The following is a 57,671-nucleotide window of genomic DNA, read 5'->3' as shown; positions in this document are numbered from 1 at the left end:
GTGTCGGATGCATCCAGGAGGAGTACGGCATTGCTATGTGTCTTTGCTAGCTACCAAGCATTCACCGCTTAACCGATTCTCGCGGCGTACATACTGCGGTGAATAGCCGTGCAATCGGACGAACGCCCGGCGCATCCGTTCTGGGTTAATAAAGCCGACCGCCTGAGCAATCTGCTCGATCGGCTCGCTGCCTTCTTGCAGCCGTAGACATGCCGTTTCGACGCGCAAGCGTTCCACTGCTCTAGCTGGGGTTTCACCGGTCTCTCGGCGGAATGCTCGTCCGAATTGTCGCAGGCTCAGTCTCGCTGCATCGGCTAGCCTCTCAATGGGTAACTCTTCGGCCAGATGCTCTCTTGCAAATTTCAGCGCAATACGGATGCGATCTGACTCTGGCTCCATTTGTGACATCGCGGAAAACTGTGACTGGCCGCCAGGCCGTCGGTATGGCACCACCAGTAATCTGGAGACATCGCGAGCTATTTTCACGCCCATGTCTTTCTCGATCAGGGCGAGTGCCAGATCAATACCGGAGGCAATGCCGGCCGACGTCCAGATGTGTCCGTCTTCAATGAAAATATTGTCTCCCGCAACCTTGATGCGAGGGAAACGCGATTGCAGCGATGCTGTGTATTTCCAGTGCGTCGTGGCCCGCCGATCGTTCAACAGCCCGATTTCCGCAAGCAAGAAAGCCCCGGTGCACACGCTTGCGACTCGCGAAGCGTTGACGACCAATTGCCTTGCAGCGGCGAGATTCTCTGCTACAAGCATTGGCTCGACTTCGCCGCCCACAAAAATTACGGTGTCAAAAGTGTGCTGGCCAACTGGAGCCGTTTCAATCGGAAGGCCTGAATTACCCACTACCAATCCTCCGGAGCGCGATACGACGCGAAGCTCATAGGGCTGATAACCAACAGCTGTCGTTACCTGATTGAATGCAGATAGTGGGCCAGCGAGATCGAGAGCATCGTGGCCAGGGCAGACGAAAAATCCAATTCGGTACATCGCAGCTCAACTCCAGCATTTAAGTATCGGACTTAACGGAAACCCAAGTGTAATACCACGGAGCCTCGCAATCTTCATGGCTTTCAATAGCGAGCATTTTTTGGCTTAAAGTGAGGGATAAACGTCGTTTTTGTTTCCCGGCCTCAGACGTAAAGTTGGTGGCGCGAACAGCATGAGCGACGGATGTAACGGTCACTTTGACCGGTTCGCGGGCGGGCTAGTGAAGTACCACGAATCACCAATATTTCAGTCTAACCCCCCCAACGGCACGGGCTTGGGTCAACTAACTCGGAAGTGGCCTCGCTAGCTGAGACTACATCGCCGGTGTGCCTTGGGATGAGCGCTCGGTGTAGCGACCATTTGGTGATTGCGGTACGTGACTTTACGAGCCCCATCAACACTAAAATCTAGATAGTCAGCTACTGAGGGTTCAACATGACTTCGCATACAAAACCTGTCGCCACCACTGAATACGACGACGTGATTCAAGCAGCACAAGCTTACATTGATGGATATCGTTCGGGAGATATTGCTGGAATTGAAAAAGCCTTCCATGAAGACGCGATAATGTGGGGGCACGCCGGTGATGAGCTGCTCCAGGGTCCAGCTATTCCGGTCTTCGCGAGCTTCTTCAAAACAATGGGCGCCTCTCCGAACACCCGCAGTCGCCTGGATATCTTGGCTATTGCACCCACTGCTGCAGTTGTCCGAGTGGACATGGAGAATGATGTTGTGGGAGCGAGCTACCACGACTTTCTTTCACTCCTAAAGATCGAGGGTCAATGGAAAATCATCTCGAAGATATTTCAACGTTACGCCTAATTAAGCGAGTGAGCCGCATTGGATAGCCTCAGGTCGTCAGTACCTCTTTTTTAAACTGATGTAAAAGGCCCTAACGCGCCTACCTGAGGTCATCGCAAACAGACACAGGCGGCGAGAGATCACCTGAGATAAGCCGGAAATTTTGTGTTACACGCAAAAGGTGGCTAAGGCGAAAGAATTCTTTGCCTAAGCTTATGTCGAACCTATTCGGTAAGCGCGGCCAGCGAATCCAAAAACGTGGCTGGCCGCGTCACCTGGTCTAAAAGCACGTCACGCCCAGCACTGACCTCTAGCGCGCCCTCGTCGCTAAAACTACCCATTCATTTTGCGTCATCAGCTGTATTCAAAGCTCGCGCGGTAGCCTCAACCTTGATCAATTCTTTCTCGCCCTGGGCGTTCTCTACCGTAAGATTGAGAAGCACCTGATCGCCTTCTTTTACCTGTTTAATCAGGTCTATAAGCATGATGTGATAACTGTTGGGATCCAGGATAACTGCTTTGCCAGCAGGTAAAGCGACGAAATCTACAGGCTGCATGCGCATTACGTCGTTCTTGATTGTCGACTGATGAACTTGCACGATTTTCGCCACCGGCGACTGGGCACTGAGCAGCTTGCCGTCGCTGCTTGCAGTTATCGTCATGAATGCACCAGTCGCTTGTTGGCCGGGCACCGTCGCGCGAACCCATGCGCCCTCTATCTGCGTTTGGGCCGAAACCTGGAAGGTTAGCCCCAGTAAAGAAAACGCAAGTACGATCTTTTTCATGTGCTTTTTTACCTGGGTCCAATTGATATCTGAATACATCAGCAAATCTCCATGAGGGTAGTGAGATCTTCTGCACACTGTTCCGCCGAAAGTGCTTGAGAAAATCCAAGGCGTAACGTTCCTTGGTAGTCATATACATAACTCGTCGATGAATGAGTAAGTGTATATGTCGACCCGATCGGCACTTTCTCGTAGAACACGCCGAACTCCTTGGCTGTAGCCGCCGTTTCTTCCTGCGTTCCGTAAAGCGCGATAAATGACGGATCAAAGGTTTTTACATAGGCGTCGAGAACTGCTGGCGTGTCCCGTTCGGGATCAAGTGTAATAAAAATTACCTGAAGGAGGTAGCCACCCTTATCCATTATCTTTTTGATTTTGACTGCACGAGCCAAGGCGGTGGGGCAGACTGCCGGGCACTGAGTGAACCCGAAGAAAATCATGGGCATCACACCTCGATAGCTTGACAGCGTTTTAACATCGCCGTCGGTGTCTTTTAGTCTGAATGTGCGCCCAAGAATTTTATTGCTGAGGTCTTTGCCGTATTTGTAAGATAGCTCACCGCGGTTGTCGCAGCCGGCCAGCATGCCAATACCTAAAAGTCCAATACCTGAAATCACCTTGCGGCGAGTCACCAAAACGCTCATTAATTGAAGCCTCTTTATACAAAAACCATCAGTTGGCTTAGCGCATATTTTAAGGGATTACTTCGTACGCTCACCCTATGCTCGCAGACAGATAGATGCATCTTTCCAGGCAGATGTGATCATGAGTCCATTGGCTTAGTAATGCTTCTCTAGTGTCATTACCGGCACCTCGATAGCGGTAAAATGAGCGCCTAGCTACGAATTCGTGGAAAGATTCTGTGAGTTCTCAATTGCTTAATCTGAAACATTGCGGAGGTTCAGCTTGAACCAGCAAGTTTTTTTAGCTAGTGAACACGTTGAGTCTTACTGTCGAGGTGCTTGGGTAACTCGAAGAGAAAGTGTAGATATTTACAGCGGGACTAGGCGTTCACGCCACCATCCACGCTCAATCCGGTGCCGGTGATATGTCTGGCGCTTGGGCTTGCGATGAACGCGACCGCTGCTGCGACATCCTTCCCGGTACCGTATCGGCCTAATGCTGCATGAGCCCTCATGGCATCAGCTCCATCACCATCGGCCGGGTTCATATCCGTATCCGTAGGTCCAGGATGCACGGTATTAACCGTGATACCCCGTGGTCCAAGCTCACGAGCCAGTCCCCTTGTGAAGGATAGTAGGGAGGACTTGGACATGGAGTAGACAGTGACCGACTCGAAGGCCACCCGCTCCGCCAGACAGGAACCGATGTTGATGATCCTTCCGCCTTCTCCAAGATAGGTAATGGCCGCTTGAGACGCCAAGATAACTGCCCTGATATTTACGGCGATGATCTGGTCTATCTGATCCAGAGGCATTGTTTCAAGCGGGCAGATAAAAGCGACACCCGCATTGTTCACTAATATATCCAACCCGCCTAAAAGGCTAGCTGCCTCATGTACAGAGCGCGTAGCTACTTGGGGATCCGCACTATCGGCCTGGATAGGAAAGGCTTTAACACCTAATCCCTCAATTTTTCTGGCCAGTTCCGCCGCCGCATCCCCAGAGCGAACATAGCTGAAAGCAATATCAGCTCCTTTTTCTGCCAACTCGATAGCGATAGCAGCGCCAATACCACGTGCAGCGCCAGTGATGAATGCACGTTTGCCTGAAAGTTCTTTCATGACTGTCCCATTAGTAGATTAGAGGTTTACCGCGACCATTCGGGATCACTGAAACCCAGAAGCTGCAGCTTAAGCGTCACTAGCGCTTTGCAACACGACTTAGTCCCCTCGATTTACGCCATACGGGTTAGTCGAACCTGTTTCCCCTTCCGAAATTAGAATCTGCTGATGAGGCGCCTTGAAGAGGAATGGACTTTCGGTACAGCGCTGAAATGTGCCAAGCAACAGGATTGCGCCGACCGCAATGAACCCTGAAGGGGCAGTTAAGACACTTCAGCCTCAACCTTAACTTCATAAGCGCTAACACCCTGATGTGCGGCCAGCCGTCTGATGCTTTGAGGAGGGTGCCCGATAACTCTGATAAAGGCTCTGCGCATCCGCTCCGGATCCTTGAAGCCGACCGAGTGTGCTATCAGTTCGATCGCTTCCGCACCACGTTCGACTCGCAGCCTCGCGGCCTCGACACGCAAACGCTCCACAGCTTTAGCGGGTGTTTCTCCCGTTTCCAGCAGAAAGGCTCGGCCGAATTGACGCAAGCTGAGGCAAGCAATTGATGCCAAATGCTCTGTTGATAGCTGTTCGTTTAGATGCTCCCGCATGTAGGAGAGCACCTCCCTCATGCGATCCGTAGTCGGCTCCATATCGGCCATGGCCGAAAATTGTGACTGGCCTCCTGGCCGACGGTGGTACACGACCATGGCGCGGGCGACCTCATGAGAAACAGCATTTCCCAGATCCTCCTCAATCATGGCCAGCGCCAGATCGATTCCCGCAGAGATGCCAGCAGACGTCCAGATGCCACCATCCTTCGTGAATATATGATTGGGCTGTACCCGCACCTTCGGAAAATTGCGTTGCAGACGCGCGGTCTGCCTCCAGTGTGTCGTAGCCCTGCGACCGTCTAACAGGCCCGCCGACGCCAATAGAAAGGCCCCGGTGCAAACACTGGCAATGCGCCTGGTGCCTTTTGCGGCTGCATGGGTGAGGTGATCTGACACCATAGGAAGGTCATAGGGCTTGGAAAACGCCTCACCGCCGACCACTACCAACGTATCGTAAGGGCTCGATCTGATCTTCTGACTCCTTACTTCCATACCAGACGAACTCATAACGGGACCGCCCGACAACGAGACTACCGAACAGCTGTAGGGATCTGATACCCCGATCTCTTTAGCGATTTCAAAGGCGGCTAGCGGACCACTAAGGTCCAGAATCTGAAACTCGGGAAAGACCAGGAAAGCGATGTCACGCATGAAATTACCTTCTCCAAAAATTATTAATCCCGTTCTCAATTGCGATTCCCTGCCAGCCTCCTGTTGGCGATTTCATTCTGCTTGCCTCGGATGATCCTCTAAAAATCGTATGGCGAAAAGAGCAAAAAACCCTCGAAAAACGTCATTCTCAGTTTTTTGCCTCGTAGTTCCGCATGGCTATTTGCGTTCCAGTCTGTGACGTCCGCTGGTCAATGCAGCACGACGGCCAAAAAGGAGGGAAGTAAGTCCTTTCTCCAGACATAAGTGACATAGAGAATGCTCCCGTTTCTCAACGGGAGAGTCGCCATGACTATTAGGGCAGTCTCCTCAAATCTTCTTTACAGGGGGCGGGTGCAATGAGTACATCCAAGTCGTCGGAAGACATTCCAGCGCCGGAAAAATCGTCAAGCCGCTCGAATGTGGCTGTGTTGGCCATAGCCCAAGGATTATTCACGGCCGCCATCGCGATCGATCTCACATTAACCGGTTTGACGGGATATCAGCTTGCCCCTGATAAATCGCTCGCGACTCTGCCTTTTGCACTGATCACCGTAGCAGGCGCCATTGCGACATATTTCGCCTCTACTCTGATGCAGAAGATCGGAAGACGGCGTGGATTCGTGCTGGGTGCCATCACCTGCGCATTAGGTGGATCGATTTCCGTATGGGCTGTTTTCCAGAACTCTTTCTGGCTATTCTGCATCGGGACAGCGGCCGTCGGTATCTTTCAAGCGTTCGCCCAGTATTATCGTTTGGCGGCGACGGATTCGGAACCTGACCACCGCAAAGCACGCGCAATCTCGTTGGTGCTTGCGGGCGGAGTGATTGCCGCTATTCTTGGGCCTTTATTAGCGAGTTGGAGCACCAATTTATTCGCGACCCTATTCGCCGGTTCTTATTTGATGGTATGCCTGCTCGGCGTTGCCTCGGCAGCGTTACTTTGGTTAGTCTATGAAGACGCACTTCCGGAATCATTGAAGTTGCATGGCGACGAACAGCCGCCACGCAAGTTACTTACAATATTTCGCCAGCCAGTTTCCCTAGCGGCACTTGCGAATAACGTCATAGGCGGCGTGGTGATGATGTTCATCATGACTGCCACACCGCTGGCGGCTGTCGCCAGCAATCACTCAATAAATGATGGCGCGAGCATTATTCAATGGCATTTGGTCGGTATGTACGCGCCGTCGCTATTTGCTGGACGCCTGATTTCCCGATTCGGATTGCCTTCGATCTTGTTCTTGGGAATTGCACTTAGTGCAGCTTGCGGATTGATTGCACATTGTTCGGACAGCTTGGCGGCATTCTATATTGCACTTCTTTTTTTAGGCGTAGGATGGAATTTTATGTTTGTGGGCGGCACAGTTTTACTGACTGCTTCGCATCATCCCTCCGAGAAGGCCAGGGTGCAGGGAGTGGCAGAGTTTATTCGATACACGTTCTCTGCATTTGCAACTCTGGCCGCCGGCCCTTTATTGCAATCACTTGGCTGGAAGGGTATGAATGATATTATTTTCCCACTATTAGCGGTATGCGCTGTTATTACCTTATGGTGGGTATGTGTCGAACGCAGAATAAAAAACGCAATTAATGAGCACGTCTCGGGCAGCGAAAACCGGTCGGCGACATAATTATCCGTGCGTGCCGTGCATCTTTCAAAAGCGGCATAGCTGGAGGTCCAAACAAGTCGGCGCTTTAATTAGCGCCACCTCATATCGTTGTGAATTAGCCATCGCCACTGGCATTCACACACCATCTAAGCTAGGACAGAATTAATCTTGGAGTCATGATGAGCACTAATTACAAACCCCGCAGTGGGCTGGCACTTTACTCCGCAGGTATACTTATTATTTTCGGCGTCGTTGCCTTTGGTGTGGTCGATAACTCAGAGGAAGCTATAGCACAGGACGGCCCGCCCCCAGTCCAAGAGGTAGATGTCATGGTCGTTAAGAAAGAAACGGTTACCGACTGGCAAACCTACTCTGGCCGATTAGCCGCGGTGGAAAAAGTTGAGGTTAGGCCGCTGGTGGCAGGAACCATAACGGACGTCAACATACATGATGGCCAACTAGTAAAAAAAGGGGACATTTTGTTCGTCATCGACCCACGACCTTACCAAGCACAAGTCGAACGAGCTAAGGGGCAGGTTGCGGCAGCTCAGGCCCGCGCCGCGTACACTAAAAGCGACTGGGAGAGAGCACAGCGGCTAATTGCCGAAAATGCAATAGCGAAACGTGACTACGATGAAAAAAACAACGCGGCATTGGAGGCCAGTGCCAATCTTAAGACTGCTGAAGCAGCGCTGGATGCAGCTAAAATTGATCTCGGCCATACGCAGATCACAGCTCCAATTTCTGGTCGAGTATCGCGGGCAGAAATTACACTTGGAAACATCGTAAACGCCGGGGCAGGCGCGGCACCTTTAACGATGCTTGTCTCTGTTACCCCCATTTACGCAGAGTTCAACGCTGATGAGCAGACTTATCTTAAGTACATCAACAGACTCGGCAATAAGGCTACTGTTCCGGTTGACCTAGGACTTGCAGATGAGACAGGGTATTCGCGCCGGGGAGTCATCCAATCCGTAGACAATGAACTCGACACTACCTCGGGCACTATCCGCATGCGTGCACGGTTTGACAACGCTGATGGCACCATGGTCCCGGGGCTATATGCGCGTGTAAAAGTGGGCGGCAGTGAACCATACGCGGCCCTTCTTATTGATGATGCGGCAATTGGCACCGACCAAGACAAGCGATTTGTCTTGGTCGTGGGAAAAGATGACCATATTGTTTATCGCCCGGTAGCGCTGGGAAATCTACAAGGCAATTATCGCATTATCACATCCGGACTCGAAGAGGGCGAACGGGTGGTGGTAGGCGGCATTCAGCGAGTCCGTCCAGGGGAGCAGGTTCTAGGAAAGATAATTCCCCAAAATGACGCTCAGGCTAGAAACGCTCAATGACCCACGACAGGACTAACGAAAATTCACCAGTAAATAATGAGTGTTCCTCAGGCACTCAGGATTTATTGATCCGTGTATTGATTATAAAACAGAGTGCATCCTGAAGCGTCCTGTTGTCTTTTTTAACTTTCAAGCAGCGCTGAGAGCAAGTAGCCGCCTCACTTAAAGAGTCATTAATGAACATATCAAAGTTCTTCATTGATCGTCCGATTTTTGCGGGCGTACTATCCGTGGTGATCCTGCTTGCAGGGTTGATAGCAATATTTAAATTGCCGATTTCTGAGTATCCAGAGGTCGTTCCGCCCTCGGTCACAATCAGCGCACAATATCCTGGAGCGAACCCAAAAGTCATTGCCGAGACAGTTGCTGCGCCGCTTGAGGAAAAAATTAACGGCGTTGAGAATATGCTGTACATGCAGTCACAAGCGAACAGTGACGGTAACCTGACCATCACTGTAACTTTCGCGTTAGGAACTGATCCGGATTTGGCTACCCAGTTGGTTCAGAACCGAGTCAACCAAGCACTGCCTCGGCTGCCCGAAGATGTTCAACGGTTGGGCGTTACGACGCTCAAAAGCTCTTCCTCGTTGGTTCTTTTTCTGCACCTCGTGTCGCCGAATGGTCGGTACGACACGACCTATCTGAGGAACTACGGCGTACGGAACGTCAAAACGCGCTTTGAGCGAATACCTGGCGTTGGCCGCGTCGATATGTGGGGCGCAGGTGACTATGCAATGCGTGTTTGGCTCGATCCGCAGAAGGTGGCACAGCGTAATCTCACCGCCTCGGAGATTGTGACTTCCATTCAAGAACAGAATATCCAGGTAGCTGCGGGCGCCGTGGGTGCTGCGCCTTCTTCACCGGGTACTGCAGTACAGCTGACAATCAACGCACAGGGTCGCTTGAAAACCGTCGACGAGTTCCGCGACATCGTTCTCAAAACCAGCCCGAATGGCGCAGTTACTCACCTGCGAGATGTTGCCCGAGTCGGACTTTCAGCGGCTGAATACGGACTGCGTGCGCTCCTGGACAACAAACCCGCCGTCTCCCTTGCCATCTACCAATTGCCCGGCGCTAACGCGCTGGAAATCTCTGATGAAGTCCGCGCTGCACTCAAAGATCTCAGCGCTGATTTCCCTCCGGGCCTGGATTACAGGCTTATCTACGATCCAACTCGTTTCGTGAAGTCGAGCATTAAGGCAGTTATAGAAACCCTGCTCGAAGCCATTGCACTAGTGGTCGTGGTCGTTATTGTGTTCCTCCAATCGTGGCGCACAGCAATTATCCCTTTGATCGCTGTACCGGTGTCCATCATCGGTACCTTTGCGCTATTGCTGGCCTTCGGCTTCTCAATCAATGCCCTGTCGCTTTTCGGAATGGTGTTAGCCATTGGTATCGTCGTTGACGATGCCATCGTTGTGGTTGAAAACGTGGAGAGGAATATAGCCAGCGGCCTGACCCCGAGGGACGCTACGTATAAAGCCATGCGAGAGGTCAGCGGCCCCATCATTGCCATCGCACTTACGTTGGTGGCTGTGTTTGTACCGTTGGCATTTATGAGCGGTCTCACGGGCCAGTTCTATAAGCAGTTTGCAATGACCATTGCGATCTCTACAGTGATATCTGCTTTCAACTCACTCACGCTCTCTCCAGCCCTCAGCGCACTACTTTTGCGTAGCCACGACGCTAAGCAAGACGCCTTAACGCGGGTGATGAATAAGCTACTGGGCGGTTTTTTTCGGGCCTTCAACAAGGTTTTTAATCGTGGCTCGGAGCAATACTCGAAAGGCGTAACAGGCATTCTTAAGCGCAAGGGCAGCATGCTGGTGGTTTATGTGGTTCTTCTGGTGCTCACGGCGGTTATGGGGAACGTTGTGCCTGCCGGGTTTATTCCAATGCAGGACAAGGAGTACTTGGTCACCATCGCCCAGCTGCCCAATGGCGCTTCTCTCGACCGAACGGAAGAAGTGATTCGCCAGATGAGCGAAATAGTCATGAAGCAGCCGGGCGCCGCTCACGCAGTCGGCTTCCCCGGCATGTCCGTTAACGGATTCATGAACAGTTCTAGCGCAGGGATTGTCTTTGTCCCCCTCAAGCCTCTCAGCGAGCGTACATCGAAAGATGAGTCCGCCGCGGCCATCGTCGCATCCCTTAACCAAAAGTTCGCCAGTATCAAAGGAGCCTATGTCGCAGCGTTTCCACCGCCTCCAATACTCGGGCTTGGCACACTAGGTGGCTTCAAAATGCAGCTGGAAGACCAAGGTAGCCTCGGGTATGAGGAGCTTAATAAGGCCGCTCAAGCATTCATGGCCAAGGCTGCAGTGACCCCGGAGCTTGGTGGGTCACTGACAAACTATCAGATCAACTTCCCGCAGCTAAACGTCGATCTAGACCGTGTGAAAGCCAAACAGCTGGGCGTGTCTGTTACCGATGTATTCAAGACCATGCAGGTATACCTCGGCTCCTTGTATGTGAATGACTTCAACAGCTTTGGCCGGGTATATCAGGTACGAGTGCAGGCCGACGCACCGTTTCGTCAGCGAGCAGATGACATCCTTCAGCTAAAAACCATAAACGACCGTGGAGAAATGGTGCCCCTATCGTCTCTGGTTCGTATCACCCCAACCTACGGTCCGGACATGGTGGTTCGGTATAACGGCTACACCGCAGCGGATATTAACGGCGGCCCAGCGCCGGGCTATTCGTCTGGCCAGGCCCAAGCAGCAGCAGAGCGCATTGCAGCCGAGGTGTTGCCTCAAGGCGTAAAATTCGAGTGGACTGAGCTGACTTACCAAAAGGTTTTGGCAGGTAATGCCGGTATGTGGGTCTTCCCTGTCAGCGTCCTGCTCGTATTCCTCGTACTGGCCGCACTGTACGAAAGCTTGACCCTCCCTTTGGCGGTAATCCTGATCGTCCCCATGAGCATCTTGTGCGCACTCACGGGGGTGTGGCTCACGCAAGGAGACAACAATATCTTCACCCAGATCGGCCTGATGGTATTGGTAGCATTGGCTTCCAAAAACGCCATCTTGATCGTCGAGTTCGCCAGAGAACTAGAGCACGACGGGTACACGCCGCTGAAGGCTGCCATTGAAGCGAGCCGCTTGCGTCTCCGGCCGATTCTCATGACTTCGATCGCCTTCATCATGGGCGTTGTTCCACTCGTGTTTTCCACTGGGGCGGGCTCAGAAATGCGCCAAGCCATGGGGATATCGGTGTTTTTCGGCATGTTGGGCGTGACCCTGTTCGGTCTCGCACTAACACCTGTCTTCTACGTGGTCCTGCGTACGCTGGCAGGTGGCAAAGTACACGTGGCTCAAAAAGACGCGCCTAACCTGACAACGGAAGCATTGGACTCATGATCGGAGCCAAACGAATGATCCAATTACCCAAAAAGTCTATTTTTGGACTGCTAACTTCCTCAGCGCTGCTATCGCTTCTATCAGCATGCTCTGTGGAGCCGACATACAGCCGCCCCGACGTCCCGACTCCACAGGCGTTCAAGGAAGCTTCGGCTGAACAGAAGCAAGTATCATTGCCCAAAGACAGCGCCTGGAAAAACGCTGAGCCGGCCGATGCCGAACATCGTGGGGAATGGTGGCTAGTCTTTGGCGATCCAGTGCTAAGCGACCTGGAGCGGCAAGCCGCTGAGGCTAATCAGAATCTGAAGGCGGCTGCCGCACGAGTGCAGCAATCGAGAGCCTTGACCCAATCAGCCCGAGCGGGATGGTTCCCATCCCTAGATGCGGGATTTGGTCCTACGCGTGAACGCCTCTCTCCTGCCTCACAATTGTTGTCTGACGATGCGAATGGGTCCACGCAGACTCTTTGGCGGGCGCAGGCGACTGCCTCTTACGAGGTAGACTTGTTCGGGAAGGTAGATTCACAAGTGAACACTGCGCTCGCTAATCAAGCACAGAACGAGGCGCTGTATCGTTCTGTGCTGTTAGCCCTCCAAGCTGATGTGGCTAAAAATTATTTCAAGCTGCGTGAGTACGACAACCAACTTCGACTATTTCGTCGCACGGTCACCCTGCGTGAAAACGCCCTGAAATTAGTAGAGGGGCGATTCAAAGAAGGTGACATAAGCGAACTTGACCTCTCGCGAGCTCGCAACGAACTATCGACCGCGAGGGCGGACTCGGTAGGGATCGCACGGCTTCGCGCGACGTCAGAACATAGTCTTGCCTTGTTGTTGGGTAAATCTCCTGCCGATTTCGGCTTCCCTGACTTACCTATAGAGCCCATCGCGACCCAGGTGCCTATCGGGTTACCATCAGCCCTACTGGAGCGCCGTCCAGATATTGCTGCCGCCGAGAGAGCTATGGCCGCGGCTAATGCACAAATCGGATCGGCGAAATCAGCATTTTTCCCGCAGCTTAATATAAATGCCTCCGCCGGCTTCGAGTCGTCATCGCTGGGGAATCTGTTCGACTGGTCGACCCGGTCTTTTCTACTAGGCCCCCTTGCGGGAACGGCGCTGACGTTACCGATATTTGATGGTGGTCGGAGGAAAGCAAATCTCGCCTCTGCAAGGGCTCGATACGACGAGCAGGTTGCGAAGTATCGGGAGCAAGTATTGGCGGCGTTTAGAGAGGTAGAGGACAACCTGGCAGATCTGAGGTTGCTCGATGATCAGAAAGGTAGTCAAAGCGAAGCTGTTGCAGCATCAATACGGACGGAGCGACTTTCTAAAACTCAGTATGAAGAGGGACAGATAAGCTACTTGGACGTTATCGATGCTCAGCGCCAAGTCTTACAGAACGAGCTGCAACTGAGCCGTCTGACGGGCACTCAGGCCATTGCAACGGTGAACCTGATTAGAGCCCTAGGTGGTGGGTGGAACTGAGCCGATACTAGCGTTACCTCCAATGGCCGTAAGCGGTGATTACGTAGTCTGGACGGCTTTGAATTGCTCATAAAGAACGGGTCAACTTGACCCGCTCTTTATGCTTCAAACCCAACGGAAATTTCCTGGCCAGAGCCAAACCGCAATAAGCGTCCGCTCAACACACCTAGCCTGATTAGACGCGCGCCTACCTGCCGTGAGCTTGCGCTGCTGTTGACTACGTGTTTGCACTCATTTGACCTTAATCGCGAGTGTCCGGCGTCCTGATCTAGGTACTCGGCACCGATCGCCTGAATGCAGCAGTCTCGCAATCTGTTTTCCCGGAACGCTTACGCAAAAAAACGCGACCCTAAAGTTCACGTACCATCACCAAGTCTCGGTGGACATCATCGCCGCATTGAAAACTGGTTTCTCCAACTGTCAAAAATCCATTACGTTGGTAGAAGCCTATTGCGCGGGCATTCTGATCATTCACCATGAGCCGGATACGATCTGAGATACCAGTAAGAGTCGCAGTTAAGAGGAGCTGTGCGGCACCGGTTCCATGGTGTTTTGAATCGACATAGCATCGCCTCAACTCAGGGATGCCATCCGCCAGTGGGATGTTTAATTGATCTGGTTCGTAGTCGACCAGACTGAAACCCACGATATCTCCGGCTTTCTCCAGCACTCGCACCACTTGGCTTGACGTATCCAGCGCGATCTGAAAACAACGCGCGGTCAGATTTTCGCTGATGTAGCGCTCCAGCTCTTCTACTGGAGTGTCTGCTGGGCACGCCAGTGAAAAGGTAGCCTTAGCGATTCTACTCATGCCCTCGGTGTCACCTATGATCGCTGGACGAACACGCATACATCGCTCCTTAGATTAGTGAATATCAATGCCAACCGAGGAGGCAGAAGCGCGTCCCCAGTTTTACGAAATGAGCCTATGAAACCCAAAACCTTTCGAGATTCCATGAACACGAATAATGATCAAACAACAAGCCTCGACCGGATTTCAACAGAGCTCCCGTCTTATGACCGGGAATGAGGGAAGAATGTCGTTTCCGCCTCCTTTAGTCAGACGTAAAGTCGAATATAGAAACGGTAGGATCGATTCCTCCTCATCCAGGATGAACGACGCTAAATACCGTTCAGTCGCTCCAACGCAAGGAAACGAAAATGGCAAAAAGGCTGGGGGTCAAGTGGATCACAGGATGTCTGCAGCGAACACAAGCGGCCCCGGCAGTCAGGGTCACTCATGACGCCTGCCAATAGATAGCATATTGAAAATCGGTTTTTTGACCTAGACCGCTTAAAAAAGCGAAATTTTCCAACAGGTAAATGCATTTATGAGCGAGAAGACACTGTTATTGACCGGTGCCAGTCGTGGCATAGGCCATGCCACCGTCAAACACTTTCAAGCCGCTGGGTGGAGGATTTTCACCGCCTCTCGCCAAGACTGGGTTGCCGAATGCCCATGGGCCGAGGGGTTACTCAACCACATTCATCTCGATCTTGAAGATATTGATAGCGTCAGTGACAGCTTGGTGGCCATCAGAGCAAAACTGGGCGGGCGCTTGGATGCATTGGTAAACAATGCCGGAGTTTCGCCTAAGGGGCCAGAGGGGACACGTCTTGGTGTTCTGGAGTCCGACTACGCAACCTGGATCAAGGTTTTCAATGTCAATCTGTTTTCCACGGCCCTCCTTGCGCGAGGACTGTTTGATGAGTTGAGAGCTGCTAAAGGGAGCATCATTAACGTTACCTCTATTGCAGGATCCAAGGTGCACCCGTTCGCAGGTGTCGCTTATTCCACATCCAAAGCTGCGCTCTCCGCCCTCACTCGGGAAATGGCCTTTGATTTTGGCCGGCATGGCGTGAGGGTCAATGCTATCGCACCCGGAGAAATCGAAACATCAATATTGTCCGCAGGTACTGCGGAAATCGTTGAAAGGCTTGTGCCGATGAACCGGCTAGGCAAACCGGAAGAAGTTGCCTCGCTCGTCTACTTCCTTTGTACCGGTGGCGCCTCTTATGTGAACGGCGCAGAGATTCACGTTAACGGTGGCCAGCATGTCTAACGATAACGACCGGAGCTGAGAACATTTAAGCCGTATTGAGAAGAGCTCTGTAGAAGGGGTTTTCGCTGTCGTGATTCGTCTTGGGGCATGGGCAGATGGTAGGGTTCAAAGCTATTGGTGGCGGTTAGTTTGTTCTGCATCTGTAAGCCGTATTCCGGCATAGAACATACAGTTCAATAACTGTTCAATCGGTGGTCTTTGCTGCCTGAACTATCCTAGAGCGATGTAGACCATTGCTTTTTGCCTGGCCGCGCTACTGCGAGTTGGGCAAAAAAGCCGTGCGCTAGTCTTGGGATGTAGTGCTAAACACCCCTCTCGACTTTCCTGGCCCTTAGCTCATCCTCAGGCTTCCCCGATATTCACGCTAATAAGTGGCCGGCTTGATTTGTCATCCACCGCTCGTCTTTGTCGCGCGTTTTCATATGGTTGCTGCTCAGCGACTTCGGTGAACGCCGTCCCATCGTCTATTAGAGAAGGCAGTATGTCTCGCGTTATTGACCACTCCGATACTAGATCCAATTTTCCCGGAACTCTGACTTTCAGTTTTTCCGCATCCAATAAATCGCGATCAGCGGTGGCATGGAGGCCCCTATGCGCTCTGTAGTTATTCCTTCAGGTGTTTCGCGGCTGGTTAGCACAGCATCGCGCATAAACAGTCGTGGCGACTTACTATCCCCGTTTCCAGACTACCCCTGCAACGCACGTAGCTTTGTTCGACTGGACGCTAGATTGCTGCCTTACTGGCACACGTTGTTCGATGTGTGTCCCGGCTTACTCAAGCTGGACCCACCAGACGGCTTGAACATATTTCGAAGTTTTATGACCTGGGCGTACCGCAATCATCCGTCGCTAAATTGGACGTACCACCTAAGTGTATGCCGTTGGTTACTCACATCGACCTATAAGGCGCACATCCATGAGGACCACATTGATGCCTTCATGACTGCGGCAGCGGCCCGATGGATAAATACCGACGACAGCCAAGCACAAGGACTAGTGCTGGCTTGGCAAGGCTCGCCGATGATGGTGTTTGACTGGAAAGCAGCGCCTCGTTCTATCGCTGGCGTTGATCCTGAAAAAGAGGATTTCCCACCAGCACCTTGGGATTTTTCCTGGTGTCCTCTGACGGGGAAAGGGGGGACCGGGTTCCGACGGTGGTTACCCATCCCTGGATACGATCGGCAGACACGGGTGTCGAAGGCAACGCTTGAACAACAGAAATCCTGCTAATGCGTAAGCGTCAGATTATCGGAGCGTGGCTAAGCCTGTTTGCCACACTCATGATATTTGCAGGCCCCCTCATTAGTCGGGGGGGCGGCCTTTCCCATGGCAAAAGTCAACCAATGAGCATGGTTGGCATAGAGTGTCACGATATGCTTGGCACGAGCCAGATTTCTCACCCTGCCTCTGCCGGCAAGAGCCATGATCTGGTCGTGTGGGAAAAATGCGGATATTGTTTTTTTCTGTTTCAGCATCCCGCTCTCGCCGAGTCAAACCTGTCCAGGTTTCAACTTAATGTTCCTCCGTTACAGCTTTTTTCTACTCACCTAATTCCCCAGCAAGCAGCGCCACAGATATTCCTCGGTGCAAGAAGCCGAGCGCCACCGATTCGATCGTTGAACGTCATACCCACTTTTGGCTGAACGCGCATTGCCGACTCTGCATCGACCGGCTTTTGAGTCCGCCGACGCAGAATCCCTCTGCGCGTTCTGCTTCAAATGACTTTTATCGGAAAATCCCATGAACTCGGACAAGAACGGGCCGCTGTTTTACATTGATCCATCGCGTCTGCGTTGGCGCCATGCCTTTTGCGTGTTTCTGGGGCTAGCATTACCGGTCATCGCGCATTCACAAGACGGTGCCGTTGATGTACCCCCAGCATCCGATCAATCACAGATTTGGACGTTGGAAACCATAAACGTTTCTGGAGCGCGTGAAGGCTACAGCGCACCATCTTCTACGTCAGCCAATCGCACCGACACGCCCCTTGTCGAGGTCCCGCAATCCGTTCAAGTTGTAACGCAAACGATGCTCAAGGAGCAGGACAGTCATTCGCTTGCTGACGCGCTGGTTAACGTCTCAGGGGTGAGAGCAACCAAGCCGCAAGAGGCACTGTTCGCTCAGCCAATTGTGCGCGGTTTTCCGGCGGAAATTTACATGAACGGGCTGCCTGCATTTGGCGGCACGGCAGCGAGCATCGACCCGACCAGCCTCATAGGCACCGAGCGCATTGAGGTACTCAAAGGCCCAACATCAGCGTTGTACGGCGGGGGTATCGGCGCACCGCTGGGTGGTTTGATCAACGTAGTGTCTAAACGGCCCGAGACCGAGCCAAGTGCACTGCTGTCGATGCGCACCGGTAGCTTCGGCACAGTGAATCCTTCGCTGGATCTCAACACACCCATCGGCGACAAGGTCGCCGCACGGATTGCCGCTGACTATCAAGAAAATGACAGCTGGATTGACCACGTTGACGGCCATCAGTGGTCGATACAACCAAGCATCGCGTTCCAGCTATCGCCAGAGACTGAACTGTTACTGCGCGGTCAATACGAGAATCGCAGCCAGCTAGAATATTCCGGCCTGCCAGCCGCCCAAGCATTGAGCGGGCAGATTGATCGCAACGCCTTCCCAGGAGCGACCAACGGACAGCCTCACACCACTATCGAGAATCGAACAACCACCGCCGAGCTCACGCATGAGCTTAATGACGACACACGACTGACCGTCAGCGCTCAGTATTACGAGGGCAAAGTTCGTGATTATGGCAGCCTTGTATATCCGGACCTTCTGGGACCGAATCCCACAACACCCACGGTTTACCCGATATTCAAGCTTTACCTGCCCACGAACATCCGGGAAAGCACACTGGATACCAACCTAGGCTCCAAAGTCGAAGCACTGGGCGGAGATCATGAGTTACTGGTTGGTATCAATTACGACAACACTCACTTCAACTCGGGGATGTCCGGCGTTGAACCCATCGGTGAGCTTGACCTTGCCAATCTGGGGTATGGGATTTCCTACGGTGCGACGCCCGAAACAATAGTGTCCCAGACCAACCGATACGAGACGAAGGCCTTATACGTTCAGGATCAAGCGACCTATGGCCGTTTGCACTTGTTGGGGTCGTTGCGATTGACCCAGCTCGACATCAATCAACAAGAGCAAGGTGTAGATACTTCATATCATCGTTTGACACCACGATTTGGCATCACCTATGACCTGACCGAAAGTCTTGCGCTCTACACGTCGTATTCCACCGGTTTCAGGGGGGCGTTCAACTTCACTGGTAACGAAACACCCAAGCCTGAGCTGTCTCGCAATTATGAGGCGGGCGTCAAACTGGCGTTCACCGATCTGGGCATTTCTGGCACTCTCGCCATGTTCGAGCAGACGCGTCGTAATGTGTCCACCCCTGATCCTGACCCTACCTACGCGATTCTGGGTTACTCGGTACAGAGCGGCGAACAACGCGCTCGCGGGGTAGAAGCGGATTTGGTTTGGGAACCGACCCCCGCTTTTTCACTGCTGGGTAATTACGCCTACACCCAGGCAGAAATTACTGAGGACAACTCGATTCCGGTCGGTGATGGACTGCCTCGCGTACCACGGCACAGTGGTCGCCTCGCAGCTCGTTATCGGATACTTGATGGCGCCGCTAAAGGACTGGGCTTCGGTGCCGGTATTACAGCAGTCAGTGCGCGTGAGCTGACCCTGCCTAATACGGTATCTGTACCAGGCTACGCACTGCTGGATGCTCAGACTTCCTACGATTTCGACCGTTACACGATCTTGGTTTCGGCGGTAAACCTGACAGGTCGCAAAGTCTTCGAGACCTTTCAATATCTGGGCTCTCCAGTGGCACTGCCCACTCAACCATGTTCAGCTTACCTGACGCTGACGGCCCGCTTCTAAAGAAACCATCACGGTCGATATGCTGTAGTACTGCGGCCGTAGATAAGAGCGGGTGGGTGGCAGCAAGCTGCCATCCCTACCGCAACCTTACTTAGACATCCAGGCAATCACGGCTTTGTAATCTTCGTCGCTACAGTCCATGCACAATCCCCGTGGCGGCATGGCCTTGAAGCCCTCGGTCACGTGCTTGACCAATACGTCGGTGCCTTGCTCCAAGCGTGGTTTCCAAGCCACTTGATCACCTTTTTTTGGAGCCATGGGTGACTGCCCGTTATGGCACATAGTGCAGGAGCGGCTGAACACAGCTTCAGGCTCTTGGGCGGCATAAGCATTTGAGAGTACGAGTGAACAAACAGCTGCCAATACTTTTTTCACGGTGGACCTCCTTAGGCATTTTTATAATTACGCGATGCCTTTGCGAGGGCATAGTCGCTCCGTTGGGAATGAGAATTGCCAGTGCATTCAACGCTGGGCAAAAGCACCTCACGAAGGCGTTTTGAGTTTAATAAGAGTGTGTTGACACCCCAAGTGCGACGGGCCGCCGCACCAGACGGCCTAATCTTTGAGGTGAGGTGCGCCTGAGAGCCAGGCGCGCTATCTGTGGCGAGTTGTCGCAGGTGATTCTTTATGGTCACGCGTGCCGCATTCATTTGTAGGCGAGGTAATTTTTCTTTGCCGTATTACTCTTGCGTGACGGTATTGCCCAACACACTCCCTCCAAAAGCGAGATCACTATGAGCTCACACTAGGGTGGGGTGCATGGCGAGCGTATTGGCTTGGCTAAAAGCTGAAAGAGGCACACCTAAATCGAGTGCGTCATAACCTTGAGAGATGAAAACTCCAATACGGTGTATGTCGACTGACTCCGGGGTGTAGGAGGCCCTCAATGAGTAGTGGTAAATGATTCCAAAGAGTGACAACGGTGCATGCCGTCAAATGGCTTGAAATGAGGGAAGAACGTCGTTTGAGCCCTAGCGTTCCGTACGTAGAGTCAAACGGCAATGAATAAGTGGGCTTACGCAGTTAAATTATTGGATGGGGCGGAGGCGATTGATGATGAAAACGGTAGTCATAGCTGGTGCATTAGGCGTGATCGGTAGAGGGGTCTTGGCGTATTACGAAGACAAGGATGTCGAGTTAGTCGCTATCTCGCGCAGAACGCCGGACTTTCCAACCCGTGCTCGGCATCTATCTGGAGATCTCTTGGATCTCGATTTCTGCCGATACCTTTCTACGCAACTGACTCAGGCCACGCATCTGGTATTCGCCGCCTATCAAGAGGTCCCGAGCCAGGAAGGGCTTGTGAAGGTCAATCTTCGGATGCTGATGAACATCGTGGATGCTTTGGAGGCTGCAGCGCCAAACCTGCGGCATATTACATTGATGCAGGGTGGTAAAGCCTATGGTGTCCATCTGGGCGGCATGCCCTTTTCCCCGGCCAAAGAGACCGATCCACGGCACATGCCTCCTAACTTCTACTATGATCAGGAGGACTTCTTACGCGATCGTGCTGAAGGTAAGCCGTGGGGGTGGACAGCGCTTCGCCCGGAGGGGGTGGTAGGTCTAGCGATCGGAAACCCTATGAACCTGCTCATGGTCATTGCGGTGTACGGGTCAATTGCCAAAGAGCTAGGCGTACCTATGTCATTTCCTGGCTCTGTCCAAGCGTACTCTGCGCTTTACCAGGTCACAGATACTCGAATACTCGCCCAAGCGGTAGATTGGGCCGGTGAGACTGCGCACTGCCGCAGCGAAGTTTACAACATCACCAATGGTGACTATTTCCGATGGTCGCGCATCTGGCCTAGGGTTGCCCACTTCTTCGACGTCTCCGTTGGCGAGCCTTTACCTCTTTCCTTGAGCGAAGTGATGGTTGATAAATCTGACCTGTGGAAAAAAATGGTCGGAGATCACGGGCTCCGGAGTCATACCTACGAAGAGATAGTGTCATGGCGCTTTGGAGATTTAATCTTCAAATCCACGTTCGACAATATTACCAGCACCATAAAAGCTCGGCAGCATGGATTTGTTCACTGCATCGATAGTGAAAAGATGTTCATTGAAATGCTTACGGAGCTCCGGCAACAGCGGTTCATACCTTGACTGATTAGCCCGCACTGAATTTTGTATAGCGCCACCAACTTCACCTAATCCGTCCTAAAGAGAAAATGGAATGAAGGTTCAGAACCATACTCACCTTAAAATTGGCGGCTTGATCTATCCAGATATGGATCAGTGTGATTTCACAGGTCCTTTCGAGGCATTATCCCGAGTGCCTAACTCGACCTTCTATACATTATGGAAGGACAGGCATGTGGTGAAGGATATGCGAGGCCTGAAAATCATGCCTGACACCACTTTTGCGGAAGCTCCGCAGCTTGATGTTTTGTTGATCCCAGGAGGATACGGACAGGTCGATGCCGCGACAGATGAGGAGCTCTTGTCATTCATCCGAAGCCAAGCATCTGGCGCCAGCTATGTTTATTCGGTATGTACCGGCGCTCTGCTCTGTGGTGCTGCCGGGCTGTTGAAAGGGCGCCGGGTCACCACTCACTGGACAGCGATGCATGTGCTTCCGTACTACGGAGCGTTGCCCAGCCACGAGCGGGTAGTTATTGACGATAATTTCATCAGCGCGGGCGGAGTAACCTCTGGAATCGATGGCTCACTCAAGCTCGTCTCGCTTCTTCGTGGTGACGAGGTAGCTCAGGAACTGCAGCTTTACATGGCTTACGATCCTCAGCCCCCGTTCGACATGGGATCGCCGGAAAAAGCATCCGCGCAAGTGCTGAACACAGTAGCCGCACGGGCGTTCGAGATTACCGAGCGCAGGCTCGCTAGTGCTAGGAAGTACGCCGAGATGCCATTAATCAGCCACGAGAATGATTGACGTCAAGCGGCCGCATAGCATGATCGCTTTGACCCAATCCTGTTGAAAATCCAGTGTGGCCGAAAAAGAGGGAACATCGTCGTCGTGTCGGTCGTGTCGGTCTCCGACGCTACTCTGTGCAAAGCCAGAAACCGCTGCTGCCGTGAATGCGCAGGTGCTTGATGTCACGCCGATCCTGCAGATCCGGCACCATTAATAGCGCCGCTTCTTTGCGGCGCAGGCCGCGTTAAAGCAGCACCGCCCGAATCGCCCGATCGCGCAGGCCCTTCCAGCGTCTTGGATGAGATGCCTCCAGCAGCGCTTTCGCCTGGTGATCGCCGAGGGCCGGCGTCTTGCCCTCGTTGGTTTCGATCTTGGGCCGCTTGACCCCATGCGCCGGGTTGCCAACGGCGGCGGCGTTGTTCGCCTGCAGATAACCGAACAGGCTGGCCAGCCCGCGCCGCTCAAGCTCGGCGCGCCAGGCCAGCACGTGCGCCCGGTTCAACGAGCGGAATTCCTCCGCCATGGTTAGTCCGACAAACCCACAGAAGTTCTGCAGGTCACCTTGGTAGGCGCGCCGAGTGCGCGGGTTGTCAATAATAGCGAACCATTCCACCGCTGCTGGCACTGCTGCCAGGTGCCGGAACTCAGCAGCGGTCAAACGCCGCTCACCGGCAACCCGCAGATTTCCAGTGGCCTGATCATCCCGCTCAGTCATCGTCATCCTCGGTACCACACCGGTACAAGTCATCTTCTATAACACCATCCATCTAAGGCGATGCTCGCCGATTCCGGACACATCCGCAATCCGCTCGATAGGTTCGTAAATCAGCCCGCGTTCCAGGCAATAGTTGAGGTCGCACATGGTGAAGCTCCAGAGGAAATTGAGCCTCGATCGTGTCGTCAAGACTGCTGTTAGGTGAAGTTCTCATCGTACCGATTCCCAACAACGCGGCTGATGTACTGCTCGGGTCGCATGTTGTCATCACTGCCAAATGCTTCAACAGCCAGGCGCCAATTTGGTTTGCGCTGAGAAGGACTGGAGGCACCACTTGCCTGGTGAAGAGGACGATGCTCGTCCGAAAAACGATCTCATCGTCTACCCGAATCTCTCGCACCGGACGCCGTTCGACGGTCGAAGAGGCGTTGAATAAAAGCGGTCCGCTTGGACGGTTGGCAGAAACGAACGAGATTGCCTGCGCAGTTCTCTTCTTGGCATCAAGCGAGAGCAGATTTTTCGCTGGACATGAGTTATTCGTAGATGGCGCCGTCGCTGCAATTTAAGAGCTGGGCAGGTTGTCAGATGATCTCGGCTAATTAGCGGTGTTTTACATGACAGTTGGGCCTGCGCGGCTGCAGAGCGAGTAAGCGCGTGAGCAATCGTTGAGTGCTGCCCCGAGTGAAGCAGAGCTGGGCGTCGGGGTTCTGCTATTTGGCGGGGGCCGCTTTCGACCCATTGTTGCCGGTCGCTAGCGCGTTCATTTCTTAGTTCTGTCGCCGTACCCCGAACTCCAGCTCAAAATAGCCAATTTTGTATCACGCCGGGAAGGCACGGCACTAGCGAGGAGCAGCTGTCCAGTTGTGGCTCATAACGGTGTTTCCTAACAGCAGCTCGCTCAGTCTTTCGCCGATATTGCTCCCAACCAATCCCAACCAATCTTGTTCCTCCGCAAAATCAGCTGAAGGTACTCGCCCCTGATAGGGCAACCGTTAAACACGACGTTTTGGCGGCGGTGGTCGCTCAGGAGGATGTTTTATCCTTGCACCTTAGATCCTGCCGATCGCATACACTGGGTGCGCGCTCCAGTAACCTGGTTCCCGTCGGCGAGAACCAAGTCTTTATGTCTAGCAATGCCCCCCTGTTTTACATGAGTTAAGCCATGTGGATCAGGAGCGCAGGATTTCGTCGATGGCACTCTTTTTCGGGCGCATGGCGCTGTAGACCTGCCAGACGATGAACGCCAGTGCCAGACCGAGGAACGAGGCGGCGATGGGGTTGGCGAGGAAGGCCAGGAAGTTGCCATCTGACAACATCAGGCCTCGACGTAGGTTGGTTTCGGCCATAGGCCCGAGGATGAAACCAATGATGAAGGGCGCTGCGGGCATGCCGGCCTTGACGAAGGCATATCCAAGCACGCCAAACAGCAGAATCGACCAGACATCGAACAGCCGACTGGACAAGCCGAAAGCACCCACCACACAGAGCACCAGGATGATCGGCAACAGAATATGCTTGGGCACATCCAGCAGCTTGATGAACAGGCGCAGGCCGTAGAACTCCATGAACAGCATCATGAATGTCGCGACGATCAAGGCAGCGAAGATCGTGTACACCAGTGGGCCCTGGCTGATGAACAGCAATGGGCCCGGCTGGATGCCGTGGATCAGGAAGCCACCCAGCATGATCGCGGTGACAGTGTCGCCGGGAATGCCGAGGGTCATCAGTGGCATCATTGCCCCGCCGATACCCGCATTGTTCGCCGTTTCACTGGCCACCACACCACCAATGTTGCCCTTGCCATATGAATCAGGGTCCTTGGCGCGCTTCTTGGCGATGATGTAAGCCACAAGGTTCGAGGTGCCAGCCCCGATCCCAGGGAGAATGCCAATCCCCAGTCCGATCAAGCCGGAACGAAAAGCGTTGGGCAGCTGTTCGCGAAATTCCTTCATCGAAAAGCCGAAGCCTTTGACGTTTTTCACGCTCACGGCGCGGGCTTTACCTTGCTTGGCATGGCGGCCATTTTCGGCGAGCTTGATGATTTCGGCGACCGCGAACATGCCGATCATCACGGTCAGCATGGAAAAGCCACCGTTCAGTTCGGGAAAGCCGAACGTAAAACGGCGGATCGCTTCCACAGGCGCGATACCCACCGTGGACGCTGCAAAGCCCAGCGCACCGGCGAACAGCCCTTTGGCCATGGAGCCTGCAGACAGCGTAGCGATCAATGTCAGGGAGAAAACCGCAATGGCGAAATACTCATGCGGGCCGAAGCGCAACGCCACTTTGGCCAACTGCGGGGCGATAGACATCAACGCTGCGATACTGAACAAGGTGCCCAGAAAGGAAAACACAATGCCGATCCCGAGTGCCTTGACGCCATGGCCCTGTTCCATCAATGGGCCGCCGTCGAACACTGTGGCGATCGATGAGGGTGTCCCGGGTATTTTCAGCAGAATCGCCGAAATCAGACCGCCGGACGTTGCGCCGATAAATAACGCGACCAACAACGAAAGACCGGCTTGAGGCCCCATGGTAAACGTCAGCGGCAGGCACAGCGCCACCGCCATGGTGGCTGACAGGCCGGGCACTGCGCCGAAGACGATACCTACGGCTACACCGATGGCCATCAGCAACATGATGTTGAGAGAGAAGACGGCACCGAAGCCTTGCATCAACAAGTCGAGCATGTTCGATACTCCTAAAAGTTGGTCAGGCCGGCGGGCAACATCAAGTCGAAGGCCTCGCGGAATAACAGATAAATGGCGGCAGAGGTACAGACCGCGACCACTGCATAAGTGATATGCCGCACCTTTTGATCAATCGGCGTCAATACGATGAACTGCAAATACAAATAGACCACCGTCATAATCGGAAACCCGACTGGCTTCATGAGCGCGATGTAGCCCACGATCAAAGCCAGTGTCTTGACCACTGTTTTCACGTCTATCGAGCTGCTCGTATCTTCGGTGTCAATGTGCGGTACGTCAGTGGCAGGCGCCTGTGGGGTCGCGAACGCGCTGAATAACTGTATGACGGCGAGCAGGCAGAGCATCGCAGCCAGCAGGGTAGGGACGAATGCTGCGTCGATACCGGAATGCCCCGGCAGTTTGAAACTCATCACCAGATAACCGAGTGCGGTGGCTAGCATGACGCCACCGATAATCAGCTCTTTTTTCTTGCAGGTAGCCATCGGGAACCCTCGGGATATAGGCCGGGTAAAGCTGGCTGGCGCAGCGGCCAGCCAGTTTCAGGTCTTACTTCGTGCGTAAAACATCCTTGAATTGCATGAAGTCATCGCGAGTCTTGGCGAGGATTTTTTTCGAATCATCGGTGCCGTAGTAAGCCACTGGCTGTTTGAATTTTTTCAGCTCTTCAGTGTACTCGGGCATCTCGGTGATCTGTTTCATGATGTCTGCCATCTTGCCCACGATCGCGGTGTCGGTGCCTTTTGGAAAGGCCACGACGTACGGCTTGTCGATCGTGAAATCAACGCCCTGTTCCTTGAAGGTCGGGATATCACCGAGCATTGCGTTGCGCTCATCATTGGGCTGGCCGAGCGCGACCATCTGGCCCCCATTGACGTAGTCCTGCACGGAACCGTAGCTGATGGCACCCAGGTCGATACGTGCACCAAGCAACGCAACTACTTTTTCCGATACGGTGCCGGCATCCACCATCTTCAGTTTTACGCCAGTGATTTTTTCGAACATCAAGCCCTGGATATGGGAGAAGTTACCCATTTCAGTGCCGTAAGTGATGCTTTCCGGCTTGGCCTTGGCCTTGGCGATCAGGTCCTTGACGCTGCTGATCCCGGACTGGGTAGAGGCGACGAATACCGCGCCTTTATCGACGCCAGCAATACAGGCCACATCAAAGGCTTCAAAGCTGTCGTCGGACAGGCCTGCTACTTCGTTGACAATCAATTGGCCCGGGTGGGTGAAGAGGATGGTGTTACCGTCCGCAGCCGCGCTTTTGACCTGCTCTGCCGCCAGCGTGCCACCGCCACCTGCGACGTTGGTCACTACCATGTTCTTCCCTGTTATCTTGTTGAAATACTTGGCCATCATGCGGGCATTGAAGTCGGTGTCACCCCCCGGATTGGCGATCACCACCACCTGTACGGGACGGGTCGGCCATTTGACGTCAGCAGCGACGGCGACATTGTGCGAGGTGATAGTCCCCATGCTGACAAGGGCAGAAAGAAGAGAGACGCGGATTGTTTTTATCATTGGAATACTCCGGGGTTATGAAAGCTGATCGAACTAACAGAGCTTATTAAAGTTGTAACCGGTTATGTCGAAGTGCTGCTTTGCCGACAAATCACTACCGCCTAAGGGGTGATGGCACGCAATCGGGATATTTCTGAAGAGGGCATGTTGATGAGTGGAACGCCGAACGTAGAGGTTCTACAGCTATTGGCAGGAACCGCATTTTTTTCCTTGTTCTGCCGCTAACATTGGCGTTCACGACGACAGTAAAACCGCTGGGGGGCTTTTGCCATAAGGGACTGCAGATGGATGACCTCACCGAATACGCGCGGACGCCATACGGAAAGGGCGATTGCAGAAGGAAGGTCGTCAGCATGATCTGAGCCTCAATTATTATTATGGTTTGTCATATGTTGTCGTATGACTTGGGCGTTTTTTACCAAGCAGGCTCGTTGCTGTCAATGTGCAATCGTGGGCGAAAAATACGCTCTATATTCCGCCAGAGCCTTACAGGGTAAGCATAGGTTGGTTTCAGCGAGTGGAAAGAAAAGCTCTTGTCGAACAGCTAATCCAGAAAATTAAAGATTTGCTTTTATGTGGTCGTACGATAACTTGCCGTTAGGGCGGCTTTTAAAGTGTCTCGCACCCTGAGCAGGCACGGGCCTGGGATCAGAACAATAAAAACAGGGCAATGTCATGCACGCAGATCTCGCGCCGCAGGAGGTATCGGTACGCCTGACTCTCCGATATGGCTGGGTGGCTAATGATCGGACCGCGTCAGGCTTGTTCGATCATCGGAAGATCACGTCAGATGCCTGGACCTAAACCAGGGCGGGTACGCTACTCGATCCTGCTCATGCTGTTTCTTGTCACATCCGTGACATTCGCCGACCGTTCCAGTTTGTCCATCGCCGGTTCCGCGTTGCAGGCGGATCTGGGGATTGATGCCTTGACCCTCGGCTATATTTTCTCCGCTTTCGGCTGGGCCTACGTGATCGGACAGATTCCCGGAGGCTGGTTGTGTGATCGCTTTGGTGCCCGGCGGGTGTATGGCATCGCGCTGTTCAGCTGGTCTGCATTTACGATGTTGCAAGGCTTCGTCGGGGTGTTGCCGCTGAGCTGGACGATAGTCAGCCTGTTTCTCCTGCGCATGGCGGTGGGTTTTGCCGGTGCACCTTGCTTTCCGGGTAACGCGCGGATTATTGCAGCCTGGTTCCCAAGCGCCGAGCGCGCCACGGCAACAGCCATTTCCAGCTCGGCACAGTATTCGGCTACCGCTATCTTCGCCCCGTTGATGGGCTGGGTCGTCCAGGTGATGGGCTGGCAACAGGCCTTCATCGTCCTGGGCTGCTTCGGCTTGCTGCTCAGCCTTCTGTGGTTCAAGGTCATTATCGGTCCACGTGAGCATCCGGCAACCACAGAGGCCGAGTACACCTACATTGAATCCGGCGGCGGGTTGATGGATCTTGAGCCTCGCGCTGGCGACCCCAATGGCTCGCAGTGGCTTTACTTCAAGTTGCTGCTGAGCCACCGCACACTGATAGGCCTCTATCTGGGGCAATACTGCAACAACGCGATCACCTATTTCTTCCTCACATGGTTTCCCGTTTATCTGGTTCAGGCCCGGGGTATGACCATCTTGGCGGCCGGTTTCTTCACCGCATTGCCAGCGATCAGCGGCTTTGTGGGGGGCGTGCTGGGTGGTTTGATATCGGATGGTCTGCTGCGTCACGGTTACTCCCTGACCTTGGCGCGCAAGCTTCCGATTGTCAGCGGTCTGCTGCTGTCGAGCAGCATGGTGCTGTGTATTTACGTCCAGAGCGACGCCGCGGTTGTGGGCATTATGGCGTTGGCGTTCTTTGGCAAAGGCTTCGGCTCCCATGGCTGGACGCTGGTAGCGGATACCTCGCCGCGACAGATCATTGGCCTGTCGGGCGGTCTGTTCAACACATTTGGCAACCTGGCGGCGATCAATACACCGATCATCGTCGGCTATTTGGTGAGTCGTACAGGGTCCTTCGATGCCGCGCTGGTATACGTCGCAGCCAACGCTTTGCTGGCGGTTTTTTTCTACCTGGTTGTCGTGGGGCGAATCCACCGGATCGAGCTGAGTCAGCCGCAATCTGTTGCCGTTAACGAATGAAACAGCCGGATGTTAGTGGACCGGCTGATAACAATAAGGAGCGTGTCATGAGTCATTTGAACGAAACACTGATGCAAGCGCTGGAAGGCCTGGTTGGCAAGGCCGGTCTTATCCGTGATACCGGGCTCATGCAGAGCTACCTGAGCGATTGGCGTAATGCCTATCGCGGCAAGGCCGCAGTAGTGGTGCGTCCGGCCAGCACTCAAGAAGTTTCGCAAGTGGTGCGTCTGTGTCAGGAAGCAGGTGTCGCGTTGGTGCCTCAGGGTGGCAATACCGGGTTGTGCGGTGGCTCCATCCCGGACGACTCAGGCACTCAGGTCGTGCTGTCTCTGACTCGGATGAACGCCATTCGGGCTATTGACCAGGCCAACGAAACCATCACGGTCGAGGCTGGCGTGATTCTCCAGCGTTTGCAGGAAGCCGCCGCGGATGTGGGGCGCCTTTTTCCGTTGTCCCTGGGCGCCGAAGGCAGTTGTACGGTGGGTGGCAACCTGGCAACCAATGCGGGGGGAACTGCGGTATTGCGTTACGGCAATATGCGCGACCTTACGCTGGGGCTGGAAGTGGTGTTGGCCGATGGCCGTATATGGGACGGCTTACGCGGTTTGCGCAAGGACAACACCGGCTATGACCTCAAGCACCTGTTCATCGGTTCGGAAGGCACACTTGGCATCATCACCGCTGCTGTGCTCAAGCTTTATCCTGCGGTACGCAGCCTGACCACTGCCTGGGTGGCCCTCCCGGATCCACAGGCGGCAGTGGACCTTATCAGCCGCATGCGCAGCCAATGTGGCGACCGGCTCACTGGCTTCGAGCTGATGTCACGACAAAGCGTGGAGTTCGTGCTGCAGCATGTCGCCGGATGCAACGATCCGTTTAAAGAACATCATCCCTGGTATGTGTTGATCGAACTGAGCGACACCCTCGTGGATGCGGCGCTGGCGCAAATGCTGGAGAGTTGCCTGAGCGAGGCTTTCGAACAGGGTGAAGCGCTTGATGCCGTAGTCGCCAGCAACGAGATGCAAGTCGCCGCGCTGTGGGCGTTGCGCGAGGGTATATCGGAAGCGCAAAACCATGAAGGCCCGAGTCTGAAGCACGATATCAGCATACCGGTGAGCAGCATTCCCGCCTTTATCGAAGAGACTGACCTCAGGCTGCTGGACGCTTTTCCGGATGTTCGGATTGTCGCGTATGGCCATGTCGGCGATGGCAACCTGCATTACAACATCAGCAAACCTGTCGGCACCGAAGATGCGCCCTTCAAAGCCCAGGCGGAGGCGATTATGCATGTGATTTACGAGGCGACGGTGGCGTTTGCAGGAAGCATCAGCGCGGAGCATGGCCTCGGTCAGGCCAAGCGTGATGCCGCGCTGCGCTACAAGTCTGCTCTGGAACTGGAGATGATGCGTACCCTAAAGCAAGCGCTGGATCCGAGCGGGTTGATGAACCCCGGCAAAGTCCTCTAGTCGCGGCGAGCAGTGGGGCAGATGACGTTTTCAAGCGCTTTTGTGGAATGTCATTTTTCCCCAGATCAGTCCGATCACGGCCGCGATGGATGAGGCGCAGAGCACGCTGAGTTTGGCTGATGCCAGCAGGGACGGGTCGGAGAACGCCAGGGACGCAATGAAAATCGACATGGTGAAGCCAATGCCCGCCAGCAGTCCCACCAGCCCGACTCCACGCCAGGTCACGCCTGCGGGGAGCTGGCAAATATTCAGTTTAACCAAGGTCACGCTCGCCAGAATCACACCCAACGGCTTGCCCAGTACCAGTGCCAGCATCACACCGGCAAACACACGCTGCGGCAGCGCTTCTTCGAGATTGGCGCCCGCGAAGCTTACTCCGGCATTGGCCAATGCGAACAACGGCATAACCCCAAACGCCACCCATGCATGCAGCCCGATCTGGACCCGCTGGACGGGCGGCAGCACTTCTCGCTGAGCGTGGCGCAACTGGTTGAGAGGCTCCACTACGATCTGCGGGTTATCTTTGGCTTGGGAAAAGCGATCCATTAGCTCCTCAAAGGTCCGGCCGATGGTTTCCAGTGGCCGCTCCGTCGCAGGTTTGGAGTGCACCGGCGTCATGAGTCCGAGGATCACACCCGCGAGCGTAGGATGGACCCCGGTTTTGAGCAGACCGAACCAGACGATGGCCCCCGGCACAACATAGGCATAGGCCTTGCCGATACCCATACGCTGCATAAGCAGTACCAGCGCCAGGCCACCCAGGGCCACGACCAGCCCCAGATAGTCCAGGCTGGTGGTGTAGAAAATCGCGATGATCAGAATGGCGACGATGTCGTCGATGATTGCCAACGCCAGCAGCAGAATGCGTACGCCGCTGGGGATCGATTTCCCTAGCAAGGCCAGCACTCCGACGGCAAAGGCAATGTCGGTCGCGGTGGGTACTGCCCAGCCGGTGCTGGCTTCACTCCCGTGATTAAGCAGCATGTAAAGGATCGCAGGCATCATGACGCCGCCCAGTGCGGCACCTAGCGGCAGGGTTGCCAGCTTCATGTTGGCCAGCGCGCCGTCTTTGATCTCTTGGCGAATCTCTGCGCCGACCACTAGAAAGAAAATCGTCATCAAGCCATCGTTGACCAGAAAATGCAGTGAACGAGAAACGCGGAAGTCGCCAAGCCCCAAGGTGATCTGAGTGTGCCAGAAATGCTCATAAGAATCGGCGACCGGGCTGTTGGCCCAGATCAGAGCTGCCAGGGCGGCGAGCAGCAGAGCGATACCGCTAAGCGCTTCAATACGAGAGAACCGGTCCAGCGCTGACAGCGCACGTTCGGTCAGAACCTGAGGGCGGGGGATCGCAGGGGAAGCAGGTTTGTCTTCGGACACAATGACACTCCGATGGCGGCCCGACCAACGTTTGAATTTAACCTGCGCAGTGCCGTATGCAACAACGCACCCAGCGCGATAATAGGAAGCGGGTGGGCAAGATGCAAATTGCCATCTTGCGAGGTTGCATGAAACTGCTGCCTGCCGGATTGCTCAATCAGTCGTCTCCCGGAGGTACCTCTCGCTGAATGGATCGCGTTGCATAAACTTTCAAGGCATTGAATATGATTGCTCGTTGGTGCGGCCTGTTAAGTTGACTGACCAAGCGACTGAGGTCCAGGGCCAGACTGTTTTCGCTGCTTGGCGTAGCCAGTGCGCTGATTGCCGTTGTGTTCAAGGATTTCATTCCCAAGTCATTGCCAATGCGGATCGGCGCCGACACCTTCGACAAGATTCTGGGCATCATCGCTTCGAGCATACTGGCCGTCACAACCTTTCCATTGAACACCATAGCCGCCTATGGTGCGGCGTGACACCGCGTGCCACTACGCCTGTATGGAAGACACCACAACCTAGATTCCCCTTGCCGCTTGTACAGGTTCGTTTTTGTTCGGCCTGGTGGGCATCATTGCGCTGAGCAACTGGGCCTATGGCAGGCTGGGAAGGTTCGTGGTGGTGATCCTGATCGTCTAGACGCTTTTTCGCTGTATCGATCATTGTTCAAGCTGGGGCGAGTCGGCGAAACCGTAGACCGTGTGGAAAAGACTGCTATCGACCCAAAGCGGACGCAGGGAACTGCTGTTTCGCTTCAGGCCGTCAGGTGTCTATCAGTAAGCTTTCAATCGAGTGAACGACAGCGTTCCGGACGCCATCAGCAAGGCCGCTAAAAGGAACGCAAATGTGGGTAAGACTGCTGTCCAGAGAATGCCCACTGTCACGCAGGCGATCAGCTTAGCTGTACCGTTCACCGTACCTAGAGCGCCGTAGCTGATGGTGAGAGTTCGCACTTGGAAAATACAGCTACAACGTGGTCAGGCGATTCGGTTTTGACTCACTCATTTCTGCTTATCCTCCGGCGCTGCTTTTGGCGTGCTCTCGGCATTTCGTTGCGAGTGGAATTTCTTGATTTCCGAAAGGCGGATATCGGCGGGCAGGGCATGGCGGTGCTTGCTGTGGCCCACGCGCTGGGCGTGATAGATCCCGTTATGGCCCGACACCAGATAGCTGGCGATGCAGGCAATCGCGGCGAGTGGGGCAATCTCGGGGCCGAACAGCTCCATGGCCATGACGATCGTTGCCAGCGGGGTGTTGGCGGCGCCGGCAAAGACCGCGACGAAGCCGATGCCGGCCAGCATCGAAAACGGCAAGTGCAGCAGCGGTGCAAGTGCATTGCCCAGCGTCGCGCCGATGTAGAACAGCGGCGTGACCTCGCCACCCTTGAACCCTGAACCGAGTGAGGCGACGGTAAACGCAAGCTTGCCGAACCAGTCCCAGGGCGCGACCGGCGTTGCGAAGGACTGAACGATGCTCGGAATGCCCAGGCCGATGTACCGATACGAATCGAGTGCCCACACCGCTGTCGCCACCACAATGCCGCCCAGCACAGGGCGCAACGGCGAGTAGGGAATCAGCTTTTTTACCCATGCGCCAAGGGTATGGGTGGCGGTGGCGAACAGCAGTCCCGCGAGCCCGAACACAATGCCCGCGACGACCACGGCCATCACTGTCCAGGCCTGCACGGGCGCGATCTCGCCGATGACGTAGTGGGTGTGCACGACGCCCCAGAGCAGCCCAACTTGATCAGCGACGATGGCGGCGACAATGCACGGGAACAACGCGTCATACCGCATGCGACCGATAGCGAGCACCTCAAGGCCGAACAGTGCTCCGGTCAGCGGCGTGCCGAAGACCGAAGCGAAGCCTGCGCTGATGCCCGCCATGAGCATGATTCGGCGATCTTCGCGGCGCAGGCGGAACAGGTGAGTTATCTGATCGGCCAGCGCGCCACCCATTTGCACGGCAGTGCCTTCGCGTCCAACCGATGCACCAAACAAATGCGAGATCAGCGTACCCGCAAGCACCAGGGGCACCATGCGCAACGGCACGGTTTTTTTTGGGTCGTGAATCTCGTCGATCAGCAGGTTGTTGCCCGCATCCACCGGCTTGCCGATCAGGTGGTAAACCAGCCCCACCGCAAAGCCTGTCACGGGCAACAGCCATATGGCCCAGCGATGGGTTTCACGCCATTGGGTCGCGTGATCGAGGGAGAACAGAAACAGCGCGGATGCCGATCCCGCCAGAAGCGCTACCGCACTGGCAAGCACCAACCATTTGCCGATGTAAGGAAGCAGGTCAAGTTGTTCAAGTTTTCTGAGTTTTGACATGGGGTCAGCCACACATAGGAAAGTGAGCCTGACCAAGAAGAGGATTTTGCGCGCGAACGCCTACAGCCCTGTCTTGATCAGGTGTCTGTAGGCATCATCAGCTGCTACGGGCGCAGCGGTTGGTAAGTGGAGGAATGCCATCTCCAGGCCCGATCATAGATATCTCTCACAGAGATGTAAAATATTGTTACTACGATGATTGATAGCGCTCCTAGAGATCGTTCTGGGCGGCAGTAATGTGCGAGCCGCACCCCATACATGAATCTGAGTGGCCGCTTCTGTCCGACTGCAGCCTCTGCGGCAATAGCCCTTCTTTACGCGACGCATGAGACCTCCTCGAAAACAAGGAAAGGCGGTCCAGAAGTCTTTCAAATGAGCTGACCAAAATGGGGCTGCTATGGCTGATCTGATCGATGCATCCTGCAAGGCTCGAATCTTACCAGCGGTCGTCCTGATCTATCCTGAGCGCGTGCATCAGCGGTAGAGGCTAATGTTCTCGATCAACCAGTCGGATAAGGAGCGCGGTGGTTTGCCCGTCATTTGCTCGACAGTGAAGGTGCTCTCAGACAGTGCCGACTCGTGATACATCAAGTCCATACCGGTCAGGAGGTCAGCCAGCAGCTCAGTCGCGCCAATCCCTGACCAACGCTGCGCGTGCTCGGTTGCAGGACGCTGATGGTAAGTAACCCTGCGCTGTAGCAATCCTGATAGCTCCTCTGCAACGCCCAGCATCGTCCAGGAGCGAGGCCCGGTCAGGTGATAGGCCCGCTGGGAGTGCGTGCTCACCACTTCGAGCAAGCATCGCCGAAAGCTTCACAATATGACTCACGCCCGCCACGACGGCCGCGTCAATCAGTGCAGTTTCATTGTCAATCTGACGATCTGAAGTGCCGTGTGCCACGAATAGCGTGTCGACGTCCTCAAGTGCGCGGCGGAATGTGGGCGGCCGGTCGAAGTCAACTTCGCCCGCTGAGCATTCAGCCGGATGCCGCATTGATGCGAAGCCCGAGCGTGGGCGACATTCCTGCTCATACCCCATACCAAAGTGTGTGTTGGCTATGCGAACCGATAATGGCGCAGCGCTCCCGCGCGCAAGATCATAGGGATCAGCTCGAGCACTTCCTTGCGCTGCCGTCCCGACGCCCTGACGACTCGGCACTGGCCATCCACCGGGAAATCCAATGAACACTTATGCGTTGGAAAAAGTCGTTCTGATTCATACCCGCGAGTGCTTCTCCTGGACCTGTGCGCGCCTGATGCAGGAATCGGTCGCGCAGCTGGAGAACGCCATCGGCTGTATGCGCTGCCAGCTGGAAACCGTAGAGCCTCGCGTGGGGCATTGGGCCATTCACTGTGCCTGGAATTCCATCGATGCGATGCGCGCAAGCCTGGAGCACGTGTTCCAACCCGCCTTCGACGCGCTGATCGCTCAAGACGCTTTGCTCTCCATACAGGTCTGCGAAGCCAACAGCGCTGGCGCAGCCCACGGCGTGCGCTGAGCATGTAGATATTCCCGACATTGTGGCGGGCACCGTTGGCGCCCACCCCTGATTTGCTTTGGTTTACTACCCAAGAGAGGTAACGACTGTGTCTGACACTCCCAACACCCCATCGAGTTCACGCAGGCAGGTGCTCAAGGTCGGCGCGACGGCGCTGGCCGCAGGCTCACTTTCAGCAATGGTCATGGGCGCAACTGCCGCTCAGGCCGCCACGGCCGCGACGCCCAAAAAAGGACGCAATGACATGACGAGCTTCACCACCTCAGACGGCACGGAAATTTTCTACAAGGATTGGGGCACGGGCCAGCCGATCGTGTTTCACCATGGCTGGCCGCTCAGCGCCGATGACTGGGATGCGCAGATGCTGTTTTTCGTGTCCAAAGGCTACCGGGTGATTGCCCACGACCGTCGCGGTCATGGACGCTCCACGCAAACCTCTGTCGGCAACGACATGGACACCTATGCCGCTGATGTCGCCGCCCTGGTGGCGCATCTGAAGTTGAAGGACGCGGTGCACATCGGTCATTCCACCGGCGGAGGCGAGGTCGCCCGGTATGTCGCTCAGCACGGGGCCGGTCGTGTCGCCAAGGCTGTGTTGATCGGCGCTGTGCCGCCGATCATGGTCAAGTCCGCGAAGAATCCGGGCGGCTTGCCAATTGACGTCTTCGACGGGTTCCGCTCGGCGCTGGCCGCCAACCGTGCGCAGTTTTACAAAGAAGTGCCGGTGCCGTTCTACGGCTACAACCGCGAGGGCGCGACGGTGTCCGAGGGTATCAAGGAGAACTGGTGGCGTCAGGGCATGATGGGCGGGGCCAAGGCTCACTACGACTGCATCAAGGCTTTCTCGGAAACCGACTTCACCGAAGACCTGAAAAAAATCAGCGTGCCGGTTCTGGTCCTGCATGGTGATGACGACCAGATCGTGCCGATTGCGGATTCAGCCGAGCTGTCGATCAAGCTTTTGAAAAACGGCACGCTGAAAGTCTACAAAGGCTACCCCCACGGGATGTGCACGATTCATCCGGAGGTCATCAACGAGGACCTTCTGGCTTTCATCAAGGCCTGACGCACAGGGCCCTTCATTGCCAGCCAAGGAAGGGCCCTGTTCCATAGACGTGTTTGCTGCTCTTACAACGCTGGCAGAGTGAGCATAACTCTGGCCCCTGAAGCGCCATCGTCGCGGTTCGCCAGCTCAATCGCCCCGCCCGCAGCCTCCACGATCGAACGGCATATCGGCAGTCCCATTCCCATCCCCGTGGCTTTGGTGGTGAAGAAACTTTCGAACAGCTTCCCCTCCAGGCCTGGTGCGATGCCCGGGCCACTGTCCAGCACTTGCAGCCTGATCTCGCCGGTGGACAGTATTTCGCTGCGTATGATCAGTTCTCGCACTGCCGAATCGGCCGATGCCATCGCTTGTGCGGCGTTCATCAACAGGTTGACGATCACCTGTTGCAGCAGCACCCGGTCAGCCCGCACGGCGGGGAGTGCGACCGCCAGGTCAGTGGTCAGACGAACAGCGTGCTTGCGCAGTTCGTGGTCGGTGAACTGCAGTGAATCCTGCACCACGTCATTGATCGCCACGTCGGACTCTTCAGCCGGCCGACGCAGTGCCATGCCGCGAATGCGGGTGATGACGTCGTCGGTGCGCTGCGCCTCATCGACGATCTGCGTCAGGGCGATTTCCACCTCTTTCAAATCTGGCTCTGGTCGCCGCAACCAGCGCAGCGCCGCCTGGGCATACGTGGAAATCGAGGTCAGGGGTTGATTGATTTCGTGGGTAATCGACGCGCTCAGCTCGCCGAGGATAGAGATGCGTGCCACATGGGCCAGCTCCGTCTGCATGATCTCCAGCGCGTGGCGCGCCGCGGCAAGTTCCGACAGGTCGATGATGCCGATCAGAATCACCCCTCGTGCAATGTTCTCTCTGGAAAAACAGGCGGTGAACAGACACTCGAATTCTTTCTCTTCGAGGGTTCTCAGGCGTGTCACTTCAATGTTGTTCGGCAGGCCGGAAAGGGATTTGACGACGCAGCGGGCGTACACCTGAACGCTCTCGTCCGGCCAGTAGCGGTCGATGTTTCCCAGCATCTCAGTACGATCCCCACGGCCAAACAGCCGGATGCTGTGATCGTTCAGGTCCACCACCTGAGTGCAGCGCATGAAGTCGCGCACCACGTCCGGGTGAGCCAGAAAGTGCGCTTCCAGATCGCGCACTCCGGCGTCGAGCAGGGCTCGAATCTTGGGTCCGACGGCGGTGAAATCCAGCTCCCAGAACGAAGCCGCCATGGCTTGAAACAGGTTGCGGTAGCGGTACTCGCTGGCTTTCAGATGCTGCTCGGTTTCTTTGGCGAGCGAGATATCGTAGCCGGTTTCCAGGATCCCGATGGGTTGACCGGCAGCATCTCGGCGCAGAGACCAACGGGCATTCACCAGGCGGCGCGATCCCGCACCCGTGAGACGTGAGAGTTCGCCTTCCCAATAACCGTCCGCCAGCAGCCGGTCATCGGCCTTATCGTGGCCATCATGCTCATGTCTGCATTTGAGCAGCGTACGGGCGTGCGCCCCCAGTGCCGTATGTGAGGGCCATCCGTAAAGAGCGGCCGAGGCGGAGTTCCAGAAACAGATCTTTCCTTCCATGTCACGCACAAACACCGCGTCGTGAAAACGCTCGAAAACTTCGGCCTCGGCGAGAGTGATGGGTTGAGTCATCTGGCCGCCCGGTCGAGGTGGTCGCTTGTCCTACCCGTTCCCATGAACGCGAAGGTATCGACGCCGGTCGCCCGATAGACGGGAGTTGGTGTGAAACGCGCCATTGAAAGATCTCCAGACGGGTTCATGCACAGGTTGAAAAAAACAGAGGAGGCTTGTCCTGGTCAAACGGCCCGCAGGACAAGCACCCCGCGCATCAGGCAGAAGAGGGTGTCAGGCTTGCTGCGCGCCCATGACCAGAACGGCACGCAGTCGAACGTCCGCACGCATCATTCGGGCGTACGCCTCGGGTGCCTGTTCGAGGGGGAACGTCTCGATCAGTGGGCGAATGTCCTGAAGGTTGGCAAAAGCCAGGGTTTGCTCGTTGTATACCACCGTACCGGTGAGGGCGCCGATGACCGAGCGGGCGCCGAAGATCAGGTCCGTTGCGCTCACCGTCAGGGGTTCGCCGGGGACCGCGACCACCACCAGTTGACCCCGAGCCGACAAGCCGGGAATCGTCTCTGCCATGCCCTGTGCAGTCGGCGCGGTGCCGAGCACGACTTTGGCTCCGCCCATGGCGCGCAAGACCTCTGCAACGTTTTCTTCGGTGGCGTCGATGTAGCGGTGAGCACCCAATGACAGCGCCAGCTCGGCCTTGCTGGCCCCTCGAGCGATGACCACGGTATGAAACCCCATCTTGCGCGCGAACTGCACGCCCAGATGGCCAAGCCCGCCCAGGCCGTGGATCGCCACCACGTCTCCCGCTTGCGCGCCGGAATTGCGCAAGGCGTTGAAAGTGGTGAGACCTGCGCAGAGCAGAGGCGCGGCCAGGGTGGCATCCAGCTCTTCAGGTACCCGCACCAGCCCACGCGCCTCGGCGATCATGATCTCGGCGTAGCCGCCGTCGATGGTCATGCCGCTGATCACTGGGTTCTGGCAGGTCACCGGGTCGCCTTGACGGCACGATGGGCAGGTCCCGTCTTCGCCTGCCAAAAAGCCCACGCCCACTCGCTGGCCAACGCTCCAGCCCTGAACCCCGGCGCCGATGGCGTCAATGCGTCCCACCACTTCATGGCCCGGCACGCGTGGAAAAGGAACGCCTGCAAAGCCTTCCACGGTCGCGCTGTCGGAGTGACAGACACCGCAGGCTTCAACCTGTATTCGCACCTGGCTGTGGCCCGGTTCAGTGATCGGGCGCTCTACCAGTTCCAGTTTGCCGGGGGCTGTCGCCACGACGGCTCGATAGGTTGTTCGGGTTGTCATAAGTCACCTTGGTAATGAGTGTTATCGGACTGACACGCGTCCGCGGCCCGCCGGCTTGACGCACAGCGTTTCGGGCCAAAGCAGATTGATGCCGCGATGAGAAAGTGAGCGTCCAGTGTCAACGATTGATGTGGCAGGTCACGGTTGTTCACGGTGATGCTCCCTCGCGCCATGGGCGAAGAAGAGCAGTCCATTGCTGTCGAAGAGTCGGTGGGGCCAGGGTCGCACCGAGCAGAACGCTGGCCCGGTTGATCGGGTGTCAGTCGTGGGCAGCCTCGACGAACGCGGCAATGTGCCTGGCGGCAGTACGCGGGTATTGCAGCTGCGGGCCGTGGCCGGAACTCGGGAAGGTGACGACGTGCAGTGTCGGCAGTTGATCGCTCAGGGCGTACCAGTTCTCGACCGGGAAGGCGATGTCGTGATCGGCGCCCAGGTGCAGAACCGGAACCTCGGTGTTTTTCAGGACATGCAGCACCGCATCGGCCGGAAAGACCGGGTTCTTCGGCCCCTCACCCAGTTGCGCGCCTGCCCAGTCGAAAGGCACTTCAGGGCTCGCGTCATCTCTCCTGGAGACCAGCCGACCCCACGAACGCTCAGCGGCGGCTCGGCTGGTCGGCGAGTCAGGTTCGAAAAACAGGCTGACAAAGTCTTCGAAGTTGTTGTCACGCTTGGCCAATTCGTAGAACAGCTGTTCGCCTGGCTTCGCCAACAGGCCCGGAGGCGTGGTTGCGATCAACACCAGATGGCTGACCAACTGCGGTGCCTGTGCGAGGACGATCTGCGCCGCCACGCCACCGATCGACCAGCCTGCGAGGACCACCTTGCCCAGCTTCAGCGCCGTGATCAGCTCGATGGTGTCCTTGGCCAGCGAGGCCGGGTTGTAGGTTCGCTCGCCGGTGGAGCGCCCCAGGCCGCTGTAGTCGAAAATGGTGACTTGAAAACCTTGTTGTGCCAGACCGTCGAGAAATGCCGGATCCCAAGACTCCATGGTGCCGCGAAACCGCACGCACATGACCAGAGGCGTGCCGTGCCCGAATGTGCGGTAAGCCAGGGTCCTGCCCCCGACTTCAAGGTAATGAGTCGCTGCATTGAAACTTACGGAGTGTTCAGTCATAGCGGTGTGCTCTTTGTTGTTGAACAGTTAGACGACCGATGAGATCAGCACCGAATAAAAGGAAGTATCGGTGTGATCTCCAGACTGTCATTACAGCGATCAAGTGTGCACTTCGAATAGGAATCTCGTGCGTTTTGCTCTTTGAGTCAGGAGTTTGTAAGTGTGTTTTAATTGTCCCGCAGTTTATCGTGCTCTGATAATTAGCTGCGGTAGGCTCTTAATAATTTTCGGACTGGCCTGTTCAATTAGTTGCGCGTAGGATGCAACGAAAATCATCTCCAGATGACCTGTTTTATCCTGTTTTCGTGCCACCTGTGTCCGGTTTTATGTCGTAGGCTCATCGTGCATCGCGTTGACTGGAATTGAAACGACAATTACGGTCATGTTTTCGGACATGACGCCGGAGGGAGTGGAAATGCACAGAATCGGTTACTTCCTCACGGAAGGGTTTCAGGTCATGGCGCTGGGCACCCAGTCAGTGTTCGAGTTCGCCAATGTGGTAGCGAAGGAACAGGTCTATCAAGTCACCAATTATTCGTTGAGCGGCGGGGTGATCACCTCCTCGATCGGCGCCTCGGTCAACACCGTGAAAGCGACCTGCGAGGCCCAGGCCGACACCTGGATGGTGTCCGGAATCGTCGATCCGCTGGCCCGCGACAGCACCCTCGAAGAGTTGAACTTTGTCAAAGTCGCCGCTAGCCGCGCTCAGCGGGTGGGCGGCATGTGTACCGGAGCTTTCGTACTCGCCGAGGCGGGGTTGCTCGAAGGCAAACGCGTTACGACTCACTGGGCCTACGCCGGCGTGCTCAAGCAGCGCTTTCCGAACACCGTCGTGGAGCCCGACAGCATCTTCATCAATGACGGCACCATCTGGACTTCCGCGGGACTCTCGGCGGCGATGGATCTGGTGCTCGGCATGGTCGAAAAGGACCTGGGGCACGAGGTTGCCAACCGCGTTGCGCGGGTTCTGGTCATGTATCACCGTCGCTCCGGGGGGCAGTCTCAGCATTCCGAAATGCTCAATATCGCGCCCAGGTCAGATCGGGTTCAGGCAGCGCTCGAGCATGCTCGGGCCAACCTTTCCGGCGACCTTAGCGCCGACGCTCTGGCGAAGATCGTACACCTCAGCGAGCGGCAGTTCAGGCGAATTTTTCTATCCGAAACAGGCTTGTCACCGGCCAAGGCGGTGGAGCAGCTGCGCCTCGAAACCGCCCGCAACATGATTCAGCGCGGTCACCATTCGCTGGAGATCATCGCCAGAGAGACGGGCTTTCGCGACCGGCGCCATCTGCGCGAGGTCTTCATCCGCAAGTTAGGCGTATCCCCACAGTCACTCAGGCGTGATGCCAGAGAGGGGCAATCAGGTGAGTAATTCCGGTCAGAACTGAGCGTTGAATCAGGGTTGCTGAGCACTTTCAGCAGGGCGAAACAGTGATGTCGTTGTGTTCTGTATTGTTCTGCAGCGGACGGTGCCACTGCATCGTTCCCATTCACTACCTAACCTTAAGTATGAATTGACGCATTAGCTGCCCAAGCACAAAGTTAATACCGGCGCGTGACCGGCTCTTGCGAAATAATCGATCTGCACAGGTGTTTTTCACCAAAAATATTGTTTTGGTCATGAAATGAGCGCCGGCCGTTACATGAAGACGTGTTACCCGATAATGGGCCGGTCGCCAACTCGGCAGACAACGAAAGGTGTTGTAAGACAATGCGCCCGGTCAACTTGAATCACGTCGAAAAGGAGGTCGAAATGCATCAATCAAACGTTTCAAGGGCAGCGCAAACGCACGCCCCGATTGTCTTTATTGTCGACGATGATTCAGTACTGAGCGGCGCCGTTGCCAGTTTGCTGAAGTCCGTCGGTTACAACACACGGGCATTTTCCGGCCCCGAAGACATGTTCGCCGACCCGCTGGCGGGAAAGGCGCAATGTCTGGTTCTGGACGTCAGGCTACAGGGCTACAGTGGGTTCGATCTGCAGCAGCGGTTGACGGAGTCCGATAACCACATGCCGATCATTTTCATGACCGGCCATGGCGATATTCCAATGTCCGTGCGCGCGATGAAGGCCGGTGCGGCGGACTTTCTCACCAAGCCATTCCGCTCCCAGGATCTGATCGATGCCGTGGCAACGGCGGTGGCCAGCCATTGCGAGTTTGTCGAGAAACAGCGTGAGATCGATTCATTGCGCAGTCGGTTCGATTGCCTGACTCCCCGGGAAAAACAGGTCATGGGGGGAGTAGTGAAGGGCCTCCTCAATAAGCAGATCGCCGGCCATCTGAAGGTAAGCGAGATCACGGTAAAACTGCATCGGGCCAACATGATGCGCAAACTACACGCCCGCAGCATCGCCGACGTGGTTCGGGCTGGCCATCAACTGGAGCTGCCATAACCGCTCATGGGCTGACTTCGTTGCATCAGGCTTTTTTCATACGCCCCATGGGGGCGATTCCATTCTGTTGCCTTGCTGAGTGACGTTGCAGGTACGTCCCACGGCTCGGTATCGCAATCTTCCAGGTGACTTCATGGCCCAGGACCAATGCTTATCCACGATCCAGAGTGCGCCAAGTGTCAGTTCCACTGTCAGCCCGATTTCATTCAGCGTGCCTTTCTGCGAGAACCGGCAGGGCCTATCGTCGGTCCAGGGTTTTGGACACAAACGCACGCTGGAAAATCTTGCCCCCTGGCGGGTCAAGAAGGCCAAGGAGCTGATGATCAGCCTCATGGCACACGGGTGTTCGATTGAACAGGTCGCCAGTGCCTGTGCAATCTCACGCAGTCATTTTTCGCGCGCGTTCAAGAACGCGACGGGGCTCGCGCCACACGATTGGTTCAGACGAGAGCAGATCCGCAAGGCGCATGCACTGTTGAGAACGCGAGAACTCTCGATCTGTTGCGTCGCTCAAGAGTGTGGATTTTCGGATCAGTCTTATTTCACCCGTGTTTTCAGGCACTTCAACGGCGTCAGCCCCAGACGATGGCAATTGCTGCACTGCGCGCAGGCCTCCAACATTTTCAGTGATGCATCCAACGAGTGAGCGTCCACCTCTCAGTGGAGGTCAACATACGGGCCTACGCGGCATCTGAATGCTCGTCTTCGTGGGCCCAGGGTAATAAAAGTGAATAAAGTCACCCGCATTTCGATCGTCGATGATGACACGTCGTGTCGAATGGCCCTGAGCAGCCTGGTGCGCTCACTGGGTTATGAACCTTGTCTGTTTTCATGTGCCGAAGCGTTTCTTGCCTCAACGGAACTCGATAGCACCGATTGCCTGATTTCCGATGTACACATGCCCGGTATAGACGGTCTTGAGCTGCAGCGCAGGCTGATCAACAGGGGGCGATCCATCCCTGTCATCTTCATCACGGCTTACCCTAAAGAGTTAGTGCGCAAGCGGGCTCTGGCAGCCGGCGCCGTGTGTTTTCTAGCCAAGCCCTATAACGCTCAGACCCTCATTGATTGCATTCAGCGCATCGTGCCGATGGACTGAATGGCGAAGTGGCCTGACTGCCAGTCGGTGACTGAATAACCATACGTTGGTTTAAGGTACCTGTTACTTGGGATAATTGCTGACCGACGCCTGGCGCGACTAATCTTTTGGCCAGAGCTTAAACGTTCGAGCAGTCTTTTATGCTGATGAAGTTAAAGCATTCCGCTCGGCGCGATTACCAGGGTTTGGGGGTGTTGGGCAAAAAGCTGAGCCGATCCGACATAACGAAGTTTTTCGTCAGCTTCGCTATTTATTTTATTCAATCAACGGATGCCGAAAATCATGAAACATCAACCATCAGTTGTGCAGGGGCTTCTTGTGCGCACCAGTCGCCTGGACACAATCGGCATTCATTTGATTCGTCTCGGTGTCGCCATCATATTTCTATGGATTGGCGCGTTGAAATTCGTGCCGTATGAGGCTGACAGTATCACTCCGTTTGTGGCGAACAATCCGGTGATGTCCTTGTTCTATGCACACCCGGACCAATATCGAGACCACCTCACCCATGAGGGGCAGCTTGATCCGGTCAAGCGCGAATGGCAAACCGCCAATCACACCTATGCATTTTCCAACGGTCTGGGAACCGTTGAAATTCTCATTGGGTTGCTGGTGCTGTCCTACCTCTTTTCTCGCAGACTCGGAATGGTCGGGTCTGTACTTGCATTTCTGACTCCGTTGGTAACGCTGTCTTTTCTCATTACAACGCCCGAGGCGTGGGTGCAGAGTACGGGTGATGCCGCGTTCGGATTTCCTTATTTGTCAGGCGGCGGAAGACTGGTACTTAAAGATGTTCTGATGCTGGCAGGCGCTGTCGTCATGATGGCTGACTCCGCGCGACAGTTACTTGAACAAAGAGCGACGACCGCTCTGCTGAATACGCAGGGCACCTGATACTTACGCTATTTAAACAGTGAACGGTGGTCTAGCGGATGTGCACACCTGCGCAAGGCCATTGCGTGCGGCTTGAAAAATCCATGTCTGCCAACTGCAACTTCAATGACGTTTATAACCATCCACTTTCACAACGAGGAAATCCAACCATGGCACGTTTTACTGCAATTGCGGCCGATCAGGCCAATGGCGCTACTGCTCAGGTGTACGCCGGTATCAAACAGGCTCTGGGCAAAGTCCCCAATGCCTACGCCGCCTTGGGGACCTTGGCGCCGCAAGCGCTCACGGCCATTTTGTCGGCAGACAAGATTCTGGCGAGTGGCCCGCTGAGCAAAGCGGACCAGGAAACCGTAAAGCTGGCAATCAGTGAATTGGCAGGGTGCGACTACTGTGTCGCCGCCCACAGCATGGTCGGCAAGATGGCAGGCCTGTCGCCGGACACCCTGCGACAGATTCGACAGGGCAACGCTACCGGCGATGCCAAACGCGATGTCCTGGTTCGTTTCGTACGGGGCCTTGCGCTCAACCCCGGCACGGTGCCGGAAGAGGACGTCCAGGCCCTGCAGGCAGTCGGGTACAGCGGCGAAGAGATCGTTCACATCGGATTGGCGATTTCGGTGATCACCTTTACCAATGTGTTCAACCGCATCAACGACACGGTGGTCGATTTTCCTGTCCCTCAATGACGTGTGGGCCGGCACTGTCCTTGCCCAAAGGAGTTGCACCTTGAACCTTCTCGCCGATTTGAACGTCCCCGATCCTGAGCTTGAGGCCGCGTGCCGAGCCTTTGCCGTGCCGGAGAGGGTTTCTGCCTCGTGGAGTGAAGTCAGCTTTCTGGGCAAGGGATGGATGGCGTCGCTGGATGTCGACGGAGAACGCCTGGCGTTCTGGATATACGGCAGCGGGCCCGTCATTTTGCTGATGCACGGCTGGTCCAGCCGGGGCTCGCATCTGATGGGGTTCGTAAAACCACTGCTTGCCGCCGGGTTCTCTGTTGCCGTCTTCGATGCGCCGGGCCATGGCCACTCCGGCGGTGAGGTGTCGAGCGTGATTCATGCGGGCAGGGCGGCGTTGAAACTGGCAGGGCATCTGGGCGATGTGCATGGGATCATCGCCCATTCCGCCGGTTCTACTGCAGCCCTCTGGGCCTTGGGCAATGGGTTGTCAGTCCAGCAAAGTGTTCATGTTTGCGGGCCCAGTTCGATGACCTCTGTCGTTCTGGGGATCGCACGTGCCCACTGTCTGGATGATCGGCAAACGGTAGCGTTCTGCGCTTGGGTGGAGGCTTTCATGGGCGCCACGCTGGCATCTGTCGATCTTCCTGCCCTGGCCTTGGGGCTCAGGCATTCGGGGCTGATCATTCATGACCGCGATGACCGCGTCGTACCGGTCGCCCAATCACGGGCGCTGCGGGAGGCTTGGGCGCGTTCGACCCTGATTGAAAAACGCGGACCAGGTCATCGGCGCATCCTTGGCGACGCGCAAGTCATTACAAGTGCGGTCGAGTTCATGACCCCGACCGGTCATGTGCTCGAAAGCCTGGGCTGAGCGCATGCCACACACACACTGCTTCGGGTACGGTTCCCGAGCACGCAGTAAACGTTCGCTCTTTTCCGGTTCCCGCGGCTGTTGATCACCTCCGTCTATTTGGGCGGATCCGCGGGAACTGTTTTTTTTCTGACGTTGATGAGCATGGAGCCTGGTTGACGCGGTGCGCTTCCCCAGGTCTGGACCACGTTAGACAAGTGCACACCTTATCCGCCCCAACGCCAGGCCAGGACAGCACGCACTACGTCAAGGTCTGCGTTTCCATGTGATGTCCCTCCCAACTAGCGCCGTTCGGTAATGGCTTCAGCAGCGACAGTGCTGTTGGTGGTGCCAAAGCGCTGCAGGATGTACGTGCTCACAGCGGCAAGCTCTTGGTCGTTATAGGCCTTGGCAAACGCAGGCATTCGTTGCTCCACGCGTGTAGCGGGATGCCCGTGCAGAATCACGCCTATGAGGTTATGGGCTGCTGGATCATTCACCGTTTTCAGTCCCAGAAGCGTGGCAACAGGCGTCTGATTGCCGTGCCCGTCTGGTCGATGACACGCCGCACAGGCATCTGCGAACACCTTCTGGCCCAGTGCTGACTGGGATTTGACGTTTACCAGCACCGTCGGTTCGGGCCGGGCCACGCCCTCATTACGAGCAGGTGATGATTTCAGGTAGACCGCGATGGCTTTGAGGTCCTCTGTGTTTAGGTATTGCAGGCTATTTTCAACCACCTCAGCCATGGGGCCGCTTGCTACCCCAAAGCCTGGGGCGGAGCCGGTGCGCATAAAGCTGACCAGGGCCAGTTCGTCCCATGCACCGATGCCGTGTTTGGCGTCGGAGCTGATGTTGTAAGCATTCCAGCCTTCAATGACGTTGCCCGCCAGACTGTTGCCACTGTCGAGCGCTTGCATCAGGTTACGCGGGGAATGGCATTCGCCGCAGTGACCGGGTCCCTCCACCAGGTAGGCGCCGCGATTCCACTCCGGCGACTGTTTGGGGTCTGCGGTATAGCGTTCGTTGTCATGGAACAGGACGTTCCAGAACACCATTCCCCAGCGCTGATTGAACGGGAATGACAGCGTGTCGGGCTGGCTGGGCTGGTTAACCGCAGGCTGGCTGAACAGATAGGCCTTGATCGCCAGTATTTCGTCCCGTGACATCTTCGTGTAGGCCGGGTACGGAAACGCCGGGTAGTAGTGCTTGCCGTCTTTACCGACCCCTTTCTGCAGTGCGTCTACAAAGTTGTCGTCGGTCCAGGTTCCGATACCTGTCTGTTGATCGGGGGTGATATTGGGTGCATACAGCGAGCCAAACGGCAGCTTGAATTCGAGACCACCGGCAAAAGGCTTACCGCCTTGTACCGTGTGGCAGGCCACGCAATCGGCTGCGCGGGCGAGGTATTCACCGCGCTGTAGTTGGGTGTCGTCAGCCAGTGCGGGCAGGCTCGCGCTGGCAAGAAGTGCGAGGCCCAGTTGTCTTGTCACAATGTTCATAAGCCGCTCCTCAAACCGTGTAATAGCCAAAGCGTGCAAGCGGTAGCCGACGGATACGGGTCCCGCTGGCAGCGTGCAGGGCGTTGACAAGCGCTGGCGCGATCAACGCAGTCCCTGCCTCTCCGACACCGCCTGGCGCCTCGACACTGGGGATGAGATGGACTTCGACCGGTGGCGCGTCGCTCATGCGCAGCACCCGGTATTGGTGGTAGTTGGTCTGTTGAACCTGGCCTTTGTCGATGAGAATTTCGTTGAACAAGGCCGCAGACAAACCAAACAGTGTGCCGCCTTCAATCTGAGCGATTACCGAGGTCGGGTTATGAACGAACCCGCAATCCACCACGCTTACGAGACGTTTGATCTTGATACCTTTTTCACCCTGCATTTGCAGTTCTACCAGCGTGCCCACGTAGCCGCCGAAGACATGGCTGACGGCGATTCCCCGACCGGTACCGGCGGGTAGGGGTGTCTTCCAGTCTGACTTTTCAGCCAGCACGCGCAGCAGATTCTGCGCCCTGGGGTGCTTGCTCATTAACGCGAGCCGGTACTGCACCGGATCTGCCTTGGCGTTGCGCGCCAGTTCGTCGATAAAGCATTCATGCACATAGGTTCCGCGAAGTTGCCCCACGCCACGCCACCACGACACCGGGATGGCCTTGGGCTCTTCGCGCACGTAATGCACTTGCAGACTGGAAAGGTCGTAGATCGGTTCTACCGAGACATCGACAGCGTCGAAATCTATCCCGTCAGGCGGCAGTCCGCCCAGATAGCGCGCCACAACAGATGCCCCGGCGATCCGGTGCTGCCAGGCCACGGGCAGTTTGTTCGCATCCAGCGCCGCTTCGATCCGATCCACGTAATGCGGCCGGTACATGTCATGAGTCATGTCCTGTTCGCGGCTCCAGATCATCTTGATCGGGTAGGGCACCTGTTTGGCGATCTTCACGGCCTGTGTGATGAAGTCGAAATCCAGCCTGCGACCGAACGCGCCGCCGATCAACTGATTGTGAATCTGGATCTGCTCGGGTTTAAGACCCGTGACAGCCGCCGCCGTCATCTGCGCCAGCCCCGGGACTTGGGTGCCGACCCAGACGTCGCAGCGGTCAGCCGTGACGTGAGCGGCGCAGCTCATAGGCTCCAGGGGGGAGTGGGACAGGAACGGTTGTTCGTAAACGGCCTCGAACCGGCTCGCTGCGTTACCCAGCGCGGCGTTGACGTCGCCCTCTTTCCTGGCAATCACACCCTCGGCGCTGCTGGCTTTTTGCAGGGCGGCATCCAGGTGTTCCGAACCGATCCCGGCGTTCTCGCCAAAATCCCATTCGACACTCAATGCTTTCAGTGCCTGCTGGCAGGCCCAGAAGTTCTCGGCGGTGACGGCCACTGCGTCGTCCAGGCGTACGATGTCGCGCACCCCCCAGACCTTGCGCGCTGCGCTGTCATCCACAGACCGCACTGTGCCGCCGAGTACCGGGCACGTCAGGGTCGAGGCAATGAGTGCCCCGGGAATTTGCAGGTCGATGGTAAAGCGGGTCTTGCCGTTCACTTTGTCCGGCGTGTCTATCCGAGGCGTTGGTTTGCCCAGCAGTTTGAAGGCCTCGACGGGCTTGAGCGCGACATCGGTGGGCACAGGCAGTCTGGCTGCGTCTTCGACGAGCTCTCCGTACCCGGCTGAGTGCCCGTTGGGACCGATGACGCGACCCTGCTCTGCATGGCATTGCGAGGGCGCGACTCCCCAGCGTGTTGCCGCCGCTTGAATCAGCAGCACGCGCGCCGTCGCACCAGCGCGGCGCAAGGGTTCCCATGTGTAGCGAGTCGACGTCGAGCCTCCCGTCGCCTGGAAGGTCAGCAGCGGGTCTGTGTAGAGTTTGGCGTCGGGAGGCGCCTCCTCCAGATCTACCAGGTCCAGACCCACTTCCAGTTCCTCGGCGACCATCATCGCGATGCCGGTATGAATGCCTTGGCCCATTTCGATCTTCGGTGAAATGACAGTCACTCGACCGTCCACACCGACGCGCACGAACGCGCCAAACCCCTGGTTGATATCCCCCAATCGTGGCGCGGTGATAGCCTTCGCTGCACCCTGGACCTGCATCGACGGGAGCCAGGTTGCCAGGACCAGACCACCCAGTGTGATGCCACTGCTTTGCAACAGACGCCGACGGGAAATACCTGCCGCTGGCAGCGGAGTGTCAGAGCTACTCATAGGTTCACCGCTTTGATGGCGGCGCGTACGCGCGTGTACGTTGCGCAACGGCAGAGATTGCCCGACATCGCAGAGTCGATGGCCTGATCATCGGGTTTTGGCGTGTGATGCAGCAACGCACTGGCGGCCATTATCTGGCCGGATTGGCAGTAGCCACACTGGACCACTTCATGGGCCAACCATGCCTGTTGCACTGACCGCCCGACGGGTGTCTCGCCGACGCCCTCGATCGTGGTAATCGCGTGGCCTGCGGCTGCACTGACGGGCAGCACGCATGACCGAACCGCCGTTCCGTCCAGATGAACGGTACAGGCACCGCATTGAGCAATGCCACAGCCATATTTCGTTCCCGTCAAACCCAATACATCACGCAGGACCCAGAGCAAAGGCATCTGGTCCGGCACATCCAGTTGATGGTTCTCGCCATTGATATTCACGGTCTGCATCACGGTCTTTCCCATATTGTCTAGCGCACTGATATTTTTTTAATGTGCTCGTGCGTGTTTGGGTTTGCCCATAAGGTCTCCGAGGTTCGGACTTAGGGAAAGCTGGATTCTAGGCGTCTGGGAACTTGGCGCAATTGATACCGCGGTATAGTTGCAAGGCGTTAGTGATCGGCGTATGGGCCGAAAAAGATATCCCCCTACATCTGATTCCAAACAACAGAAAACCAAACAAACCCTAACCCATCGTATGAATTGATCAGGATCTCGGAGTAGCCCACATTCTGCCTTGAATCATGAGTCGTTCCCCCTGGCGTCGCTGCTTGCGGCTGACAGCCGGGTCAGCTCTTGCTGCGCGTTATCAATAGAAAATGATGCGTGTAGGTCGACGTGGGACGCCATTCAATGATCAACATTCAAGGCAATTACAGGGGTTATCTTCATGCAACTTACCGACAACACAATCTTCATTACCGGTGGCGCATCCGGTATTGGTCGTGGACTGGCTGAAGCGTTCCACACGCTGGGCAATAAAGTCATCATCGCAGGGCGCCGCAAGGCGCTACTTGACGAAGTCACGGCAGCCAACCCTGGCATGGTCGCAATCGAGCTGGACATCAATGACCCTGCAAGCATCAACGATGTTGCCCGGACGCTGATCACCCAATACCCGTCGCTGAACGTCCTGGTCAATAACGCAGGCATCATGCCGTTCGATGACGCAGCAGGTCATATCGACGACGAGACGATGCTGGCGACGCTGACCACCAATTTCATGGGACCTGTTCGGCTGACCTCTGCACTGATCGAGCATCTCAAATCTCGGCCACGCTCGGTCATCATCAACAATACCTCTGTCCTTGCCTTCGTCCCGCTGGCGGCTACTGCCGTTTACTCAGCCACCAAAGCGGCGCTGCATTCCTACTCGCTTTCACAACGTTTTACCCTGCGTGACACATCCGTCACTGTGCAAGAGATCGCTCCGCCTTGGGTAAACACCGATCTGGTCCACAAAGGCGATGATCCACGCGCCATGCCCCTGGACGCTTTCATTGAACAAACCATGGCAGGCCTGGCTGCGGATACGCCTGAGGTCGTGGTCGAGGCTATTCGCGCGATTCGGGACAACCCTGGTTCCAATGAGCACGCGCTGATCCACGGCTTCAATCTGTCGTTGGTGGATAACCCGATTCCAGTGGGCTAATCGGTAAACGGGCTTGAGGGTTCGCAGCCTCAAGGGGCGTCAGAACCATCGGCTGAGTGGGCAACCGTCTCGGTGGCGAAAATCGACCAGTCCTTGTGCCCAAGTCCCCGGGCTATAGCCGCAGTCATGTTTGCCCGCACCGCTTGGGCTGCGGGCAATTCCAGGTTCACGCGATGGCCTGCGTCGATGGCCAGGTTGATGTCCTTGAGACCCAACGACAATGTGAAGCCCGGCTCGAACGAACCATTGACGATGTTTTGTCCATAGCGTTGATAGCTGGGCGAGGCAAACAGGGTCTGGGTCATGAGGTCAATGAACGTGGCCGGGTTCAGACCATGGCGCCCGGCGAGGGCGCTGGCGTCGCCCAGAGACTGGATGGCCTGGGTGATCATCATGTTCCCGGCGATCTTGGCAATGCTTGCATGCACAGGATCATCGCCCATCCGCCAGGTCTTTTTTCCCAGCAAGTCGAAGAGGGGCTGCACCGTCGCAATCGCGGTCGGCGATCCGGCGACCATGATGTTCAATTCGCCCCTGGCCGCCACCCCAGGCACGCCGAACACCGGCGCCGCGACCAGCGCGACGCCGTTGACGTGATGAATGGCTTGCAACTCCTGCATGAGCGGGGGAGAGAGCGTCGACATCACAATGTGGATACAGCCTTTGTCCGCACTGTCCAGGATTGCGGGAGCTAACAGCACCGTTCTGACGGCGGGATCATCGGCAAGCAGGCTGATCACGACGTCCTCCTGGAACGCGGCGGCGGGGGTTGTGAGGACGCGCACGCCTTGCAGAGCTGCCAGCGCTTCCCGGCTGCGATTCCACGCCGAGACGCGATGCCCGGCTTCGATAAGCAAGGGAATGATGGCCCGCCCCATGCTGCCTGTTCCAATAAATCCTATGTTCATCTTGAAGCCCCTGCTGTCGTTGATGGCTTCAAAGTATGTGGCTTGGGGGATTGCTGCGGGACTGCCATTGTTGCAACCTCGTCGTTCATTTTTGTATGGGGTGAGGCATGGACTGGAGTGACATGCGGATCTTTCTGGCGATAGCCCGCAGCGGCTCGCTGGGTGGCGCTGCCCGGCAATTGGGGGTCAGTCACCCGACGGTGGGGCGCCGCTTGCAGGTACTTGAACAAAGCAGTGGGCAACCCTTTTTTCTTCGCACGGCCCAGGGGCTGGTGCTCACAGACAGTGGCGAGAGGATTCTCAGTCTGGCGCAGGACATGGAGGACAGCGCGCTAGCCATCGAGCGTCGGCTCGCAGGCCATGGTGATCAACCCGAAGGCGTGCTGCGGATATCCTCAGCCGATTGGTTCGCCTGCCATGTGTTGTCGCCCGTCCTGAACGAACTGGTGCACGGTATCCGTTGATCGTTCCCGAGGTCATCGCCGGGCATCGGCTGTTCGACCTTGCCCGCCGGGATGCCGACATTGCCTTCCGGATCGTGCCCTTCACCGAACCGGACATCGTCCACCGCAAGCTGACCACTCTGGCGTACGGGCTCTATGCCGCTTTGCGTGCCCCGGCGCCGCATCCGGTCGGCGAGGGCCTGGGCCTGATCCTGATGAACGTCGCCCAGGCCCACTACCCGGACGTGCAATGGCTGCAGCAGCGCTATCCGCTGGCACGCACGGTGTTCACCAGCAGCAGTCGGACGGTGCAGGCGCAGATGTGCGCGAAGGGGCTTGGCGTTGCCGTATTGCCACGGGTCCTCGGCGACTCGGTGTCTGGATTGCGACGGCTGGATGAAGACGAACCACCGCCAGGGCGGGACATCTGGATGGGGTATCACCAGGACATGCGTCAGATGGACCGGCTGCGTGCGCTGGCCGACCTTGCCTCCAGCATGATCGGCGCAGGGTAGGGCGTTGCAGCCGTCAGGTCGGGCGAACAGCCGACGCCTGCGGTACCCGCGCTGACTGCCGCGCTAACGTCAGGCTCAGCGCAGCGCCTACGGCCAGGCAGGCGGCGATGCACAAGACAGAAACCGTGAAGGCGTGGGTGATGCTGACGGCCGTTGCCCGTTCTCCCAGCAAGCTATAAAAAACGCCGCCGATCAGGGCGACGCTCAACGAAGTGCTGATTTGCAACGTTGCGCTGGTGATGCCTGCGATCATCCCGGAATACGCCGGCGCGACACGGCCGGTGACCATGCGCATCAACGTCGGCAGCGCCAGCCCTTGCCCGAATCCAATCAGGAACAGGATGGCCGTCAGGGACGTGAGGGGCGGGGCGAGGGTGGTCGGCGTCACTGACACGAGCCAGCCCAGCCATAGAAAACCTGATACTTCCAGCCCCATGCCCAGCGGGTTCACGTATTCTCCGAGCGCGCGCCCCAGGCGAGGCACCGACAGCGGGCCGAGCAGAAAACCCGCCCCGAACGGCAGGAAGATCAGGCCGGCATGCAGTGCGGTCATATGCAGCGCGCCTTGTATGTACATCGATAACAGCAGGAAAAACACGCCGATTGCGTAGAAGCACAGTGCGACCAGTAACGCTCGGCCAAGGCCCGGGGCTTTCAGTGCGGCCGGGTCGAGGACAGGTGTCCCGCCGGCAAGGAGCAGGCGAGTCTCGTATCGCCAGAACAACACGGCCAGCACAGGGGCTGCGGCGAGCGACAGCCACGCCCACCACGGCCATCCTGCTTCGCGGCCTTCGATCAGCGGCACGACCAGGGCGGTCAGGGTCAGCATCGACAACGCCGTGCCTACCAGGTCCAGCCGGCTCGCGTGCAGCGCACGGCTTTCTTTGAGCACAGGGATGCCGAACGCAAGTACCAGCAACGCGATCGGCAGGTTGACCAGGAATATCGCGCGCCACCCCATGCCCAGCACGTCGACCGCAATCAAAACGCCGCCCAGCGCCTGACCGATCACAGACGCCAGTCCAAACACCGCCCCGTACAGACTCAGTGCCAATGGTCTTTCCGACGCCGGGAAAATCGCCTGCACCGATGCGAGCGCCTGAGGCGCCATCACGGCGGCGGTCACGCCCTGCAAGGCGCGTCCGAGGATGAGGATCCAGGGCGAAGCCGCCAGGCCGCATATCAACGACGCGGCGGCGAAGCCCAGCAGGCCAAGGAAGAACATTCGGCCGCGACCATACAGATCGCCGAGTCGCCCACCGGTAATCAGCGTGACGGCATAAAACGTCGCATAGGAAGAAATCACGAGCTGCTCGGCAGAGGACCCTGTACCCAGATCCTCCTGTATCGAGGGCAGCGCGACGTTAACGATAAAAAAATCCAGGGGGGCAGAAACGCACCGACGAGCAAGATGGCGAACATTAACCAGCGCCGGGGCTCGGGCGCTTCGATTTCGATTTGAGACATGACAGGCATCCTGTTTGGAAACTCAGGTTTCACGACGAGTGAGAGGCGAACATTGAAAGGCCAGGCTTCTGTTGCGCAGGCTTCTCGCCCGCTCGCGCCAAGCCGATGGGTGCCGATTTTGGGGGATCACGCTTCGTCTTTCGCCTTACAAAACTGCACGGCCATTGTTCATTCGTGTCACTGCCGCTCTGCTCCGATGACGCTCACCATGGGCAGGTCGTTCCAGACGACCCCTTCATCAACGGCAGAGGAGACAGACATGTCAGGTAAATTCAACGATCAGGTTGCCGCGGTGACGGGCGGATCCACGGGGATCGGGTTTTCCATCGCGCAAGCCTTGATCGCCGAGGGCGCCAGACGCGTCTACATCACGGGACGGTCAGTGGACACGCTGGAGGCGGCGGTTGCCAGACTTGGCGATAAGGCTGTCGCGGTGGTTTCAGACGTCTCGCGTCAAGCGGATCTCGATACGCTCAAGAAGACAATCGAAGCGCGGGACGACCGGCTTGACGCCGTGTTCGCAAATGCCGGGATCTGCGAGAAAAATCCGCTCGGGGAAACCCGCGAGGCCGCTTACTACGCGATGTTCGACGTGAACGTCAAAGGCGTCTTTTTCAGCGTTCAAACGCTTCTGCCTTTGATGAAAGACGCTTCGTCAATTGTCCTGACCGCCTCGATCTGTTCCAGCAACGGCATGGAAGGATTGAGTTTGTACAACGCTTCCAAGGCGGCAGTGCGATCATTTGCACGCACGTGGGCCAATGAACTCAAGCACCGCAAAATCCGCGCGAATGTGTTGAGCCCAGGCTTCACGCGCACACCGCTGATGGACAACGGGCTGAAAATGAGCGAGAGCGACATCGCCGCACTGCGCCAATACGTCGAGCAAATCACGCCATTGGGCTACATGGCTCACCCTGAAGAAATCGCCAGTGCGGCACTGTTTCTGGCCTCCGACGACGCCAGATACGTAAACGGCGTGGAGCTGATGGTCGACGGTGGGTTGTCGCAGATCTGACGTCTCATCGCTCCCTGCGCGAACCCATTCAGAGCCTGCCCGGGCCTGGACTGACGCCGAACCAATGGGCCCCACCCCCTGCGCACACCCGTACCTGCGCACTCTGAAACGGTCACTCACCCGCGCACCCTTCGCATGGTTTTTCAACGAAGGGACGCGTGGCTACAAGGGGCAATTACGCTTGCCCAGGAGAACATCATGAACATCGAAACCCTGAGCGCTCGACTCGACGCGCTGGAAAGTCGCGCCGCGATCGATCGACTGATCAGCGCGTACTCGAACGCATTCGACCGCATCGACGCGGCGCTCTTGCAGGACATCTGGCACCTCGACGCCAGCCTCGATCTTCCGGGGTTCGGCAGCGCCACGGGCCGGGACGGGATCCTCGCCATGGCTGAAAACAGCTGGCGCCAGATGCCTCATATGCACCACTGGATGGCCAATCCGTTGATCGAGATCGTGGGCGACAGCGCGACAGGTACCGTCGCCGCGAACTGCCTGTTCCATGACATCGAAAAGGGTCCGGTGCAAGTCAGCGGGCTGTATCACGACACGTTCGAACGCCGCGAGGGGAAATGGGCGTTTCTGTCGAGGCGCTTCGAACTTCACTACCTGACGCCGTTGAACGAGTGGCTACCCGTTGCGGGTGTTGAGTCGTTTTCAGCGTGACAATCGGGGGGGGCGTCTGCTTCTGGCTCAGACTGCGTAAAAACTTATCGCAGGAGTAGCTGAGCGACGCCTGCTGAGTTCGGCACATCCTGTATTTCAGGCTTTCTGAAAGGCACTGGGCGACATACCGAACTCGCGTCGTAACATGGCCGCAAAAGCACCGGGGCTCGAATAGCCGGCGTCGAGGGCCACGTCCAATCCGAATTAATGTTGCAGGTCACTGGGCAGGTATGACTTGTCCATGATCGCTGCCCAATCGACGTCGCCCTTCAACTCGCCGTTGAGCCGTAGACCGTCAGCCATCCGCTCAAGCTCCACCAGGTTGA

The 57,671-nt window shown here is 56.2% G+C and carries 50 protein-coding genes, 2 pseudogenes and 1 riboswitch (1 of these 53 running past the window's edge); of the genes and pseudogenes, 28 read left to right on the top strand and 24 right to left on the bottom strand.

The window, feature by feature from the left end:
• Positions 1-33 precede the first annotated feature (33 nt).
• A complete protein-coding gene (locus tag BWR59_RS14695; protein WP_081566354.1) occupies positions 34-1,002 on the bottom strand; it encodes a helix-turn-helix domain-containing protein in 969 nt (322 codons plus the stop codon).
• 435 nt (positions 1,003-1,437) lie between these two features.
• On the opposite strand from BWR59_RS14695, the gene BWR59_RS14690 reads away from it, so the two are divergent.
• Complete coding sequence (locus BWR59_RS14690) at positions 1,438-1,824, top strand: nuclear transport factor 2 family protein (protein WP_081566353.1); 387 nt, start codon at positions 1,438-1,440, stop codon at positions 1,822-1,824.
• A gap of 320 nt (positions 1,825-2,144) precedes the next feature.
• On the opposite strand, the gene BWR59_RS14685 is transcribed toward BWR59_RS14690, so the two are convergent.
• The 4 genes from BWR59_RS14685 to BWR59_RS14670 all read right to left on the bottom strand — a co-directional run bounded on the left by BWR59_RS14685 (position 2,145) and on the right by BWR59_RS14670 (position 5,585).
• Positions 2,145-2,627, bottom strand: coding sequence for a copper chaperone PCu(A)C (locus BWR59_RS14685; protein WP_081566352.1), 483 nt, complete (start codon positions 2,625-2,627; stop codon positions 2,145-2,147).
• The gene (locus tag BWR59_RS14680) at positions 2,627-3,232 is read right to left on the bottom strand and encodes an SCO family protein (RefSeq protein WP_081566351.1); all 606 of its coding nucleotides are present in this window, start codon (positions 3,230-3,232) and stop codon (positions 2,627-2,629) included. The genes BWR59_RS14685 and BWR59_RS14680 overlap by 1 nt, the downstream gene beginning before the upstream one ends.
• Positions 3,233-3,591: 359 nt before the next feature.
• On the bottom strand, positions 3,592-4,332 hold the full coding sequence (locus BWR59_RS14675) for an SDR family oxidoreductase (protein WP_081566350.1): 741 nt from the start codon (positions 4,330-4,332) through the stop codon (positions 3,592-3,594).
• Between the two features lie 263 nt (positions 4,333-4,595).
• Positions 4,596-5,585: a GlxA family transcriptional regulator gene (locus BWR59_RS14670; protein WP_081566349.1), complete on the bottom strand. Its 990-nt coding sequence runs from the start codon at positions 5,583-5,585 to the stop codon at positions 4,596-4,598.
• Between the two features lie 356 nt (positions 5,586-5,941).
• Between BWR59_RS14670 and BWR59_RS14665 the strand changes: the two genes are divergently transcribed.
• The 4 genes from BWR59_RS14665 (at position 5,942) to BWR59_RS14650 (ending at position 13,399) form a co-directional block, all read left to right on the top strand.
• Positions 5,942-7,216, top strand: a complete 1,275-nt coding sequence (locus BWR59_RS14665; RefSeq protein WP_081566348.1) for an MFS transporter — start codon at positions 5,942-5,944, stop codon at positions 7,214-7,216.
• Between the two features lie 158 nt (positions 7,217-7,374).
• Positions 7,375-8,550, top strand: a complete 1,176-nt coding sequence (locus BWR59_RS14660) for an efflux RND transporter periplasmic adaptor subunit (RefSeq protein ID WP_081566347.1) — start codon at positions 7,375-7,377, stop codon at positions 8,548-8,550.
• Positions 8,551-8,726: 176 nt separating this feature from the next.
• Positions 8,727-11,912 (top strand): multidrug efflux RND transporter permease subunit, encoded by a 3,186-nt coding sequence (locus BWR59_RS14655; protein ID WP_081566346.1) that lies wholly within the window; start codon positions 8,727-8,729, stop codon positions 11,910-11,912.
• Positions 11,909-13,399 carry an efflux transporter outer membrane subunit gene (locus BWR59_RS14650; RefSeq protein WP_143490830.1) on the top strand — a complete coding sequence of 497 codons (1,491 nt, stop codon included), beginning with the start codon at positions 11,909-11,911 and terminating at the stop codon, positions 13,397-13,399. The genes BWR59_RS14655 and BWR59_RS14650 overlap by 4 nt, the downstream gene beginning before the upstream one ends.
• A 349-nt stretch (positions 13,400-13,748) precedes the next feature.
• On the opposite strand, the gene BWR59_RS14645 is transcribed toward BWR59_RS14650, so the two are convergent.
• Positions 13,749-14,249 (bottom strand): GNAT family N-acetyltransferase, encoded by a 501-nt coding sequence (locus tag BWR59_RS14645; protein WP_081566345.1) that lies wholly within the window; start codon positions 14,247-14,249, stop codon positions 13,749-13,751.
• A 481-nt stretch (positions 14,250-14,730) separates the two neighbouring features.
• Here BWR59_RS14645 and BWR59_RS14640 point away from each other — a divergent pair, with 481 nt between their 5' ends.
• From BWR59_RS14640 to BWR59_RS14625, 4 genes are all read left to right on the top strand, one after another.
• Complete coding sequence (locus BWR59_RS14640; protein ID WP_081566344.1) at positions 14,731-15,462, top strand: SDR family oxidoreductase; 732 nt, start codon at positions 14,731-14,733, stop codon at positions 15,460-15,462.
• Positions 15,463-16,053: 591 nt separating this feature from the next.
• On the top strand, positions 16,054-16,692 hold the full coding sequence (locus BWR59_RS14635; RefSeq protein WP_081566343.1) for a putative natural product biosynthesis protein: 639 nt from the start codon (positions 16,054-16,056) through the stop codon (positions 16,690-16,692).
• Positions 16,692-17,105, top strand: a complete 414-nt coding sequence (locus BWR59_RS14630; protein WP_081566342.1) for a DUF2946 domain-containing protein — start codon at positions 16,692-16,694, stop codon at positions 17,103-17,105. Before BWR59_RS14635 ends, BWR59_RS14630 begins: the two co-directional genes overlap by 1 nt.
• A gap of 97 nt (positions 17,106-17,202) precedes the next feature.
• Complete coding sequence (locus BWR59_RS14625; protein ID WP_081566341.1) at positions 17,203-19,380, top strand: TonB-dependent siderophore receptor; 2,178 nt, start codon at positions 17,203-17,205, stop codon at positions 19,378-19,380.
• A gap of 87 nt (positions 19,381-19,467) precedes the next feature.
• Here BWR59_RS14625 and BWR59_RS14620 read toward each other — a convergent pair whose 3' ends face one another.
• A complete protein-coding gene (locus BWR59_RS14620) occupies positions 19,468-19,755 on the bottom strand; it encodes a c-type cytochrome (protein WP_081566340.1) in 288 nt (95 codons plus the stop codon).
• Positions 19,756-20,433: 678 nt separating this feature from the next.
• Between BWR59_RS14620 and BWR59_RS14615 the strand changes: the two genes are divergently transcribed.
• Together BWR59_RS14615 and BWR59_RS14610 are read left to right on the top strand one after the other, a co-directional pair.
• Complete coding sequence (locus BWR59_RS14615) at positions 20,434-21,483, top strand: SDR family oxidoreductase (RefSeq protein WP_081566339.1); 1,050 nt, start codon at positions 20,434-20,436, stop codon at positions 21,481-21,483.
• Between the two features lie 70 nt (positions 21,484-21,553).
• Complete coding sequence (locus BWR59_RS14610) at positions 21,554-22,270, top strand: DJ-1/PfpI family protein (RefSeq protein WP_081566338.1); 717 nt, start codon at positions 21,554-21,556, stop codon at positions 22,268-22,270.
• A gap of 139 nt (positions 22,271-22,409) precedes the next feature.
• Here the strand turns inward: BWR59_RS14610 and BWR59_RS14605 are convergent.
• Positions 22,410-22,967 (bottom strand): annotated as a pseudogene (locus tag BWR59_RS14605) (integrase); the annotation flags it as partial.
• A 353-nt stretch (positions 22,968-23,320) separates the two neighbouring features.
• On the opposite strand from BWR59_RS14605, the gene BWR59_RS14600 reads away from it, so the two are divergent.
• Positions 23,321-23,533, top strand: a complete 213-nt coding sequence (locus BWR59_RS14600) for an SDR family oxidoreductase (RefSeq protein WP_081566462.1) — start codon at positions 23,321-23,323, stop codon at positions 23,531-23,533.
• A 603-nt stretch (positions 23,534-24,136) separates the two neighbouring features.
• Here the strand turns inward: BWR59_RS14600 and BWR59_RS14595 are convergent.
• The 3 genes from BWR59_RS14595 to BWR59_RS14585 form a co-directional block, all read right to left on the bottom strand.
• On the bottom strand, positions 24,137-25,657 hold the full coding sequence (locus BWR59_RS14595) for a tripartite tricarboxylate transporter permease (protein ID WP_081566337.1): 1,521 nt from the start codon (positions 25,655-25,657) through the stop codon (positions 24,137-24,139).
• Positions 25,658-25,668: 11 nt separating this feature from the next.
• Complete coding sequence (locus tag BWR59_RS14590) at positions 25,669-26,160, bottom strand: tripartite tricarboxylate transporter TctB family protein (RefSeq protein WP_081566336.1); 492 nt, start codon at positions 26,158-26,160, stop codon at positions 25,669-25,671.
• Positions 26,161-26,224: 64 nt separating this feature from the next.
• Complete coding sequence (locus BWR59_RS14585) at positions 26,225-27,199, bottom strand: tripartite tricarboxylate transporter substrate binding protein (RefSeq protein WP_081566335.1); 975 nt, start codon at positions 27,197-27,199, stop codon at positions 26,225-26,227.
• Between the two features lie 790 nt (positions 27,200-27,989).
• Between BWR59_RS14585 and BWR59_RS14580 the strand changes: the two genes are divergently transcribed.
• Together BWR59_RS14580 and BWR59_RS14575 are read left to right on the top strand one after the other, a co-directional pair.
• A complete protein-coding gene (locus BWR59_RS14580) occupies positions 27,990-29,321 on the top strand; it encodes an MFS transporter (protein WP_081566334.1) in 1,332 nt (443 codons plus the stop codon).
• A 47-nt stretch (positions 29,322-29,368) separates the two neighbouring features.
• On the top strand, positions 29,369-30,787 hold the full coding sequence (locus tag BWR59_RS14575; RefSeq protein ID WP_081566333.1) for an FAD-binding oxidoreductase: 1,419 nt from the start codon (positions 29,369-29,371) through the stop codon (positions 30,785-30,787).
• Between the two features lie 30 nt (positions 30,788-30,817).
• Here the strand turns inward: BWR59_RS14575 and nhaA are convergent, their stop codons facing one another.
• Positions 30,818-32,167: a Na+/H+ antiporter NhaA gene (nhaA, locus tag BWR59_RS14570; RefSeq protein ID WP_081566332.1), complete on the bottom strand. Its 1,350-nt coding sequence runs from the start codon at positions 32,165-32,167 to the stop codon at positions 30,818-30,820.
• A 329-nt stretch (positions 32,168-32,496) separates the two neighbouring features.
• On the opposite strand from nhaA, the gene BWR59_RS33120 reads away from it, so the two are divergent.
• A complete protein-coding gene (locus tag BWR59_RS33120) occupies positions 32,497-32,640 on the top strand; it encodes a hypothetical protein (RefSeq protein ID WP_343286990.1) in 144 nt (47 codons plus the stop codon).
• Between the two features lie 522 nt (positions 32,641-33,162).
• Here the strand turns inward: BWR59_RS33120 and BWR59_RS14560 are convergent.
• A complete protein-coding gene (locus BWR59_RS14560) occupies positions 33,163-34,491 on the bottom strand; it encodes a voltage-gated chloride channel family protein (RefSeq protein WP_081566331.1) in 1,329 nt (442 codons plus the stop codon).
• Between the two features lie 81 nt (positions 34,492-34,572).
• Positions 34,573-34,645: riboswitch (Fluoride riboswitch) on the bottom strand.
• A 320-nt stretch (positions 34,646-34,965) separates the two neighbouring features.
• A complete protein-coding gene (locus BWR59_RS32805; protein ID WP_230982012.1) occupies positions 34,966-35,277 on the bottom strand; it encodes a hypothetical protein in 312 nt (103 codons plus the stop codon).
• 395 nt (positions 35,278-35,672) lie between these two features.
• Between BWR59_RS32805 and BWR59_RS14550 the strand changes: the two genes are divergently transcribed.
• Positions 35,673-35,990, top strand: a complete 318-nt coding sequence (locus BWR59_RS14550; RefSeq protein ID WP_081566330.1) for a hypothetical protein — start codon at positions 35,673-35,675, stop codon at positions 35,988-35,990.
• Between the two features lie 244 nt (positions 35,991-36,234).
• Entirely contained in the window at positions 36,235-37,056 is an 822-nt protein-coding gene (locus BWR59_RS14545) for an alpha/beta hydrolase (protein WP_178111233.1), read from the top strand.
• Between the two features lie 62 nt (positions 37,057-37,118).
• On the opposite strand, the gene BWR59_RS14540 is transcribed toward BWR59_RS14545, so the two are convergent.
• The 3 genes from BWR59_RS14540 to BWR59_RS14530 form a co-directional block, all read right to left on the bottom strand.
• On the bottom strand, positions 37,119-38,699 hold the full coding sequence (locus BWR59_RS14540; RefSeq protein WP_081566328.1) for an ATP-binding protein: 1,581 nt from the start codon (positions 38,697-38,699) through the stop codon (positions 37,119-37,121).
• A 213-nt stretch (positions 38,700-38,912) separates the two neighbouring features.
• Positions 38,913-39,944, bottom strand: coding sequence for an alcohol dehydrogenase catalytic domain-containing protein (locus tag BWR59_RS14535; protein ID WP_081566327.1), 1,032 nt, complete (start codon positions 39,942-39,944; stop codon positions 38,913-38,915).
• Between the two features lie 259 nt (positions 39,945-40,203).
• Positions 40,204-41,058, bottom strand: coding sequence for an alpha/beta hydrolase (locus BWR59_RS14530; protein ID WP_081566326.1), 855 nt, complete (start codon positions 41,056-41,058; stop codon positions 40,204-40,206).
• 415 nt (positions 41,059-41,473) lie between these two features.
• Between BWR59_RS14530 and BWR59_RS14525 the strand changes: the two genes are divergently transcribed.
• The 7 genes from BWR59_RS14525 to BWR59_RS14495 all read left to right on the top strand — a co-directional run bounded on the left by BWR59_RS14525 (position 41,474) and on the right by BWR59_RS14495 (position 46,994).
• Positions 41,474-42,430 carry a helix-turn-helix domain-containing protein gene (locus BWR59_RS14525; protein WP_081566325.1) on the top strand — a complete coding sequence of 319 codons (957 nt, stop codon included), beginning with the start codon at positions 41,474-41,476 and terminating at the stop codon, positions 42,428-42,430.
• A 339-nt stretch (positions 42,431-42,769) separates the two neighbouring features.
• Positions 42,770-43,453, top strand: coding sequence for a response regulator (locus BWR59_RS14520; protein ID WP_230982011.1), 684 nt, complete (start codon positions 42,770-42,772; stop codon positions 43,451-43,453).
• Positions 43,454-43,586: 133 nt separating this feature from the next.
• Positions 43,587-44,099 carry an AraC family transcriptional regulator gene (locus BWR59_RS14515; RefSeq protein ID WP_081566324.1) on the top strand — a complete coding sequence of 171 codons (513 nt, stop codon included), beginning with the start codon at positions 43,587-43,589 and terminating at the stop codon, positions 44,097-44,099.
• A gap of 81 nt (positions 44,100-44,180) precedes the next feature.
• Positions 44,181-44,552, top strand: coding sequence for a response regulator (locus BWR59_RS14510; protein WP_081566323.1), 372 nt, complete (start codon positions 44,181-44,183; stop codon positions 44,550-44,552).
• 282 nt (positions 44,553-44,834) lie between these two features.
• Complete coding sequence (gene rclC / locus BWR59_RS14505; protein ID WP_081566322.1) at positions 44,835-45,446, top strand: reactive chlorine resistance membrane protein RclC; 612 nt, start codon at positions 44,835-44,837, stop codon at positions 45,444-45,446.
• Between the two features lie 149 nt (positions 45,447-45,595).
• Positions 45,596-46,132, top strand: a complete 537-nt coding sequence (locus BWR59_RS14500; RefSeq protein ID WP_081566321.1) for a carboxymuconolactone decarboxylase family protein — start codon at positions 45,596-45,598, stop codon at positions 46,130-46,132.
• Positions 46,133-46,172: 40 nt separating this feature from the next.
• Positions 46,173-46,994, top strand: coding sequence for a hypothetical protein (locus BWR59_RS14495; RefSeq protein ID WP_081566320.1), 822 nt, complete (start codon positions 46,173-46,175; stop codon positions 46,992-46,994).
• 281 nt (positions 46,995-47,275) lie between these two features.
• Here the strand turns inward: BWR59_RS14495 and BWR59_RS14490 are convergent, their stop codons facing one another.
• The 3 genes from BWR59_RS14490 to BWR59_RS14480 are packed head-to-tail and all read right to left on the bottom strand — an operon-like array spanning position 47,276 to position 51,124.
• Entirely contained in the window at positions 47,276-48,475 is a 1,200-nt protein-coding gene (locus BWR59_RS14490) for a cytochrome c (RefSeq protein WP_081566319.1), read from the bottom strand.
• A 10-nt stretch (positions 48,476-48,485) separates the two neighbouring features.
• Positions 48,486-50,678 (bottom strand): molybdopterin cofactor-binding domain-containing protein, encoded by a 2,193-nt coding sequence (locus tag BWR59_RS14485; protein ID WP_081566318.1) that lies wholly within the window; start codon positions 50,676-50,678, stop codon positions 48,486-48,488.
• Positions 50,675-51,124, bottom strand: coding sequence for a (2Fe-2S)-binding protein (locus tag BWR59_RS14480; RefSeq protein ID WP_081566460.1), 450 nt, complete (start codon positions 51,122-51,124; stop codon positions 50,675-50,677). The genes BWR59_RS14485 and BWR59_RS14480 overlap by 4 nt, the downstream gene beginning before the upstream one ends.
• 439 nt (positions 51,125-51,563) lie before the next feature.
• Between BWR59_RS14480 and BWR59_RS14475 the strand changes: the two genes are divergently transcribed.
• Positions 51,564-52,325, top strand: a complete 762-nt coding sequence (locus BWR59_RS14475) for an SDR family NAD(P)-dependent oxidoreductase (protein WP_081566317.1) — start codon at positions 51,564-51,566, stop codon at positions 52,323-52,325.
• 29 nt (positions 52,326-52,354) lie between these two features.
• Here BWR59_RS14475 and BWR59_RS14470 read toward each other — a convergent pair whose 3' ends face one another.
• Entirely contained in the window at positions 52,355-53,233 is an 879-nt protein-coding gene (locus BWR59_RS14470; RefSeq protein ID WP_081566316.1) for an NAD(P)-dependent oxidoreductase, read from the bottom strand.
• Positions 53,234-53,340: 107 nt separating this feature from the next.
• On the opposite strand from BWR59_RS14470, the pseudogene BWR59_RS14465 reads away from it, so the two are divergent.
• Positions 53,341-54,191: pseudogene (locus BWR59_RS14465) on the top strand (LysR family transcriptional regulator).
• A gap of 13 nt (positions 54,192-54,204) precedes the next feature.
• Here BWR59_RS14465 and BWR59_RS14460 read toward each other — a convergent pair.
• A complete protein-coding gene (locus BWR59_RS14460) occupies positions 54,205-55,527 on the bottom strand; it encodes an MFS transporter (RefSeq protein ID WP_230982020.1) in 1,323 nt (440 codons plus the stop codon).
• A gap of 129 nt (positions 55,528-55,656) precedes the next feature.
• Between BWR59_RS14460 and BWR59_RS14455 the strand changes: the two genes are divergently transcribed.
• Both BWR59_RS14455 and BWR59_RS14450 read left to right on the top strand, forming a co-directional pair.
• Positions 55,657-56,676, top strand: coding sequence for an SDR family oxidoreductase (locus tag BWR59_RS14455; RefSeq protein ID WP_230982009.1), 1,020 nt, complete (start codon positions 55,657-55,659; stop codon positions 56,674-56,676).
• A 198-nt stretch (positions 56,677-56,874) separates the two neighbouring features.
• The gene (locus tag BWR59_RS14450) at positions 56,875-57,345 is read left to right on the top strand and encodes a nuclear transport factor 2 family protein (protein ID WP_081566314.1); all 471 of its coding nucleotides are present in this window, start codon (positions 56,875-56,877) and stop codon (positions 57,343-57,345) included.
• Positions 57,346-57,441: 96 nt separating this feature from the next.
• Here BWR59_RS14450 and BWR59_RS14445 read toward each other — a convergent pair whose 3' ends face one another.
• On the bottom strand, positions 57,442-57,537 hold the full coding sequence (locus BWR59_RS14445) for a hypothetical protein (protein ID WP_343286989.1): 96 nt from the start codon (positions 57,535-57,537) through the stop codon (positions 57,442-57,444).
• Positions 57,538-57,549: 12 nt separating this feature from the next.
• Positions 57,550-57,671, bottom strand: the 3' end of a protein-coding gene (locus BWR59_RS14440) for an ABC transporter substrate-binding protein (protein ID WP_081566312.1). The gene runs 865 nt beyond the window's last position; 122 of the gene's 987 nt are visible here — the last part of the coding sequence; the start codon falls outside the window, past its right edge — the gene reads right to left on this strand; the stop codon is at positions 57,550-57,552.

The sequence above is a fragment of the Pseudomonas sp. Bc-h genome, assembly GCF_002080045.1.
Classification (GTDB): Bacteria; Pseudomonadota; Gammaproteobacteria; order Pseudomonadales; family Pseudomonadaceae; genus Aquipseudomonas.
This window is presented reverse-complemented; position numbering and strand designations above follow the sequence as displayed.

Excerpts from the sequence above, each read along its gene's own strand:
- BWR59_RS14695 (WP_081566354.1), bottom strand. The coding sequence starts at position 1,002 with ATGTACCGAATTGGATTTTTCGTCTGCCCTGGCCACGATGCTCTCGAT.
- BWR59_RS14690 (WP_081566353.1), top strand. The coding sequence starts at position 1,438 with ATGACTTCGCATACAAAACCTGTCGCCACCACTGAATACGACGACGTG.
- BWR59_RS14685 (WP_081566352.1), bottom strand. The coding sequence starts at position 2,627 with ATGTATTCAGATATCAATTGGACCCAGGTAAAAAAGCACATGAAAAAG.
- BWR59_RS14680 (WP_081566351.1), bottom strand. The coding sequence starts at position 3,232 with ATGAGCGTTTTGGTGACTCGCCGCAAGGTGATTTCAGGTATTGGACTT.
- BWR59_RS14675 (WP_081566350.1), bottom strand. The coding sequence starts at position 4,332 with ATGAAAGAACTTTCAGGCAAACGTGCATTCATCACTGGCGCTGCACGT.
- BWR59_RS14670 (WP_081566349.1), bottom strand. The coding sequence starts at position 5,585 with ATGCGTGACATCGCTTTCCTGGTCTTTCCCGAGTTTCAGATTCTGGAC.
- BWR59_RS14665 (WP_081566348.1), top strand. The coding sequence starts at position 5,942 with ATGAGTACATCCAAGTCGTCGGAAGACATTCCAGCGCCGGAAAAATCG.
- BWR59_RS14660 (WP_081566347.1), top strand. The coding sequence starts at position 7,375 with ATGAGCACTAATTACAAACCCCGCAGTGGGCTGGCACTTTACTCCGCA.
- BWR59_RS14655 (WP_081566346.1), top strand. The coding sequence starts at position 8,727 with ATGAACATATCAAAGTTCTTCATTGATCGTCCGATTTTTGCGGGCGTA.
- BWR59_RS14650 (WP_143490830.1), top strand. The coding sequence starts at position 11,909 with ATGATCGGAGCCAAACGAATGATCCAATTACCCAAAAAGTCTATTTTT.
- BWR59_RS14645 (WP_081566345.1), bottom strand. The coding sequence starts at position 14,249 with ATGCGTGTTCGTCCAGCGATCATAGGTGACACCGAGGGCATGAGTAGA.
- BWR59_RS14640 (WP_081566344.1), top strand. The coding sequence starts at position 14,731 with ATGAGCGAGAAGACACTGTTATTGACCGGTGCCAGTCGTGGCATAGGC.
- BWR59_RS14635 (WP_081566343.1), top strand. The coding sequence starts at position 16,054 with ATGCGCTCTGTAGTTATTCCTTCAGGTGTTTCGCGGCTGGTTAGCACA.
- BWR59_RS14630 (WP_081566342.1), top strand. The coding sequence starts at position 16,692 with ATGCGTAAGCGTCAGATTATCGGAGCGTGGCTAAGCCTGTTTGCCACA.
- BWR59_RS14625 (WP_081566341.1), top strand. The coding sequence starts at position 17,203 with ATGAACTCGGACAAGAACGGGCCGCTGTTTTACATTGATCCATCGCGT.
- BWR59_RS14615 (WP_081566339.1), top strand. The coding sequence starts at position 20,434 with ATGATGAAAACGGTAGTCATAGCTGGTGCATTAGGCGTGATCGGTAGA.
- BWR59_RS14610 (WP_081566338.1), top strand. The coding sequence starts at position 21,554 with ATGAAGGTTCAGAACCATACTCACCTTAAAATTGGCGGCTTGATCTAT.
- BWR59_RS14600 (WP_081566462.1), top strand. The coding sequence starts at position 23,321 with ATGCTCGTCCGAAAAACGATCTCATCGTCTACCCGAATCTCTCGCACC.
- BWR59_RS14595 (WP_081566337.1), bottom strand. The coding sequence starts at position 25,657 with ATGCTCGACTTGTTGATGCAAGGCTTCGGTGCCGTCTTCTCTCTCAAC.
- BWR59_RS14590 (WP_081566336.1), bottom strand. The coding sequence starts at position 26,160 with ATGGCTACCTGCAAGAAAAAAGAGCTGATTATCGGTGGCGTCATGCTA.
- BWR59_RS14585 (WP_081566335.1), bottom strand. The coding sequence starts at position 27,199 with ATGATAAAAACAATCCGCGTCTCTCTTCTTTCTGCCCTTGTCAGCATG.
- BWR59_RS14580 (WP_081566334.1), top strand. The coding sequence starts at position 27,990 with ATGCCTGGACCTAAACCAGGGCGGGTACGCTACTCGATCCTGCTCATG.
- BWR59_RS14575 (WP_081566333.1), top strand. The coding sequence starts at position 29,369 with ATGAGTCATTTGAACGAAACACTGATGCAAGCGCTGGAAGGCCTGGTT.
- BWR59_RS14560 (WP_081566331.1), bottom strand. The coding sequence starts at position 34,491 with ATGTCAAAACTCAGAAAACTTGAACAACTTGACCTGCTTCCTTACATC.
- BWR59_RS14550 (WP_081566330.1), top strand. The coding sequence starts at position 35,673 with ATGAACACTTATGCGTTGGAAAAAGTCGTTCTGATTCATACCCGCGAG.
- BWR59_RS14545 (WP_178111233.1), top strand. The coding sequence starts at position 36,235 with ATGACGAGCTTCACCACCTCAGACGGCACGGAAATTTTCTACAAGGAT.
- BWR59_RS14540 (WP_081566328.1), bottom strand. The coding sequence starts at position 38,699 with ATGACTCAACCCATCACTCTCGCCGAGGCCGAAGTTTTCGAGCGTTTT.
- BWR59_RS14535 (WP_081566327.1), bottom strand. The coding sequence starts at position 39,944 with ATGACAACCCGAACAACCTATCGAGCCGTCGTGGCGACAGCCCCCGGC.
- BWR59_RS14530 (WP_081566326.1), bottom strand. The coding sequence starts at position 41,058 with ATGACTGAACACTCCGTAAGTTTCAATGCAGCGACTCATTACCTTGAA.
- BWR59_RS14525 (WP_081566325.1), top strand. The coding sequence starts at position 41,474 with ATGCACAGAATCGGTTACTTCCTCACGGAAGGGTTTCAGGTCATGGCG.
- BWR59_RS14520 (WP_230982011.1), top strand. The coding sequence starts at position 42,770 with ATGCGCCCGGTCAACTTGAATCACGTCGAAAAGGAGGTCGAAATGCAT.
- BWR59_RS14515 (WP_081566324.1), top strand. The coding sequence starts at position 43,587 with ATGGCCCAGGACCAATGCTTATCCACGATCCAGAGTGCGCCAAGTGTC.
- rclC (WP_081566322.1), top strand. The coding sequence starts at position 44,835 with ATGAAACATCAACCATCAGTTGTGCAGGGGCTTCTTGTGCGCACCAGT.
- BWR59_RS14500 (WP_081566321.1), top strand. The coding sequence starts at position 45,596 with ATGGCACGTTTTACTGCAATTGCGGCCGATCAGGCCAATGGCGCTACT.
- BWR59_RS14490 (WP_081566319.1), bottom strand. The coding sequence starts at position 48,475 with ATGAACATTGTGACAAGACAACTGGGCCTCGCACTTCTTGCCAGCGCG.
- BWR59_RS14485 (WP_081566318.1), bottom strand. The coding sequence starts at position 50,678 with ATGAGTAGCTCTGACACTCCGCTGCCAGCGGCAGGTATTTCCCGTCGG.
- BWR59_RS14480 (WP_081566460.1), bottom strand. The coding sequence starts at position 51,124 with ATGCAGACCGTGAATATCAATGGCGAGAACCATCAACTGGATGTGCCG.
- BWR59_RS14475 (WP_081566317.1), top strand. The coding sequence starts at position 51,564 with ATGCAACTTACCGACAACACAATCTTCATTACCGGTGGCGCATCCGGT.
- BWR59_RS14470 (WP_081566316.1), bottom strand. The coding sequence starts at position 53,233 with ATGAACATAGGATTTATTGGAACAGGCAGCATGGGGCGGGCCATCATT.
- BWR59_RS14455 (WP_230982009.1), top strand. The coding sequence starts at position 55,657 with ATGACAGGCATCCTGTTTGGAAACTCAGGTTTCACGACGAGTGAGAGG.
- BWR59_RS14450 (WP_081566314.1), top strand. The coding sequence starts at position 56,875 with ATGAACATCGAAACCCTGAGCGCTCGACTCGACGCGCTGGAAAGTCGC.